This is a genomic window from Kitasatospora sp. P5_F3 (assembly GCF_054049135.1).
Genome location: NZ_JBFUMY010000005.1, coordinates 169074 through 225144 on the forward strand (window position 1 = coordinate 169074; position 56071 = coordinate 225144).

Consider the following 56071-nt stretch of genomic DNA (forward strand, 5'->3'; position numbering starts at 1 on the left):
GACCACCAGACCGTCGAACCCCCACTCGCCCTTGAGCGGTTCGGTGAGCAGTGAACTCTCGCTCATCGACTCGCCGTTGACCCGGTTGTAGGCGGACATCACGGCCCACACCCCGGCCTCGACCGCCGCCTCGAACGGGGCCAGGTAGACCTCGCGCAGGGTACGTTCGTCCACCCGCGCGTCCAGGGTGAGGCGTTCGGTCTCGGAGTCGTTGGCGACGTAGTGTTTGGCGGTGGCCGCCACCCCGCCACTCTGGACACCGCGAATGTAGGCGGCACCGATCCGGCCGGTGAGCAGCGGGTCCTCGGAGAAGCACTCGAAGTGCCGTCCGCCCAGCGGGGAGCGGTGCAGGTTGAGGGTGGGGGCGAGCAGCAGGTGGACGCCCTTGCGGGTGGCCTCGGCGGCCAGCAGCGCACCGAGTTCCGTCACCAGCTCCTCGTCCCAACTGGCCGCGAGCGCCGTGGCGGAGGGCAGCAGCAGTGCCGTGTCGGTCTCGTCCCAGCGCTCGCCCCGGACACCCACGGGGCCGTCCGAGGTGACCAGCGGGCCGAGGCCGAGATCGGGCTCGGGGCTGGTACGGAAGGTGCCGCCGCCGGAGATCAGGCGGACCTTCTGCTTGAGGTCGAGGCCGGCGAGCAGACGGTCGATGGTGGTCATCCCTTCACGGCTCCCTGCATGATCCCGTCGATGACGTGACGGCCCATCACCAGGAAGGCCGCGATGACGGGGAGGCCGGCGACCAGGGCGCCGGTGAGGACGAGGGAGTAGTCCCGCAGGTAGCCACTGGCGAGCTCGGAGAGGGTGAGCTGGACGGTCGGGTTCTGCTGGGTCATCACGACCGTCGGCCAGTAGAAGTCGTTCCAGGTGGCCATGAAGGTCAGCATGCCGAGCACGGCCATCGCGGGCCGGGCGGCGGGCAGCACCACGTGCCGGTAGAGGCCGAAGGTGCGGCAGCCGTCGATCCTTGCGGCGTCGAGCAGTTCGTCCGGAACGGCGCCGAGCAGGTACTGCCGCATGAAGAACAGGCCGAAGGCGTTGGCGAGGGCGGGCACGATCAGGGCCTGCAGGTGGTCGGCCCAGTGGAACCAGTTGGCCATCATGATGTAGAGCGGGATGATGCCGAGCTGGGTCGGCACCATCATGGTCGCCACCACGGCGGCCAGCAGCGGACTGCGGCCGGGGAAGCGGAGTTTGGCGAAGGCGAAGCCGGCCAGCGTGGAGGTGAGCACCACGCAGACGGTCACGGTGCCGGAGACCAGCAGGGAGTTGGCCAGGGCCAGGCCCATCTCGGTCTGCTCGAAGGCCCGGCCGATGTTGTGGAACAGGTTGCCACCGGGCAGCAGCGCCGGCGGCACCGAGTTGATCTCGGTGTTGCTCCGGGAGGCGCCGACCACGGTCCAGTACAGCGGGAAGACCGAGAGCAGCACCGCGACGGCCAGGGTGACGTACACCCCTGCCCCGGCGCCGAGTTGACGGTTGCGGGCGGCGCGGATCATTCGGCGTCGACCCCTTTCAGGCGGCGGGCGGCGAGCAGGTTGACGGCGACGATCCCCACGATCAGCAGGAACATCGCCCAGGAGACGGCGGCGCCGTAGCCGTACTTGAACCGGCCCCAGAACTGGCTGTAGGAGTACAGCGCCAGGGTCTGGAACTGGTGCTGGGAACCGCCGCCGGCCGGGTCCTGCTGCTGACTGAACAGCAGGGGTTCGCCGAAGAGTTGGAGAGCCCCGATGGTGGAGACGATCACGGTGAACAGGATGGTGGGCCGCAGCATCGGGACGGTGAGCGAGCGGAACTGCCGCCAGCGGCTCGCCCCGTCCAGCGCCGCCGCCTCGTACAGCTCGTACGGCACCGACTGCATGGCGGCGAGGTAGATCAGCGCGTTGTAGCCCGTCCAGCGCCAGGTCACGATGGTGGCGATCGCCGTCCAGGAGGAGAGGGTGCCGGCCTGCCAGTCGATCCGGTCCACGCCGAACAGGCCGAGCACCCAGTTGACCAGGCCGAAGTCACGGCCGAAGAGTTGGACGAAGATCAGCGTGACGGCGGCCACCGAGGTGACGTTGGGCAGCAGCACACCGAGGCGCAGCAGGGTGCGGCCGCGCAGTCGGTGGTTGAGCAGGTGGGCCAGGCCGAGCGCGAAGAGCAGTTGGGGGACGGTGGCCAGCAAGCCGATGCCCAGGGTGTTGCGGAGCGCGTTGCGGAAGAACGGGTCGTCGAGCAGTCGGCGGTAGTTCTCCAGGCCCACCCACTGGCTCTCGCTGCCCGGTACATCCGCCCGCCAGCCGGTGAGCGAGACGTACCCGGTGTAGAGCAGCGGGAAGAGCCCGAAGACGGCGAAGACCAGGAAGAACGGGGCGATGTAGAGGTAGGGCGAGACTGCCCGGTCGAGGCGGCTGGCCGGTCTTGCCCGGGCGCGCCCSGGCCGGGCGGCGGTGGCCGGTACTGCCATGGATMCGTGCTCCTGACGGTGCTGGGCGGTACCGGCACCGGTGTCAGGGCCGGTGCCGGTACCGCGGTTCGGGGGGAGGTGACGCGAGGTCAGCCGGTGATGTTGGCGATGTCGGCCAGGGCCTTCTTCCAGGCCCCGGCGGCGTCGGTCTTGCCCTGCTCGACGGAGGTCAGCGCGTTGCCGAGGGCGGTGCCGATCTCGGCGCCGTGGGCGCCGAGCGGCTGCGGCTTCAGATCCTTGGCGGACTGCGAGAAGATCCGGCCGGTCGGCGCGTTGTTGAACAGCGGGTCGGTGTGCCCGGCGATCTCGGGCCGGCTCCAGAGCGCCTGGTCGGAGGGGAAGTAGCCCTTCTCGGTGAACAGCCAGGACTCCTGCTCGGGCGCGGCCAGCCACTTGGCCAGCTCGACGGCGGCGGTGGCGTGCTTGCTCTGCTTGGGCACGGTCAGGTACGAGCCACCCCAGTTGCCGCCCCCGCCGGGGATCCGGGCCAGGTCCCACTTCCCGCCGTCGGCGGGCGGGTTGGCCTTGAACTGGTAGCTCATCCAGGCCGGGCAGGCCACCGTGGCGAACTGGCTCTGCTGGAAGCCGGTGTCCCAGGCAGGGGTGAAAGCCTGGATCGCTGCCGACTGGCCGTCCTGGACGGCGGCGGCCACCGAGTCGAAGGCGGCCCTGACGGCCGGGTTGCTCTCCACCACGGGCTTGCCGGACTCGTCGTAGAAGCCGACCGGTGCCTGCGCGATCACGGCGCTGAACAGGTTGCCCGCGCTGTCGAACCAACGGACCTTCTTGTTCGGGCTGTTGGCGAGGAACTGCTTGCCGGCGGCGGTGTAGGCGGGCCAGTCGGCCATCAGGGCGGCGACCTGGTCGCGGTCGGTGGGCAGGCCGGCCGCCTGGAACAGGTCGGTGCGGTAGCAGAGTGCCATACCGCCCATGTCGGTCCCGAGACCGAACAGTGCGGAGCCGTTCTGACTGGAGGCGGGCGCGGTCTTGGACGGCACCCACTGCTCGCGACTCACCCCGTGCGAGAGGAAGTTGACGAACTTGTCGGCCTGCGGCTGGAAGCCGGCCACCTGGCCGATCTCGATGCCCTCGATGTCGGCGGAGCCGGAGCCGGCCAGCAGGTGGGCCCGGAGGTTCTGGTGGTGGGCGCCGAGATCGGCCCGGTTCTCCTTGATGGTGATGTTCGGGTGCAGCTCCTGATAGCGCTTGTACAGGTCGGCGTACCCGAAGTCGGAGAACAGGTTCACGGTGAGGGTGATCTTGGCGTTCGGGTCGTCCGAGGCCGAACCGCCGCTGCTGGAGCACCCGGTGGCGATCAGGGGCAGGGTGAGTGCGAGGGCGGCGGCCAGGCGGCGGGGTCTGGCGGAGCTGCTGGGCATGGGTGGATCTCCTGGGTGACGGCCGGGCGGGGCACGGCGGTGGAGGGATGCGTCGGCCGAGGCACGGGCGGGCGGATCGGAGCAGTGGGAGAGCGCTCTCCCGTGAGGCTGGAGCCTGGACCCGGCCGGGGGAGAAGTCAAGGGGGTCGGTCGAAGTCGGCGTCAGGCACCGAGTGCGCCAAGGTGCTTGACACAACGGAAACACCCGCGCAACCATCTCAACGCCAGGAGAGCGCTCTCCCACAGCGGACGCCCGACCCAGCCCTGCCGTCGCCCGGCCACCCCCTCGGAGCCGGCGGTAGGTGACGGCGCGGGTGCCCCCCTTCCGCACTGCTCACCTTGGAGAGTCCCGTCATGCTCAACTCCACTGTCCAGCAATCCACTTCGCCACCCACTCGATGGCGCTCGGTGGCCGGTCCGGTCGCGCTGGCGCTGGTCGCCGCGCTGCTGATGCTGTTTCCGACCACGGCGGCCCAGGCCGCACCCGCACTGCTCTCCCAGGGCAAGGCCGTGACGGCCTCCTCGGAGGAGAACTACGGCACCTCGGCCGCCAACGCGGTGGACGGCAACGCCGGTACGCGCTGGTCGAGTTCGAACTCCGACCCGCAGTGGCTCCAGGTCGACCTGGGTGCGGTGGCCGCCGTCAGCCAGGTGGTCCTGCAGTGGGAGTCGGCGTACGGCAAGGCGTACCAGATCCAGCTGTCCACGGACGGGGCGAGCTGGACCACGGTGTACTCGACCACGACGGGTGCGGGCGGGACGGAGACGCTGGGCGTCGCGGGTACCGCGCGGTATGTCCGGATGAACGGGACGGTGCGCGGCACCGGGTACGGCTACTCGCTCTGGGAGTTCCAGGTCTTCGGGACGGCCGGCGGTGCGGGCGGCTGCGGGGCCGCGAACGCCGCGCAGGGGAAGGCCGCCACGGCCTCGTCCGAGGAGAACTACGGGACCTCGGCGGCCAATGCGGTGGACGGCAACGCCGGTACGCGCTGGTCGAGTTCGAACTCGGACCCGCAGTGGCTCCAGGTAGATTTGGGTACCGCCCAGCCGGTCTGCCAGGTGGTCCTGCAGTGGGAGCCGGCGTACGGCAAGGCGTACCAGATCCAGCTGTCGACGGACGGTGCGAGCTGGACCACGGCGTACTCGACCACGACGGGTGCGGGCGGCACCGAGACCCTGAGCGTCGCGGGTACCGCGCGGTACGTGCGGATGAACGGCACCGTGCGCGGGACGGGTTACGGCTACTCGCTCTGGGAGCTGCAGGTCCGCACCGGCACCGATCCGACCACTCCGACCACCCCGCCGCCCGGGAACTGGACCACGCTGTGGAACGAGGACTTCTCGGGTGGGGCGGGCACCGGCCCATCGGCGGCGGACTGGATCGTCCAGACCGGCACCAACTACCCTGGCGGACCGGCCAACTGGGGCACCGGTGAGGTGCAGACCGACACCAACGCACCCGGGAACGTCGGGTTGGACGGTGCCGGGAACCTCAACCTGACCGCGCTGCGCAACGGCACGGCCTGGACCTCGGGCCGGATCGAGAGCCGCCGCTCGGACTTCACGGCTCCTGCGGGTGGCCAGCTGCAGATCTCGACCACGGTCAAGCAGCCCAACCCGGCCAACGGGCAGGGCTACTGGCCCTCGTTCAGGCTGATGGGCGCGGACAACCGGACCAGCCTCACGGCCTGGCCGGGCGCGGGCGAGATCGACGTGCTGGAGAACGTGAACGGCCGCAGCCAGCTCTCCGCCACCCTGCACTGCGGCACCGCTCCCGGCGGCAACTGCAACGAGTACAACGGGATGACCAGCGGCCTGGCGAGCTGCACCGGCTGCCAGACCGGCTACCACACGTACTCGGCGATCATCGACCGCAGCGTCACGGACGAGGAGATCCGCTGGTACCTGGACGGCCGGCAGGTCTGGCGGGTCAAGGAGTCCCAGGTCGGCGTGGCCACCTGGCGGAACGCCGTGCAGCACGGCTTCTACCTGGTCTTCAACCTCGGCATCGGCGGCGGCTTCCCGAACGCGGTCTGCGGCTGTACCTCGCCCGGCGCCGACACCTCCTCCGGTGGCGCGCTGAGCATCGACAAGGTGACCGTCTCGCAGACCACCGGCACCGCCCCCGCCCCGCTGACCGACCCGCCGGTGCCCACCGGCGCCTCCACCGTCAAGGTGACGGGAAGTCAGGGCAACTGGCAGCTCACCGTGAACGGCGCGCCGTACCAGGTCAAGGGCATCACCTGGGGCCCCGCCAACAGCGCGGCGGACGCCTACATCCGCGACCTCAGGTCGATGGGGGTCAACACCTTGCGCACCTGGGGCACCGACGCGGGCAGCAAGCCGCTGCTGGACACCGCCGCCGCGCACGGCCTCAGGGTGGTGAACGGCTTCTGGCTCAACCAGGGCGCCGACTACGTCAACGACACCGCCTACAAGACCAGCACGCTGGACCAGATCAAGCAGTGGGTGACCACCTACAAGAGCCACCCGGGCGTGCTGATGTGGGATGTCGGCAACGAGGTGCTGCTGACCACCCAGGACCACACCTACAACGGCACCACGGTCGAGCAGCAGCGGATCGCCTACGCCAGGTACGTGGAGGAGGTCACCAAGGCGATCCACGCGATCGACACCGACCACCCGGTCACCTCGACGGACGCCTGGACCGGTGCGTGGAAGTACTACAAGGACTACACGCCCAGCCTGGACCTGCTCGCGGTGAACTCCTACGGCTCGGTCTGCAACGTCAAGTCCGACTGGATCAGCGGGGGTTACACCAAGCCGTACATCATCACCGAGTCCGGCGAGGCCGGTGAGTGGGAGGTCCCGAACGACGCCAACGGCGTGCCCACCGAGCCCAGCGACATCGCCAAGCGCGATGCGTACCTGGCCAACTGGGCCTGCATCAGCGGCCATACGGGGGTCTCGCTCGGGGCGACGGTGTTCCACTACGGCACCGAGAACGACTTCGGCGGCGTCTGGTACAACACCGTGCCGAGCGGCTGGAAGCGGCTCAGTTACTACTCGGTGGCCAGCGGCTACGGCGGCAACCCGGGGAGCAACCGGCCGCCGGTGATCTCGGACCTGTCGCTGAGCAACACCGCGACCGTGCCGGCGGGTGGCACCTTCACCATCGCGGCCAACGCCACCGACCCGGACGGGGACCTGATCCGGTACCAACTGCTGTACTGCGCCAAGTACCTGGGCGGCGGCACCGGCTTCCAGCAGGTGGGCTTCACCCAGACCGCCGACGGCCGGTTCACCGTCACCGCGCCGAAGACGCTGGGCGTCTGGAAGGTCTACGTCTACGCCTACGACGGCCACGGCAACGTCGGCATCGAGACCAAGTCGTTCAGGGTGGTCGCCCCGCCGGTGAGCGGGACCAACGTCGCGCTCGGCAGGCCGACCACCGCCTCGACCTACCAGGCGGTCGGCAACGGCGCTCCGTACCTGCCCTCGTACGCTACCGACGGGAACTGGGGCAGCCGGTGGGCCAGTGAGTGGGCAGACGGCCAGTGGCTCCAGGTCGACCTGGGCCAGGTGACCAACCTGCGGCACGTGCAGCTGGGTTGGGAGGCCGCCTACGGCAAGGCGTACCAGGTGCAGAGCTCGAACGACGGCGCCAACTGGACCACGCTCTGGTCGACCGGCAACGGGAGCGGCGGCGTGGACGACTTCGACGTCACCGGCTCGGGCCGCTACGTGCGGCTGAACATCACCCAGCGGGGCACCGCGTACGGCAACTCGCTCTACGAGTTCGCCGTCTACTCCTGAGCCCCGAGGGACCACAGAACTCCCGGGGCCGGTCCTCGACTTCGGCCCCGGGTGATCCCCCCACCCGTTCGTTTGACCTGGAGGGTCAGATGAGAACTCGGTACCACCCCCGAGGCAGACCACGCCGGACAGCGTTGCTGGCCTCGTTCGCCATCCTGCTCTCGCTGCTCGGCCTGGGCAGCGCAACCCAGCAGGCGACCGCCGCGGACAGCCTGATCTCGCAGTCCCGGCCCGTGGTCGCCTCCTCGATCGAGACCACCTCGACTCCGGCCGGGGCAGTCGTCGACGGCGACAACTCCACGCGCTGGGCCAGCGAGTGGAGCGACCCGCAGTGGATCCGGATCGACCTGGGCGGCAACGCCTCGATCAGCCGGGTCGAGCTGCTCTGGGAGGTCGCGTACGCCAGCGGCTACCGGCTGGAGGTGTCCCCGGACGCCGTCAACTGGAGCACGGTGTACTCGACCGCCAACGCGACCGGCGGCAGCCAGACCGTGAACCTGGCGGCCACCGGCCGGTACCTCCGGCTGTTCGGCACCGCCCGGGCCACCGGGTACGGGTACTCGCTGTACGAGTTCAAGGTGTTCGGATCGGTCCAACTCGGCACCACGGGTTATGTGTTGGCCAACCCGCAGGTGACCGGTGTGAGTCCCTCCACGAAGGTGCCGCCGAACGCGTACTTCCACGAGTTCCAGGCGAACTGCTCGGTGACCCGGAATCTGCCGGACGACCCGATCGTCTTCCCGGGCCAGGCCGGCGCCTCGCACATGCACACCTTCCTGGGCAGCACTGTGACGGACGCCAACTCCACCCTGGCTTCGCTGCAGGCGGGTTCGACCTCCTGCGTGGCGCCGGGGGACCGGTCGGGCTACTGGATGCCGACCATGTACAACGGCAGCGCGCCGGTCCAGCCGGTCGGCCCGCAGGTGATCTACTACAAGACCGGGGTGATCGACTACACCAGCGTGCGGCCGTTCCCGCCGGGCCTGAGGTTCGTGGTCGGCAGCCCCAGCGCGACCGCGACCGAGTTCGCGACCAACCCGGGCTACGTGGCGGGCTGGGAGTGCGGGGACAGCTACCGCAACATCGACCTGCCGGTCAGCTGCCCGGCCGGCACCCAGATCAACCTGCGGTACCAGGCGCCGAGTTGCTGGAACGGTCTGTACCTGGACACGCCGGACCACAAGAGCCACATGGCGTACCCGATCAACGGTATCTGCCCCACCTCGCACCCGGTGGCGCTGCCGATGATCGAGTTCAAGATGGCCTTCCCGGCCGGCAGCGGTGACCTCAGCCAGCTGCACCTGTCGAGTGGACGGGGCTTCTCCTTCCACTACGACTTCTTCAATGCCTGGGACGTGCCCACGCTGGCCGCCCTGGTGAACCACTGCGTCATCGGTGGTCTCCAGTGCGACGCGCGCGGCTACGACGAGACCCAGCCCGGTCGGGGCGCCGCGCTCAACGCGCAGTACCAACTGCCCTGACCGAACCGTTCCGGCGCCGCGCCGGTGACCGTTCGTGCGGTCGCCGGCGCGGCATCGTCCGTCTGTTGTAGGGGAGTTGAGATGAGGAGTCGGATCTTCGGGGGGCTGGTGCTCGCGCTGGCGGTGAGCGGTTGCGCGGGAGCGCGGGCCGCCCCGGAGGCGCCGGTGTCCCCGGCGGCGGTGGTGAGCAAGGGACCGTCCGACGAGGCGAGGCTGGTCTGCACGGGTCGGACGGCCGAGCACATCTCCGGCGCGCTCGGGGTCGCCGCACGGACGCCGCTTCAGCCGAGCTGGGCCGAGCAGGTCTATGCCTGCGACTACGTCTACCCCGACGGCTCGACCATCCGACTGGCCGTCAAGGACCTGCCGGACGCGGCCGCGACCAGTGCGTTCTTCGAGGCGAAGCGGGCGGTGGCGGGGCCGGTCACGGTGGTGGACGGGATGGGGGAGGGAGCGTTCGCCCGGGCCGACGGTTCGGTGGTGGTGCGCAAGGACAACGCGGTGCTGACGGTGGACGTCGCGGCACTGCCCGCCACCTTCGGGGCCCCGCCGCGCTCGCGGGCCAATGTCGCGCTGACCGTGGCGACGACCGTGCTGATCTGTTGGGTGGAGTACTGACGTGAGTTCGGAGAGCAGTGGGAGAGCGCTCTCTCGCCGTGCTATAAACGACCCCATGAGCAGAGCCCTACCCTCGGCGGCCGATCGGAAGACGGCCACCCTGGAGGACGTCGCCCGGGTCGCGGGCGTCTCCCGTGCCACCGTCTCCCGGGTGGTCAACGGCGTCCGCAACGTCGACCCGGACCTCCAGCAGACCGTCCGGGACGCGGTCGCCGCCACCGGGTACGTGCCCAACGGCGCCGCCCGCTCGCTGGTCACCCGTCGGGCGGGGGCGGTCGCCCTGGTGGTCTCGGGCACGGGCGCCGCGGTGGACGACGAGGAGTCGACCCGGAGTCAGATCTTCACCGACCCGTTCTTCGGCCGGGTGGTCAGCGGGGTGTTCAGCGCACTCCGCCCGCTCGGCGTGCACCCCGTGCTGATGCTCGCCGACGACCCGGCGGCCCGGGAGCAGGTGCTCGGCTACCTGCGCCAGGGCAATGCCGACGGTGCGCTGGTGGTCTCCACCCACGCCGGGGACCCGCTGCCCGCCCTGCTGCTGGCGGCCGGACTGCCCGCCGTGCTGTTCGGCCGCCCGGCCGAGCCGCTGCCGCTCAGCTGCGTGGACGTGGCCAACCGGGACGGCGGCCGGCTGGCCGCCGAACACCTGGCCGGCCGGGGCAGCCGACAGTCCGTCACCATCGCGGGCCCGGCCGAAGTCCCCGCCGGTCGGGACCGACTGGCGGGCTTCCGGGAGGAGATGGCCAGGCGCGGCCACCCGTACGTACCGTCCGCCGAGGGCAACTTCACCCAGCTCGGCGGCGAGCAGGCGATGACCCGGCTGCTGGCCGAACACCCGGACCTGGACGGGGTGTTCGCCGCGAACGACCTGATGGCCAGGGGCGCACTGTCGGTGCTCGCCGACCACGGCCGCCGGGTCCCGGAGGACGTCGCGGTGGTGGGCTTCGACGACAGCAGTGCCGCCACCGTCGGCCGCCCGCTGCTCACGACGATCCGTCAGCCGGTCGAGGAGATGGCCGCCGAGATGACCCGGATCCTGCTCTCCCAACTGGCGGAGCCGACGGCCCGGGCCACCTCGGTGCTGTTCGAACCGGTGCTGGTGCTGCGCGCCTCCGCCTAGCGGCGCCCGTTCGGTCAGCGGGTGCCGGTGACGCGTAGGTTGGCGAGCACGGTGGCGCCGTCCGGAGTGGTGGCGAGGATGCGGCCGGAGCGGTGCCAGTAGGTGACCGCGTCGGCGTGCCGCCGCAGGCCCGGGGTGTGGCGGAGGTCGGCCCCCGGGAACAGGACGGTGGCCGTCGGGGCCGGGCGCGCGCCGCTGCCCGTGTGGAGCAGGAATCCGGTGCCGGCCGGGTCGGGCACCGGGAGCGCCCAGTGGTCGCCGTCGCCGATCGGGCCCGACGGCGCGATGCCCGCGACGTCGTCGGCGGGCGTGGGCGGGAGCCCGGCGACCAGGCTCAGGACGGTCCGGTCCGACGCCCCGTCAACCTCGTCGTCGGCTTGTGGTACGGCGGTGAGCAGCCCCGCACTCGCGAGCGGCACGCAGTGGTCGGGGTGGAACGAGTCCAGCGCCAGCCGGGAGCGCAGCTCCCAACCGGGCAGGTCCCAGCGCCAGAGCTCGACCAGCGGTGGGCCGTCGGGCAGCGGCGAGACCACGACGGCCGAACACTTGTCGGCCGTGCGGGCGACGGTGCCCACCAGCCGCTCGGGGCCGCCGAGTTCGCGCCAGACCACGGTGGGGCCGGGGGCGAGGGTGTCCAGTACCACGATGCCCTCGCCGTCGGCCGTGACCAGGTGGCGGCCGTCGTAGGAGCCGGTGATCTGCCGGGCGCGCAGCGTCGTCCAGGGGCGGATGGTGCGGGTGGCGAGATCCAGTCGGGTGATCTCCCTGGTCTGTCCGTAGCCCGCCACCAGGAGTGCGGAGCCGCCGTGGTCGGCGAGCACCAACTGGTCGGCGGGCACGTCCCATTGGGCCTTGGTGCGGCCGTCGGAGGTGAGCAGGTGGACGCCCGCCTGGCCGCAGGCGACCAGGACGGCGCCGGAGCCCAGCAGCGCCGCGTCCAGCACCGGCAGCGTGCCGGGGCGGTCGGCGGCGCTGTGTACGGCGGCGGCGCGCACGCCGTGCGGGGCCGGGCGGTGCGGCTTGGCGAGGTCGGCCACCACCAGCGGGTCGGCCCGGCCCAGCAGCCGCTGGTGGCTGGAGCGCGTGTCCCGCGCGTTGAGGTCGCCGCCGAAGCCGCCGTCCCGGACCACCGCGCGGGCCGCCGCCGTGGCGAGTTCGCGGTCCACGGCCGGGTCGGCGGCGGGGAGTCGGGCCAGCCCGGCGGCCAGCACCGACCGCCCGGTGACGGTCGGGTCGCCCCCGCTGTCGAGGACGGCCAGGGCGAGCGCGTGGGTCGCATCCCCCGCGCCGAGCGCCAGCAGGTAGGGCAGCGCGCGGCTGCGGGTCGCCCCGCCGAGGGCGACCGCTTCGCGCAGGTCGGCGACCGCCGAGGGGCGCAGGGACTCGTCCGGCCAGAGCACCTCGGCAGCGCCCAGGCGGTCGCCGGAGTCCCGGCAGTGTGCCGCCCAGGCGGCCCGCAACTCGCGTGCGGCGTCCGGGTCTTCGGCCGAGAGGCGTTCGACGGCCGAGGCGAAGACGCTCCGGCGGTGTGCCGTCCGGACGGCCCGCTCGCGCTCGCCCGCCTGCCACCATAGGCGGACCACCAGGTCGGCGGCGAGCTCCCGGCCCTCCGCCAGTTCGGCCGCCGCCGCAGGCCGGCCGTGCCGGGCCAGCAGCGCGACCGCCTCGGCCGGAGCGTCCAGCAGGTCGGCGAGGACGAAGGCGGCCTCGTCGATCCGGCCCGCACGCTCCAGGTCCTCGGCGGCGCGGCGGTAGAGCGCGGCGAGGTGCTGGTGCACGGAGCGGCCGGAGAGCGGGGACGAGGCGCTCGATTCGCCGGCCCGGGGTGTGGGGCGCAGCTCGCCCGTGTGGCGGCGGGGCAGGCCGAGGGTGAGCCAGGACTTCTGGCCCGCCGGCCGCTCGTCCGCCAGCCGGATCGCGTCCCGCAGTGCATCGTCCCATTGGCGCTGCTCGAACGACCTGGTCAGCTCACGCAGGTAGCGCGCGTGTCGGCCGCGGACCAGGTTGCCCGCCGTACGCATCGTCAGGCGGGCCAGCAGTGGGCCGAACAGCGGTCGGCGCGGTTTCGCGCGACCGGACGCAGCCTCGGCAGCGGTACCGGAGCCGGAGCCGGCCGCGGGCGGGGCGGCTGCGGCGACCCGCGCAATTCTGCGGGACCGGGCGACCGCCACGATGACGGCGAGTGCGAGTCCCAGCACCCAACTGCGCGGGTCGTGATCGAGGCCCACCCGGGCGGAGGAAGCGATCAGCAGCAGGCCGGCCAGCAGCGCCGCCACCGTGCTGACGGCGAGCGGCCCGAGCCAGGCCGGCGGGCGCAGTCGCGACGGGAACCACGCCCGACGGCGACGGGAGGCCGCCGGGGTGTCCTCGGTGAGCCGCCGGGTCCGCTCCGTCGGCGGCGCGATGCCGGCCGCCGCTCGCAGGTCGGGGCGCGGTTTCTCGGGCAGGGCCTCGACGACGGGTGCGGCCTCGGGCGCGGCGGCGCCGACCGGCCGTGGGCGGTGCACCGTGAGCCCGGAGAGGTCGAGCCAGTCGGACGGGTCCAACTCGACCAGCCCCGCGACAGACTGAGTGGTTGTCAGGCCGCCCGAGGCGAGGGCGAGTTGACCGGACATCGCCAGGGAGGTGTCGGCTCCGAGCGAGGCCGACCCTCCCGTACCCGTGCGCACCACGGGCAGCCCGGGAGCCCGGTCGGCCCGGATCTCCACAGCGGCTGCCAGGGTGAACAGCCAGCGACCGTCCGGCAGTCGGCGCAGTTCGGCGCCGTCCTGCCAGGACTCGAGCACCCGCTCGGCGGCCTCGGCCGCGCCGATCACGGGTACGTCGAGGACGAACCCGGTGGCGGTGACGGCGGCGCGGAACGCCGCGTCCTGGGTGGTGCTCACTCGGTGCCCCCGATCAGGAACTGGATGCGGCCGGTGGTCAGGTCGCCGATCACGATCCGGCCGGGCTGGGTCTCGGCGGCGATCAGCGGCCTGCTGGGGTGCACGGTGGGCGTGCCCGGGCCGCCGGAGAAGCGGGTCAGCGTCCGCACACCGTCGGCGTTGACGCTGCGCACCAGGTGACCGGCGCGGCTGAGGGTGATCAGCGTTGGCTGCGGTCCGTGGACGAGGCCGATCACCTCGGCCTGCTCGGAGAACGCGAGGCGGAACGCGGAGCCCTGCGCCGTGCGCACCTCCCAGGTCCGACTGTCGTGCGACCAGGCCTGGGAGCCGCAGCTGTGCACGAAGTGGTGGACGCCGCGTGCTTCGTCGTGCAGCCGGCCGTCGAACAGCCTCGGCTCGCGGAACCGGTTGAAGGGCGTGCGGCCACGCGTCCCCCGGCCGACCGCGCCGTCGTCGGCGACCCGGCCGTCCGGCCTGATCCGCCACCAGCGGCCGGCCAGCGGGAGCTCCAGATCCGCACTCCGGCGCAGCAGCGGCAGCACCGGACCGGCGAACAGCTCTGCCAACAGGGCGGGTTCGACCCCGAAGGCCGCGAGGTCGGCGGTGTTCGCGCCGGGCTCGCCGATCCGACGGCCGATGACATGGGTGGTGAGGCGGTCGCCCTCGACGCACAGGACGATCAGGCGGCGGCCGGTTCGCCCGGCGGCGAGCACCGGTCCTGGCAGGTCGTGGCGGTGCATCCGCAGGGTGGTGGCGCCGCCGCGGCTGTCGTGGTTCGGCAGGTTGACGGAGAACAGGGTGGTGGGCTGCTCTCCCCGGGCCAGCAGGGTCCGGGCCTCGGTGGTGAAGACGGGCAGGGTCGGGTGCCCTGCCTCCCCGGCGTTGTCGGCCGGTGCGGCGACGGCGACCGGACCGCCCCGGCGGAACTCCGCCCCGCGTAGCGCCCGGACGGCGATCCGGCTTGCGGGCAGCGGGAGTTCGGCCGTCGTACCGTCGAGCCTGATCGTCACGTGTGTCGCGCCGTCGGCTGACCAGCGGGCGGGCTCGCTGGTCAGGACCCCGGGGCGGGGCGGGATCCGCTCGGCCAGCCGGGGTGAGGTCAGCAGCCAGGCCTGGTCGGCAGCGTCCAGGCCCGCAAGGGCGAGTTCGACGTCCGAGGGCGTCGGGTCGGCGGGCCGGCGGGCGGCCAGCCAGGCCGGCAGCAGCTCGGCGAGGTCACCGGTCAGCGGGCGGACCGACGGGTTGCCGAGCACGCCGACGACCAGCTCGGTACCGCGCGCAGCCGCCCGGCGGTGCAGGACGAGCAGCGCGGCGAGCTGGACCAGCCGCCCGGCACCTGCCTGGGTGGGGCCGGCGTCGACCAGGGCGACCATCCGGCCGCGCACCGTGGGCTTGTTGAACTCCGGTGCCAGGTGCAGTAGTTCACCGTCCACCAGGCGGCGGAGGAACTCCTCGGGGTACTCGTCCGCGAGCAGCCACTCGGACGGCAGCAGCTGGTCAGGCCGCCCCGAGCGGGCGAGCCCGCCGAGGCCGTCGGGGTCACCGTGGACATCGGCCACCGGCTCGCGCTCGCCGACCAGGGCGTCCAGGCGACGCAGCAACGGGCCCAGCGCGACGGCGAGTTCGGGCGAGATCGCCGAGAGGGCAGCGGCCCACGGGGCGAGGGCGGCGGGCAGTCGGGAGGTCGTCACCGGCCGGGTCACGAGGTGCCGTCCGCTCCGCTGTCGGGATCGGTGCCGGTCGGCCGGGTGAACGGATCAAGCGCGTCCCCGGAGACGAGCGGCACCGGCGGGTCGGCGACCAGCGCGCGACCGGGGACGAGCACGCACAGCTGACCCTCCGCCGCGCCGAGAGCTCGGCGCCAGAGGGTGGCGGCGGGCGCGGGGCGGGCGGTGGTGGGCGTCAGCAGGCCCGCGTCCCGGCCCAGGTAGCGAGCGCCGTCCGCCCACGGCAGGTCCTGCTCCGCGCCGAGTACGAGCAGCACCCGGTCGGTGGCGGGCAGGCTCGGACCGTCCTCGGCGAGTACGGCGAGGCGGGCCCCGCCACGGACCCGCTCCCGGGCCGCGACGGCCAGGCCGGGTACTGCGGCGCCGACCGCGAGCACGGCGACGGACGGCAGCGGCGGCTCGCGGCGCTCCCATTGGAGGGGGAAGGACGGGCCGAGCTGGGCGAGGGTCACGAGGGGGTTACCGCCGCGACCAGCTCGGCCCGTATCCCGGTCAGCGCGGCCGGCAGGTCGGCGGGGTCGAAGCCTGCGTCGATCTCGCGCAGGGCGGCCTCCAGCCGCAGCCGCGAGTCCCGTCCCTCGGGCAGGCCCCGGTGCTCGGCGAGCAGCGCGGTGCCGGTGTGGGCCAGCCGCTCGGCGCGGGCGGCCGTGCTGCGGGAGAGCTCCTCGGCGGCGTGCACCAGGCTGCGGTTGGCGGACTTCTCCACCAGATCTGCGAGGGTGTCCCGGGCCAGCGCCTGGGTGTCGGCGGTCGGGGCGACCAGCGGCAGCACCCAGAGGTCGCGCGCGGAGGCGACCGTACGGCCGTCCAGCACGGCAGCGGCGGCGACCAGCTTCTGCGAGCGCACCGCCCGTCGGTCGCTGACCGGCACCCCGGCGCTGCGCAGTCGGCGCAACGCCGTCCCGACCAGCGGGGTGACCTCGTCGAGGTCGCAGGCGCGGGCGGCGGCGGCCAGCCGGTCCACGGCGGCGAGCATGCTTCCCGGGGTGCCGTGGGCGGTCGGCGCGGCGGCGGGGCGGCGGCCGGCCTCCAGCAGCTCCTCCAACCGGGCGTCGGCCACCGGCTCGACGAACACCCGGGCCAGGAAGCGGTCCGCGAAGGCGGCCAGCGCCGGGTCCTCGGGCAGGTGGTTGGCAGCTCCCACGCAGATCCGCAGCGGGCTGGCGAGGACGGTCCGGCCCCGGCGGAAGACCCGTTCGTTGAGCAGTCCGAGCAGGGTGTTCAGCACCGCCGTGGAACCGAGGAAGACCTCGTCCAGGAAGGCGATCTCGGCCTCCGGGAGCATCCCGGCGGTCTCGAACTCGACCCGGCCCTCCCGGAGTCCGCGCAGATCGACCGGGCCGAACAGCTCGTTCGGCTCGGTGAACCGGCCGAGCAGGTACTCGAAGTAGCGGCCGCCGAGCTGACCGGCCATCCGGCGCACGGCCTCGGACTTCGCGGTGCCCGGCGCACCGACGACCAACAGGTGCTCCCCCGCGACCGCACAGAGCATGACCACCTCGGCCACCGTCTCCCGGTCGACCATGCCCCGGCCCGCGGCGGCCACGGCGGCGCCGACCAGTTCGGCATCCGCAGCCAGCGGCGAGCGGTCGGGTGCGGCGGGGATGCTGTTCGGGTCGGTACTGATCTCGGTCACAAGCAGGGGATTCTACGGGCCCGTCATTCCCACCTACCAGCGGGTTTCGACTTGGTCGGGGCAGGAGACCGGGGAGGTTCGGGCTCGCGGACAGTGCCGAGCCCGAACCCCCTGAAGCGGCGTCAGGCCTGGAGGGCGGCCTTGCGGCGGCGGTCCACGACGGCTGCCGCGATCAGCACGACGGCGGCGGCGACCAGCGACAGGTACATCTGCGTGCGCCCGTCGGCGTCGGTGAACATGTACACCATGACGAACCCGATCAGGCCGATCGTCGCCCAGGTCAGGTAGGGGTACAGCCACATCCGGACGGTGAGGCGCTCGGGCGACTCCCGCTCGATGATCTTCCGCATCCGCAGCTGCGAGAAGCAGATCACCAGCCAGACGAAGAGCGCCACCGCGCCCGAGGAGTTGATCAGGAACTTGAAGACGGTGTCCGGTGAGGTGTAGTTGAAGAACACCGCGACGAAGCCGAAGACCACCGAGGACAGAATCGCCGTACGCGGCACCCCGCGCGCGCTCACCCGGGCGAAGGCGCGGGGAGCGTCACCCCGCTGCCCGAGCGAGAACGCCATCCGGGAGGCGGTGTACAGGCCCGAGTTGAGGCAGGAGAGCACGGCCGTCAGCACGATCACGTCCATCACCCGGCCCGCGCCCGGGATGCCCACGTGCTCCAGTACCGCGACGTACGGGCTGCCCTTCACCGAGGCGTCGTTCCACGGCAGCAGGGTGACCACGATCGCGATCGAGCCGAGGTAGAAGACTCCGATCCGCCAGATCACGCTGTTGGTGGCCTTGCTGACGGCCTTCTCCGGGTCGGCGGACTCGCCGGCCGCGAGGGTGACGATCTCGCTGCCCATGAAGGCGAAGACCACGGTCAGCATGCCGGTGAACACCGCTCCCACCCCGTGCGGGAGGAAGCCGCCGTTGCCGGTCAGGTTGGTCATGCCGACCGCGTCGGTGCCGGGCAGCAGCCCGAACACGGCCAGACCGCCGATCACGATGAAGGCGATGATCGCCACCACCTTGATGCCCGCGAACCAGAACTCGAACTCGCCGTACGAGGCGACCGAGAACAGGTTGGTCGCCGTCAGCACGGCCATCACCGCCAGGGCGAACGCCCACTGCGGCACGCCGGGGACCCAGGAGTTGAGGATCTTGGCGCCGGCGGTGGCCTCGACCGCGAGGACCACGACCCAGAAGAACCAGTAGAGCCAGCCGATGCTGAACCCGGCCCAGCGGCCGAGCGCCCGGTCCGCGTAGGCGGAGAACGAACCGCTCTGCGGGTCGGCGGCGGCCATCTCGCCGAGCATCCGCATCACCATGACCACCAGCACACCGGCCAGCGCGTAGGACAGCAGGATGCCGGGGCCGGTGGAGGCGATGCCTGCGCCGGAACCGACGAACAGGCCGGCTCCGATCACGCCGCCGATGGCGATCATGGACAGGTGCCGGTTCTTGAGCCCGGCCTTCAGGTGGCCGCCGTCCGATGCGCCGTGGTCCGGGGTCTCCGGAGGCGACGCGGCCTGGGTGGTGGTGTTCGCACTCATGGGTGAGGGTGCCTGTTGCCTTTCCCACGCGGCTGACCCTTCGACCTGTTGTGCCGAAGAGAGAGGGGGACAGACCCGCGTATTGCGAGGCAATCTAACTGCTATCAACCGATGACCGGACCGACCACCTTGAAATGCTCACTCAATCTCAACAAAACCCGAGGTCAAGGCGGTGGGCCCAGAGATGATGAAAGCTCAAATCTGACACACCGTCGGAATGCCCTTGCTGTTCCTAGAATCGGGGATGACGACCGAGGGGGAGATATGGCTTTCGAGATTTACCTGCCGCTCACGGATGACCCGGAGGGGAACGCCAAGGCTGTTCGGCTTGCCGGGGAACTCGGTGAGATCGGCAACGAGCGGTTCCTGCGGGCTGTTCTACGGGATCCGGCGGTTTTCCGCCATCGGAGCACCGACCGGCTGGTCGGCTGGGAGGCCGCGGCTCCGGGGGCGATCGAGCCGAACTCCAGTCTGTTGCTGCGGGCCCTCCACCTGTCCTTCACCGCGCACCTTCCGCTGAGTCTCTCGCCGGATCTGCTGTGGTACGCGGTCGTGCATGAGGTGGCCGTGCACGTTCGCCTCAACTCCGTTGCGTACGAGGGGCTGTTCACTGGTACGCCGGGATTTCGGCAGACCATCACCGTGTACGACGATTCGGCGCCCTCGGACTGGGAGCGCTCGATCAACCTGGTGCAGGAGCCGCTGCGCGAGCGGATCGGAACCGAGATGGCCGAGCTCTTCCAACCGGCCTTCTCGACCACGACGTCCGCCGATGCCACCGCCGCGTTGGTGGCGCTGATGGACGTCGTCAGCCCGTACTACCGTTTCCGTTGGAGGACCCTGTGCGGCATCCCCCGGATCCGGCTGGAGGGAACGGCCCGGGACTGGGACCTGCTGGCGGTGCGGGTGCGCGGGCTCGCCGACCGGTTCGAGGGGCTGCGGCCCTGGTTCACTGCTCTGCACCCGGTACTGGACGAGATCGCCGCGACGGCGGCAGGGCGAGGTGTTGAGCAGGAGTTCTGGCGCTCGCTCTACAAGTACCGGTCGCGATCCGGTGGCGCCTCGGTGACCGGCTGGATCAACGCCTTCTTCGCCCACCGGTACACCGACGACGGGCCGCGCCCGAAGGACGAGTTCGGCCCGGACAGTGCATCCGCAGGGGACTTCCCCTCCCACGTCTCGAGGGTCCCGTTCCGGTGGCAGACCCCCGCCGGCACCTTCGACATGGCCTTCCTCGGCGGAGTCCTCGGCATCGAACGCGACGAGGAGTGGATCAGGCCCCGGCTCGGCCACGCAGTGGTCGAGCTGCTCCCTGCCGCCGCCCCCCGCGACGACCGCCTGCCCGAGCCCTGGTACCTGGCCGACATCCAGCGCCTCACCGGCAGCCGGGAGGCCAGGCCGCTCGACACCCTCGGCACCGTCACGCACGAGGGCACGCTGCTCCAGGTCGACTACGGGATCGACGTGGAGGAGGGATTCTGCGTCGTCCGGACCGTGGAGGGTGACTGGTACCTCGGCGACCTGGTGTCCGAGGCCGGGGACATCCTGTGCTGGGAGAACTGCGGTCCGGACCTCGGCGTGGCCCTGCGGACACTCTGAACCCGACGGTGGATCAGGCCGGGTGGGCCGCCGTGAAGGCGGCTGCGTCCCAGGTGCCGCCGAGGGGTGGGGCGAGGAAGGACTTGGCGAGGGTGGGGAAGTCGGGGGAGTGCGGGGCGCCGTGCGGGAGTGCGCCGAGCAGCGGGGCCCCGGCGGCGCGGGGGAGGTCGGTGAGGTTGCAGCGGGTGGCGAGGTCCGGGTCTGCGGGCCAGCTGCCGATCACCACGCCGAGGGTGTCCAGGTCGCGGTGGCGCAGCGCCTCGGCGGTCAGGGCGGTGGTGTTGAGAGTGCCGAGCCCGGCGGAGGCGACCAGCAGGACCTGGACCGGGAGGCCGAGGGCGGCGGTGGCGAGCGCCTGGTCGGCGAGGGTATGGCCGTCGGCGTCGTAGCGGACCAGCAGGCCGCCCGCGCCCTCGACCAGCACCAGCCGGTGTACGGAAGCCAGTTCGGCCACGGCGTCGGCCACCTGCTGCGGCCGCAGCGCGGGCAGGCCGGACCGGCGGGCGGCGGTGTCGGGGGCCAACGGCTCGGGGTAGCGGGCCAGCTCGCGGATGGTGACGTGCGGGCCGGCCAGCCGGGCGACCTCCTCGGCGTCGCCGGGCTCGGTCGCGGTGACCCCGGTCTGACCGGGCTTCAGCACGGCCACCGACGGGGCGAGGGCGGCGACGGCTGCGGTGACGGCGGTCTTGCCGACCTCGGTGCCGGTGCCGGTGACGAACAGGACGGTGGCGGTCACCCGGCCACCGCCGCAGCGGCCACGGCCGTGGTGATCCGGGCCAGGTCGGCGTCGGAGGTGATGAACGGCGGCATGGTGTAGAGCAGATCGCGGAACGGCCGGAGCCAGACGCCCTCCCGGGCGGCGGCCTCGGTGGCGGCCCGGACGTCCACCGGGTGGTCGAGCTGGACCACCCCGATCGCGCCGAGCACCCGGACGTCGGCGACGCCGGGGAGCTCGGCCGCCTCGGCCAGCCCCTCGGTCAGTCCGGCCTCGATCCGCTTCACCTCGGTCCGCCAGTCCTGCCGGAGCAGCAGGTCGATCGAGGCATTGGCGACGGCGGCGGCGAGCGGGTTGCCCATGAAGGTCGGCCCGTGTGCCAGCACCGGCAGTTCGCCCTGGCTGATGCCGTCGGCGATCCGCGCGGTGCACAGGGTGGCGGCCATGGTCAGGTAGCCGCCGGTCAGCGCCTTGCCCAGGCAGAGCACGTCGGGGGAGACCCCCGCGTGGTCGGCGGCGAACAGCTCGCCGGTCCGGCCGAAGCCGGTGGCGATCTCGTCGAAGATCAGCAACACGCCGTACCGGTCGCAGAGTTCACGCAGCAGCCGCAGGTAGGCGGGGGAGTGGAAGCGCATCCCGCCCGCGCCCTGCACCACCGGCTCGACGATCACGGCGGCCAGCTCGTCCGCGTGCTCGGCGATCAGGGCGGCCAGCTGTTCGGCGTACGCCTCGTCCGGCTCGGCCGTGAAACCGGCCGGCGGCTCGCCCGCGAACAGCTGACGCGGCAGCACCCCGCCCCAGAGCTGGTGCATCCCGCCCTCGGGGTCGCAGACCGACATCGGGTGGAAGGTGTCGCCGTGGTAGCCGCCGCGCCAGGTGAGCATCCGGCGCTTCTCGGGCCGGCCGGTCGACTGCCAGTACTGCAGGCACATCTTGATCGCGACCTCGACGGCCACCGAACCCGAGTCGGCCAGGAACACGTGCCGGAGCGGCTCGGGGGTGATCTCCACCAGCTTGGCCGCCAGCCGGACGGCGGGCTCGTGGGTGAGCCCGCCGAACATCACGTGGCTCATCCGGCCGAGCTGGTCGCGGACCGCCTCGTCCAGCACCGGGTGCCGGTAGCCGTGGATCGCGGCCCACCAGGAGGACATGCCGTCGATCAGCTCCCGGTGCCCGGCCACCGGCTCGGCGAGCCGGAGCCGGACCCCGGCGGCGGACTCGACCACGTACGGGGTCGAGGTGCCGGGCATCGGCGCGTACGGGTGCCAGACGTGCGCCCGGTCGAGGTCGAGAAGGGTGCTCACGGTGCGTCAGTTCCTAGGCGTTCGGGGCCAGTTCGGTACCCGCGCCACGGCGGCGGACCCGGACCAGGTCGGAGCGCAGCTCGTCGTTCTCGTGCGTGTCGGTGGCCTCCGGGGTGTGGCCGCCGCACGGACCGCAGCCGCCGGTGCCGCAGGCGTGCGCCTCCTCGGCGTCGCCGGAGCCGGAGCTTCCGCAGCCGCCGCCACCGGTGCCGCAGCCGCCACCGAGTCCGGCCTCCGAGCGGTGCCGGGGCAGGGTCGGCTCGCCCGCGCCCTCCACCTCGAAGCCCGCGTCCGCGATCATGTCGAGGTCGGTCTGACCGGCCTGGCCCTCACTGGTGAGGTAGTCGCCGAGGAAGATCGAGTTGGCGATGTGCAGGCCGAGCGGCTGCATCGAGCGCAGGTGCACCTCGCGGCCGCCGGCGATCCGCACCTCGACGTCGGGGCAGACGAACCGGACCATCGCCAGGATGCGCAGGCAGCGCTGCGGGGTGAGGTTCCACTCCTTGGCCAGCGGGGTGCCCTCGAACGGGATCAGGAAGTTGACCGGCACCGAGTCGGAGCCGATCTCGCGGAGCGCGAAGACCACGTCCACCAGGTCCGCGTCGCTCTCGCCCATGCCCGCGATCAGGCCGGAGCAGGCGGAGAGCCCGGCGCCGTGCGCCTTGGTGACGGTGTCCACCCGGTCCGCGTAGGTGTGGGTGGTGGTGATGTCGCCGTAGGTGGCTTCCGAGGTGTTCAGGTTGTGGTTGTAGGCGTCGGCGCCCGCCGCCTTCAGCCGCTCGGCCTGGTTGTCGGAGAGCAGGCCCAGACAGGCGCAGACCTCGACGGCCTCGTTGGCGTCCTTGATGGCGGCGATGGTGTCGGCCACCCGGTCGATGTCACGGTCCGTCGGACCGCGTCCGCTGGCGACCAGGCAGACCCGCTTCGCGCCGCCCGCGAGACCCGCGGCGGCGGCCTCGGCGGCCTGCTCCGGCTTGAGCCAGGTGTACTTGAGGATCTCGGCCTTGGACCCGAGCCGCTGCGAGCAGTAGTTGCAGTCCTCGGGGCAGAGGCCGCTCTTGAGGTTCACCAGGTAGTTGAGCTTGACCCGGCGGCCGAACCACTGACGGCGCACCCGGCCGGCGGCCGCGACCACGTCCAGCAACTCGTCGTCGGTGGTGGCGAGCACGGCCAGGGCCTCCTCCCGGGTGGGAGTTTCCCGGCGCAAGCCCTTGGCGGTGAGGGTGTCAAGCAGATCCATGGACTTGATCCTGCCCGGGGGACGTGGAGTCGCGCCAGAGGGAACCACCCAGAAGATCTCTCGGAACGTGTGCGGGTTGTCACAGTCACCCCGGTGCGGTACAGCGCCGCCCCCGTGGGTCCGCTCGTCGGATCATCCGTTTAGAATCTGCGCCATGACCACGCAGGGGGAACGCCACACCCATCGGGCGCACGGCAGCCGACGCCGGACGATCGCCCTCTGCACCGTCGGCGCGGTGGCGATCACCCTAGGGGTGGTGGTGGCCAAGACCGGCGACTGGCTGGAAGGCGCCGGGCGGACCATCCAGGTGGTCTCCTCCGACTCCGTGCCGCCCGTTCAGCCGCTGTCCGAGAAGGACTTCTTCGTGGCCGAACGGTACTTCCCGGCCGCCAAGCCGATCGAACAGGACGGGTTCAAGGCGCTGCGCACCGCGGGGCGCCAGGGCGAGCCCTGCGTCGAGACCATGGCCGACCGTGCACGTGACGTGCTGCGCGAGACCGGCTGCCTGGGCTATGTGGCGGTCGGGTACCTCCGCGAGGACCGGCAGGTGACCAGCAGCGTGACGGTGCTCCGGTTCGCCGACCAGGCGGGGGCCGAGAAGGCCCGGCAGGTGTTGGCGGCCGACAGCACCGCGATCGCCTTCGTCACGGCCGACCCCGCCGCCACCCCGGCGGCCTCCGGTTCCCCCTCACCGGGCGCGGCCAAGCCGGTGACCAGTACTCAGGTGGAGGCGGTCGGCCACTACCTGACCGTCACCTCCTCGCGCTTCGCCGACCAGCGGGCGGCCGCCACCGACAACACCTTGGACACGGCGACCCGGGCGGTGTCGTTCACCGCCCGGGCGCCGTTCATGTGGCTCTGATCAGGAAGCTCTGATCGTGTGGCCCTGAGGGCCGTTACGGATAGCTGACCAGGTTGGCCACGTTGCTGCCGGAGTTGGAAGGTCCGCCGGTGCTGTTGATCACGTGGTTGATGGTCCCGGTGCCGCCGAGCGAGACGGTCACCATGTCGTGGAATCGCACGCCGCTGCGGTTCGGCACCTCGAAGGCGTGCTCGGCCACCACCGCCGGGTTGACGTTGAAGTAGCAGTAGCTGCCCAGGCCCCAGGCCTCGTGCGTGGTGACCGAGTCGGCCACCTTGTACGCGGCGTACCCCTTGGTGGCGCCGTTCGTCCAGGCGGCCTGGTTCGGCGGGTCGTAGGGCATCTCGTTCTGGTAGAAGTACGTCCGCCCGCCGTTGCCGTTCCAGATCACCTGGTGCTGCTGGTAGTGCTCGACGAACAGGCCGTACATGGTGACGTCGGTGCCGTTCACCACCAGCCCGGTGGCGGCGGTGTTGCTGGTCCAGCCGACGCCGCTGCCGTGGTCGGCGCGCCAGATCCACATGTGGTCGCCGATCACGTCGGAGCTGTTCACCACCAGGCTCTGGGTGGCCTTGCCGACGCCCGCGCCGCCGATCCGGAAGAACACGTCGTGCAGCGAGGTCGGGTCGGCGCTGTGCCGGGCGGCCGTACCGGCCGGTCCGATCTGCATCAGCACCGGGGAGTTGACCGGGCCCGCGTCGATCAGCAGCCCGGCGATCTTCACGCCGTCCACGTCTGCCACCGTCATCGCGGTGATCCCGTTGTCCGGGATCAGGGTGGCCAGGCCGAGGCCGAGCACCACCGTCCCGGCCCTGGCGACGTTCAGGGTCTGGTCCAGGTGGTAGACACCGGGGGTGAAGAGCAGGTGCTTGCCCTGCCCGAGTGCGGCGTTGATCTGGGCCGCGGTGGCGCCCGGCTTCACCACGAAGAACTGGTCGATCGGCAGCGAGGCGCCCGGCTGGCTGCCCGAACTCCAGCTGGTGCCGGTGGAGTTGCTGCGCAGCGCGGGCACGAACACCCGGTACGCCCCGGCGGAGTCCACGTACAGGAAGGGCTTCTCGCGGACCACCGGGGTCTGGGCGACCGTGGTGTAGGGCGGGTTCGGGAAGGTGTTGGCGGGGGCGTTGACGTCGCCGACGAAGACCATGTTCCAGTTGGAGCCGCTCCAGCTGCCCCACTGCGAGTTGCGGGACAGCCACTGCTGCTGGGAGCCGGAGCGGACCTGGCCGTCGATCTTCGAGTCGGCCATCAGGCCACCGCTGGACCAGCCTCCGTCGTCCAGCTGGAGGTTGCCCCGGACGTGCATCCGGCGGTAGGGGGCGGCCTGCGAAACTGCCCAACGGTCGGTCCCGGAGGGCGGGTTGACCGAGAGGTTCTCGGCCGAGCGCCAGAAGTTCTGGGTCGCGTTGCCCTGGAACCAGTCCGCCTCGGCGTGCACCCCGCCGTTGATCGTGACGTCGTCGGGGGAGAGGCCGAGACCGGCGACCTGGGTGTAGAAGCCGACGTTGGCATCGACGTTGTAGCTGCCGGGCTTGAACAGCAGGGCCTGGCGCTGGGTGCCGAACTGGTTGGTCTCCTGCTGCTGGAAGACCGTGTTCAGCTTGGACTGGATCGAGGCGGCGGGCATCGACGGGTCGAAGACGGTGACGTTCGGCCCGAGGTCGGGATTGCCGGGGGTGACCGGGGCGCCGAAGGTGAAGGACTGGGCGGTGGTGCCGTTGCAGGCGTACTGCTGGAGCACCACACTGTCGGCCGTCGAAGCACCGGGCACGTCAAGGCACTTGCCGCTGTTGCGGTTGACGAGGTGGTAGCCGCCGCCGGCCTCCTCGACCGGCAGCCACTGCTGGTTGGCGCCGCCGCCGTACGCCCAGAGCTGGAGCTTGGCGCTGTCGGCGGTCGAGACGCCGGTCACGTCGATCACCTTGGTGGCGTCGTTCAGGTTGGCGATCCGGACGTAGCCGGAGTCGGTCGGCTGGAGCTGCCACTGCTGCGCGCTGGTGCCGTTGCAGGCGTACTGCTGGACGGCGGTGCCGTTGGCGGTGGCCGCAGCCGCGGCGTCCACGCAGCGGCCGCTGTTGCGGTTGACCAGGGTGGTCCAGCCGGTCGGGACGGCGGCCTCGGCGGGTGCGGAGGAGGAGACCAGGGCGGCCGGTGCCAGCAGGGTGGCAGCGGTGAACAGGCGTATGCCGTAGCGTCGTTGTCTTGGATTCACGGGTGTTCGCTCCTGATGTGGGGGATCAGCGGCGGGTGGTCAGGCCGAAGCCGTACCGGAACAGCGGGTCGTAGTCGCGGTCGCCGACATTGATCGGCTCCTGGGCCTCGCTGCGCGGCCAGCTGACCGGGAGCTTCCCGGAGAAGCCGCGCTCGCCGAACAGCACGTCGGCCACGCCGGCGCCCTCGCTGCCGGGCAGCCAGGACATCACGAAGGCGTCCAGCTTGGGCAGTTGGTCGGTGATGATCTGCGGGCGCCCGGCCACGTCCAGCACCACGCAGGTGGCGATGGCGGAGCAGACCCGGTCGATGTTCGCCCGGTCGGCGGCCGAGAGTTCGAGGGTGTGGCCGTTGTTGCCGACGTCGCCGACGCCTTCGGCGTACGGGGTCTCGCCGACCACCACGATGCCGACCTGGTAGCCGGCGGTGGGGGCCGAGGCATCTAGGCTGTACGCGGCGTCCGGGGCGTACTGGCGGATGCCCTCGAGGATCGTGGTGGCGGGGATGGTGGCGCCGGAGGCGCCCTGCCAGCTGACCGTCCAACCGCCGGCCTGGTTGCCGGGGTTGTCGGCATTGGCGCCGGCGACGTAGATCCGCTGGTCGCGCTTGAGCGGCAGCGCGCGGTGGTCGTTCTTCAGCAGCACCTGGGACTTGGCGACCGCCTCCCTGGCCACCGCGCGGTGCTCGGGCGAGCCGATGGTGCCCGCGTACCGGCGGTCGGTGAACGGGTGCTCGAACAGGCCGAGTTCGAACTTGGCGCGGAGAATCCGGCGGACGGCGTCGTCGATCCGGGCGGTGGTCACCCGGCCGTCCTGCACCTCGGTGAGCAGCGCCTGCTCGAACTTGGCGGCGCTGTACGGCACCATGAACATGTCCAGCCCCGCGTTGACCGCCGTCCGGACCTGGGCGGGGTAGTCACCGGGCAGTTGGTTGATCGCGTCCCAGTCGCTGATCAGGAATCCGTCGAAGCCGATCTTCTGCTTGAGCACCTCGGTCAGCAGCTCGTGATGGGCACTCATCTTCACCGGGTTGCCGACGCCGTCCTCGGTCCAGTCCACGCTGGAGTAGGACGGCATGATGCTGCCGACCCGGTGCTCCCGGACCGCCGCGACGTACGGTGCCAGGTCGATCCGGCCGAACCGTTCGTGGGAGGTGATGGTCACGCCCTGGTCCAGCTTGTAGTCGCCGGCCGAGGAGCCGTAGGCGGTGGAGCCGTCGCCCGCGAAGTGCTTCGCGGTGGCCAGTACCCGGTCGGGGCGGTCGAGTTGGCTCGCGTCGCGGCCCTGGAAGCCGTCGATCGCGGTCTCCAGGCTGGTGACCAGGTCGGGGTCCTCACCGAAGCTCTCGTAGGTGCGGCCCCAGCGGTCGTCCCGGGCCACGCACAGGCAGGGGGCGAACACCCACTGCGGCCCGGTCGCCCTGGTCTCGGTCGCGGTGATGTGGGCGGCCTCGCGGACCAACTCCGGGTCACGGGTGGCCCCGAGGGCGATGTTGTGCGGGAAGACCGTGGCGCCCACCAGGTTGCCGTGGCCGTGCACCGAGTCCACGCCGTACAGCAGCGGGATGTGCAGCCGGCCGGCCAGTGCGCGGGCCTGGTAACCGTCGACCATGTCGGCCCAGGCAGCCGGGGTGTTGGGGGTGGGGGTGGAGCCACCGCCGGAGAGCAGCGAGCCGAGGCCGAGCTCGGTGATCTTCGCCTGGTCGCCGTCGACCGCGTTGCGTTCGGCCTGGGTCATCTGGCCGATCTTCTCCGGCAGCGTCATCCGGGCCAGCAGGTCGTTCACCCGGCGCTCCACCGGCTGGCGGGGGTTGAGGTAGGGCGAGGTGCTGCCCGCGGCTGCTGACGGTACGACAGAGAGCGTGCCAGCAGCGATGGTTGCGGTGGTGAGCAGGGCAGCGCCGAGCAGGGTGTGCCGTTTCATGCAGGTGTCTCCAGTCCTGGGTGGGTGCCGGAGGTGCGTGGCAGCAAGCATGAAAGCAGACCTACCGAGTGGTTGGTAAGTAGTTGGCGCTTCTTTGTTCAATACTTGAAGTTACTCGTGAAGTAACCCGTGGTCAGCGGCGCGGCGCCCGTACACTCGGGCGATGAAGAGCGGACAGACCGTCAGACCGGCCCGGGTGAGCCGGCGCGAGGAGATCCTCCGGATCGCGATGGAGACCTTCGCCACTCGGGGCTACCACCACGCCTCGCTGGCCGAGATAGCCGACCGGGTGGGGCTCACCCAGGCCGGACTGCTGCACCACTTCCGGTCCAAGACCGCGCTGTTGAGCGGGGTGCTGGCGCTGCGCGACGAGTCGGACATCGAGCAGCTCGGCACCGAACGGCCGCGCGGTCTTGCCTTCCTGGACCACCTGGTCGACACCGCGCGGCACAACGCCGAACGGGAGGGCATTGTCCGGCTGTACACCGTGCTCTCCGCCGAGAGCGTCACGGACGGGCATCCCGCCCAGGGTTACTTCCGGGAGCGGTACCGGGGCCTGCGGGCGATGGTCGCCGAGGCGCTGGTCGAGGCGGCCGAACTCGGCGAGCTGCGGGCCGAGTTCGACGTCGGGTCGGTGGCCGCCGCGATCGTCGCGGTGATGGACGGACTCCAGGTGCAGTGGCTGCTCGACCCGGGCGCCGTCGACATGGCGGCGAGCACCCGACGGGCCGTCAGGGTGTTGCTGGCCGACCTGAGAAGTCACTGAGGAGTGTGGGTCGGAGGACTATCGGCGTGCGTTGCGCCGGTGCTTGAATGGCCGCCATCAATCCCCGGTCCCCACAGACTTGGACGGCCCTGTGACTACGCGCGTAAACCTGGTGCCACGGTGGATACTTCGCCCGCTGAGATACGCCGCTCTGCTCTCCGTCATCGCGTCCCTCGCGGTCTTCTTCGCCGGCGTCCAGCCCGCCCAGGCGGCCCCCGCCTGCGGCGTCCTCGCCTCCGGCGCCGCCCCGCAGGCCGCCTCTGCCGTCAACGCCGCCTGCGGCCTGATCGGCACCCCCTACTCCTGGGGCGGCGGCCACGGCGCCCAACCCGGTCCCTCGTACGGAAGTTGTGATGCCTCCAACGGCGCACCCAACGACTGCAACGTGCGTGGGCTGGACTGCTCGGGCATGGTCCGCTACGCCTACTACCTCGCGGTCGGCGCCGACGTGATCAACGGAACCACGTACACCCAGTGGCCCACGTCCCGCGCGGTGGCCCGCTACTACCGGGGCGACGGGCTCGCCCCGCTGCTCCCCGGCGACCTGGTGTTCTACGGGGCAACGGCCGCCGGCATCCACCACGTGGCGATCTACCTGGGCCAGGGGTACATCGCCGAGGCGCCGTACTCCGGCGGCTACGTCCAGGTGGCGACGCTGTACTCGCACGGCGACTACTACGGCTCAATCCGACTGTACGGACCGGGTGGTGGCTCCACGACCCCGCCGCCGTCGGGTGGCGGCCAGTACTGGGTGGACACCTTCGCGAACGCTTCGGTCTACGGTTCGCCGACCGGTACGACCGCCACGGGGACGTTGTACCAGGGCACCAACTACGTGTTCTGCAAGGCGTGGGGGCGGGAGGTGTCGAGTGGCGGGAGCTTCAACCACTGGTGGCTGAAGACGGATCCGGACGTCGGTCCTGGGGGTCAGTGGGTCTCGGCGTACTACCTCTCGCGCTGGGGCAACGACGTGGMCAAGGACAACAACGGCACCGTGATCCCCGACTGCGCGGGCGGCGGCGCTCCGCCGACCACGGGGAAGTACTGGGTGGACAATTTCGCCAATGCTTCGGTGTTCGGCTCGCCGACCAGTACGGCCGCAACGGGGACGCTTTACCAGGGCACCAACTACGTGTTCTGCAAGGCCTGGGGGCGGCAGATTTCGAGCGGGAGTAGCTTCAACCACTGGTGGCTGAAGACCGATCCGGACGTCGGAGCGGGTGGTCAGTGGGTGTCGGCGTTCTACCTGTCCCGCTGGGGCAACGACGTGGCCAAGGACAACAACGGCGCAGTCATTCCGGACTGCTGACACTCGTTCGGAATCGCCACCGTCACCCGTGCACCGTGGTCCGGCACTTGTCGGGCCACGGTGCACCGCGTGCACCGCGTGCACGGCCTGCGCGCGGGTCGCCGGGTGCCTGAGCGGTGGGAGGCGAGGACGTCCGCAGCGGCCAACCGGCGGCGACTGTGAAAATCGCTGTCCGATCACCGGAGCACAGTGATAGACATCCGGCGTGGAAAAGAATCTTGAGTTCACTGACCTGCTGCGACTGATCGATGAACGGTCGACCGCCTTCCGCGCCGCGGTCGCCGCCGCGCCCAGTCTCGACGCACCGGTGCCGACCTGCCCCGGGTGGACGCTGTTCGATCTGGTGAAGCACCTGGGTGGGGGAGACCGCTTCTGGTCCGCCATCGTCGGTGCGGGGCCTGCCGACGCTCCCCCGGCCGAGGCCGCCGCTGCGCGCGCCGCTCTGGAACTGCCGCGGGAGCGTGAGGCCCTGCTGGCCTGGCTGGCCGCGTCGACGCAGCTTCTGCTGAGCGCCCTGCGCGAGGTAGGACCGGACGCCGGCTGCTGGGCGTGGTGGAGTGCCCTGCAGACGCCGCGGACCTCCGGCGGAGTCGCCCGGCACCGGGTCCAGGAGAGCGCGGTGCACACCTACGACGTCCAGCTCGCCGCGGGCGCCCCGCAGCCGCTGCCGGCCGAGGTCGCCCTCGACGGTGTCGAGGAGTTCCTGTTCACCGTCTGCGCAGCGCAGAGTGCCTGGCCGCACAAGCCCACGGCCTTCGACTTCCACGCCGCCGAGGGCCGCTCCTGGCGCCTCACGGTCGACGGCGACGGCGCGCGCTCCACCCGCATCCCCGCGCCCACCGCCGCGACCGGCGAGGACTCGGACGCAGCCGGCGCCGCCGTCCATGGCACGGCCAGTGAGTTGGTCCTCTACTTGTACGACCGTATCAAGGCCGACTCCCTGCGCGTTGACGGAGACGCGGGGCTGCTCGACCTGCTCCGCGCCTGGGAGCCGGAGGAGTAGGACGTAGCGACAGGTGGACGTTGTTGTTCTCGTGCGCTGGCGGCTGACGCCTCACAGGGTGTCGTCACCGATCGAGTAGTGCTCTGACCGCAAAGGTTCGCCGGCTTGGTCGGTCTAACCTGGCTCCGTGACAGAGCAATTGAGCACGGTGGTGCTGATGTGCGGTCTTCCCGGAGCAGGCAAGTCCACCTACGCGATGGATCTGGTGCGACGCGGTTTCGCCCGGCTGTCGATCGACGAAGTGGTCTGGCAACGACTCGGGCAGCGCGACGCCGGCGTGGTGCTGGAAGCTGAGGCGTTCGACCGGCTCAAGGAAGTGATCCGCCGCGAGCAACGGCAGGAACTGGTCGAGCTGATGCGGGCCGGGCGCGACGTGGTGGTGGACTACAGCTTCTGGAGTCGCGCCGCCCGCGACGACTACAAGGCGCTGATTGAGAGCCACGGTTGCCGCTGGGAACTGGTCCACCTCAAGGCTGACCGGGCGACGCTGGAGCGCCGCCTCGAAGTACGGAGCGGCGTAGCGGGTGCCAACGCCGTCACCGTGGACGAGGCGCTGTTCAACCGCTACCTGGCCAACTTCGAGGAACCGGAGGGAGAGGGTGAGCAGCTCGTCATGCAGTCCTCGACTTGAGGATCTGCGGCTAGGACGTCAGGGTGGCGGGCACTGGCGTTGCGCCGACGGACGCACGATCTGCTGCAGCCGCTGCTCCTCCTCCTGATCAGTCAGCCTGCGGACCCTGACGGCCCTGCTCAGGGAAGGTTTCACCGTTGGGCGTACGGCCGGGTCATGATCTCCATGTTGTGGCCGTCCGGGTCCGCGAAGTAGGCGCCGCGGCCGCCGAAGAGACGGTTGATCTGCCCGGGGTCGGTGTGGCTGGGGTCGGCGTAGTAGGTGACCGCGATCGCTTCGAGGCGGGCGATCATGGTGTCGAACTGATCGTCGGGCACGAGGAAGGCGTAGTGCTGCGGCTGGATCGGCTGGTCGCGTGTTTCGTAGTAGTCGAGCGTCACGCCGTTGGCCAGGTCGACGGGCAGGAACGGGCCGAGCGGGGCGCTGACCCTCAGCCCCAGGATCTCGGCGAGGAACTCGGCCGACAGCCGGCGGTCCGTGGCGTGGACGACGGTGTGGTTCAACTGGACGGCTGTGACAGGCAGTTGGTGGTCGTGCGGCATCTGTGCTGCTTCTCCGAGTCTTGGATTCCGTTGAGAGGAGGCGCCGCGCAAGGGCGCTGGAAGCGAAGACGCGGAGGGGGCGGGCCTCTGGCCCGCCGGATGCTCACGCCAGAGCCGGGCGTCTCACTCGTGTATGGCTCAAGGCCGACCCGGCAGTCACCCGACGGACTCTAACGCCTGGTCAGGGGTGGAGCAACGCGACCGGTGGACGGCGTCCGGCCGTCAATGAGCTCCTGGCGCTGCACATCGCGGCCTGGGCCCGTGCAGTTTCGGCAGACGCCTCGTTGCGGTACCGGGTCGTGGAACCTGTCGCACTCGGCGTACCGGGCCGCCGGTCGTTCGACCGGGACGCGGAGCGGCGGCATCTTGCGCTCCAGGCGACTGTGCAGCACGGCAACGGGCGAGTGCGCCGTGCCAGGCAGGCCGTCCAACAATGCGCGGGCCAACTCGCTTGTTGTGCCTCCACGTTCCACCCAGCGTGCCACCAACGGTGCCAGCGTCAGCGCCTCGGTCTGGCCCAGCCGCAGCCGGGGTTCTGGCCGGACCACCCTCAGCAGGGTGTCCGCCGCCGCGAGGGTCAACGGGTCCGGCTCGGGCCCGCCCCGCCGGATTCGTTCCCTCGGTTGAGGTACGGAGTCGACCGTTCCCCGCCAACAGAGCGGCCCCGGCGAGTACGGTTGCCGCCTGTAGTGGAGCGATCACGGACTTCGGGGTGTGTCCAGTGATGGAGATCGACAAGATCATCGGTCGGCGCATCGAGAAGGGCCGGAGGCGCAAGGGCCTGCTTCAGCACGAGCTCGGTGCCGAAATGGGCAGGTCCGAATCATGGATTGGACAGGTGGAGCGCGGGGTCGCTGCACTGGACAGCCTGAGCATGGCGGAGAGGGTCGCGGGTGCGTTAGGTCTGACGGTTGATCATGTTCTGGCGCTTGACGTGCGGTACGGCACGGTTCCTGTGGTAACACAGTCACCCAGATCACACCTGCCTTCCTCGCCTTCGCCACACGCGCCTTCGCCCGATGCGGAAAGCTCAGAAACTGTGCTTCGACGTACCTTCACCCTCGGCTCGCTGGCCGGCCTGACCGCCGCCATCGCGGGTCTGTCGCCCGACGCCCGAGCCCAGGTCCGCAGGCCGTCGGGGGGAAGCGTGGACCAGGCCACGGTGGACGAGCTGCGGTCGATCGGCGGCAGCTACCGCCGCTCCTACAAGTCCTTCCCAGCCTCCAGCCTGGTCCCGGTGGCCCATGACCAGCTGCAGCTGGTCATCTCACTGCGGCCGAAGGACCAGCCCCTCCACCTGCGGAACTCCCTGCTAACGCATATGGCGGAGATGGCCGCGCTCGCCGCGGTCCTGCTCTCGCTCGACCTCGGCGACCAGGAACAGGCTGACGCCTACATGGACCTCGGTTACCAGATCGCCAAGGAGATCAGCAGCCCGGAACTGGCCGCGCTGATCCTCGGCGGACGGGCCTTCCGCACCTCCTATGGTGGCGATCCGGATGGCGGTCTGGACTATGCGCTCGCCGCCGTCGACGCGGCCGAGCGCGGAGCGTCGAAGCGGATGCGCGCGTGGACGAACGCGGTCGCCTCCGAGATGTACTCCTCCACCGGTGACGAGCACGGCTTCCGCTCCTCCATGGAGGACGCCCGCACCCTGCTGTCCGGCCCGATGGACGACGAACGCTGGGGCGGCATCGCCTGGTTCGACTTCTCCAAGGCCGACGCTTACGAGGGCAGCGACCTGGTCCGGCTCGGACGGCACGCCGAAGCCCTGCCGTCCCTGGACCAGGCGATCGAACGGCTGTCGCCCGAGATGCTGCGGCACCGCTGCACTGCCTACATCTCCCGCGCCGAGGCACACGCAGGCGCCCACAACGTCGAGGCCGCCTGCGAGGACGGCCACGCCGCCCTCGAACTGGTCGCCCAGGTCCAGCACCGCGAGACCCTCCGCCGCGTCACCGAACTGCACCGCAGTCTGCGGCTCCACAAGACGGCCGCCACACGGAGTCTGGGCGAGCACGTGATCGACACCCGAACCCTCCTCAAGACCACCGGGAGCGCCGCATGAGCCGCCGCACGGGCCTGATCCTCGACTTCGGCGGGGTGCTGACCACCAGCGTCGCCGGATGCGCGCTCGGCTTCGACCGCCGAGCCGGCCTGCCGGAGGGCACCTTCCTGTCCGCTATCGCCATGAACCCCGAAGGCGTCGCGTTGTACGCGGACCTGGAGCGCGGCACGATCACTCAGACAGAGTGGAACGAGCGAACGGCCGCCCTGCTCGGCATCGACGGCACCAACCTGCTCGGCCGGGTCCTGGAAGACCTGCACCCGGAGCCGTCGGTCATCGCCGCAGCCCAGGCTGCCCGCGCCGCCGGGATCAAGGTCGGGATCTTCTCCAACAGCCTTGGCAGCGGGCCATTCGACATCTACGACGGCTACGACGTCGACCGGCTCTACGACACCGTGCTGATCTCCGAGCACTACAAGATGCGCAAGCCCGACCCCGAGATCTACGAGATTATGCTCGACCTTATGGAACTGCCAGGCGACGCCTGCGTGTTCGTCGACGACACCGCCCGCAACCTGGCGCCCGCCGACGAACTCGGCATCGCCACCATCCTCGCCATGGACCCGGCGCACACGATCGCGCAGATGGAACAGGAACTGGACCTCCCACTCCGAACGCCACAATGATCTCCGCAGGATCGGCACGAACGGGAATGGGCCAAGCATGACGATATGGGTTGTCCGGGCCGGGGAGACCGGCGAGCGAGCACAGTTCGCGTTCGCCAACCAAATCACCACGCTCAGCTTCCGGGAAATCGGTGACCTCACCGCCACCACGCGCGAGGCGGCCATCACCGCTCTCATGGAGAAGCCGAGGCTCGACAGCGGAAAGCTCTATACCTACCGCGCCGCCGTCAACGTCGTGTCCCAGCTGAGCAGTTTCATCGACAACGTCGCCGGCCGGGACCAGATCGTCATGCCGATCAACGGCAATCATGCCTTCGCGTTCGGCACGATCACCGGCCCGTTCGTCTACCGGCCTGACTTCGAGGAGAACCGGCGCCAGACCCGTGCCACGGACTGGTTCGGCGAGGAGGTCACCCGCGCCGAGCTCGCCCCGGACCTTCGCACCGCCCTTGGCTCACAGCTGAGCATCTACCAGCCCAAGATGGCTGACGCCCAGTACCGGCTCGCCCAACTTGCCGCTGGTAGCCCCGATCCCGGACCGCGCACCAGACAGGTCTAGACCGAGCCGCAGTGGGACTGCGGGCCCACAGCGGGGCTGCGGATGCGGAACTCGGCGGGGCGGCACTGTGGTCTCCAGGCCGCCCCGGGTGAGACAGGAACCCCTTCCTGATCCGGGGCGGCCGGCCAAGCCGCACGGCACCCCAGCCAGGGTGCCCACCCGGAACGGAGACCCAAGTGACCAGCACCGTCGACACCACGACGATCACGGTCGAACTGCCCGAGGCGTTCGACCAGCGATGGAACCGCCTGCCTGGCATCATCGTGGACGGCAAGCGCATCGCCATCGACCCGGACCAGTACTTCTTCCGCTTCGAGACCGACTCCTGGCTCGTCATCGACTGGGCCACCGTCCAGTCCGACCTGCTGCACGTCAGGGAGAGCGAGGCGTCCGCCGTCGAGCAGATCGCCCTGGACTTCATCAAGGCCCACGGCCGCTCGACCACCGACGCCGGCGAGGTCCTGGCCATCGCCTACCAGGTGTACTCGTACCTGTTCCGCGAGGAACACCTGGCTGCCCTGGGCCTGCCGCAGGTCACCGCCGACCACCTCAGGATGCTTCGCGAGGCGGCGACGTTCATGGCCCTGAACAAGGTCGAGTTGAACGGGCACATCTCCAACGTCGGGCCGTGCTGGTTCTTCCCCTCCGCCACCGGGGTCGTCTTCGACCTCTCCGAGGAGGACGGCCAGATGCTCGACGAGATCTACCACGGCGGTTGGTTCAACGAGCACCGCCGGATCGAGGGCATCCTCGCGCACACCGCGCTCGGCGGCCGGCTTGTGCACGGCTGCCAGTCGGTCCCCGACCAGTCCGGCGGCGTGGTCGCCCCGTACGGCACCTTGATGGCCAACTTCGCCACCGAGCTCGCCGCGTTCAAGGCCGAGTGGATCGAGCAGGTCGAGTCGCACCGCGTGACCCCGGCCTGAGCTTCGAGTTGAGCACTGGTGCCGGGGGGGCGGGGGCGCCGGCCGCCCCGGACCAGCCCAATCCCCGGTTTCCCCAAGAGAGTTCGGAGCCCCCGTGGACACCACACTCGTCACCACCCTCCTCACCGACATCTGCTCCGGCGCCGGCCTGCCCCAGCCCGCCCGCGACCCGATGCGCGTCTGGTCGTTGTCCGGGGTCGAGCGCCTCACCTTCCCCGACGGCACGACTGCGATCTACAAGTTCGCCACCGAGCCGTTCACCGGCGAGGACCAGGTCCTTCGGGCCGCCGGCAAGGCCAACATCCCGGTGCCTGCGGTCATCGGCGCGATCGTGCGCGACGACATCCTCGGCATGGTCATCGAGGACCTGGGCGAGCCCGTACGCGAGGCGCTGGACACCGACGGCGTCGTGGCCGCCGTCGCCCTGCATGCCACCGACCCGCTGCCCATGCTCCCGGTCCTGGACGACGATGCCCTGGCCACCCTCCCCGCTCTGGCGCTCGGCCACCTCAAGCGCCTGCGCGCGAGCGGCCGGTGGACCAGGGGCACCGACGACATCGCCGACATGCTGGACTCGCTCGCCGCCTGTGCCGCCAAGCGTGCCGACGGCGCCACCACTGGACCGTGGGGCCTGGTGCACTCCGAGTTCCACCCCACCAGCCTCCACATCGGCGAGGACGGCTGGCACCTGCTCGACTTCGCCCGCGCGTTCAACGGCCCCGGCCTGCTCGACCTCGCCTCGTGGCACGGCACCATCGACGACGCGGACCCCGCCCGGCTCCGGCCCTTCATCGAGGCGTACGTCGCTACCGGCGGCAACCCGGGCGCCCTGGCCGAGCGCGGCGGCCTCGCCCCCGAGGCGTGGGCGCTCGGATGGCACCGAGTCTGGGCGATCGAGTGGTTCATCGAGCAGGCCCTGCGCTGGATCAACGACCCCTCCAAGGACGAGGTGTACATCAACGTCGTCCGTCGTCACCTGACGACCGCCGTCACGCTCCTGGAACCGTGACGTGGACGCCTGGGACACCCGCGCCGCCTATCGCCTCGCCGAGCGGCCGGCGGGCCGCCTGGATCCACCACCGCGGATGGAGTGGACACAGCGGCCCGGCATCGGCCCCGCCGCCGAGCTCCTGGGCGAGGACCTGACGGGGCACCGGGTCGTCGAGCTCGGCTGCGGTGCCGGCCACAACACCGCCCATCTCGCCGCAGCCGGGGCAGCGGTCGTCGGCGTGGACCGCTCGGCCGGGCAGATCCGCCGCGCGAAAGCCCACTACGGCCACACCAGCGCCGAGTTCGTGCACGCCAGCGCGACCGTTCACCTCAGCCGGGGCGCCGAGCGGCTGGACGCGATCGTCTCCGTCTTCGGGGCGATCGGCACCACCGAGCCGACCCGCGTGCTCGCCGCGTGCTCGCGCCGCTTGGCCCGCCGTGGTGTCCTCGCCTTCTCTCTGCCGCACCCGCAGCGGACCGGCACCGTTCCCGTCAGCCCGCAGACCCGCGACACGGTGACTCTGCCGGACGGCACCAGCGCCGCAGTCGACCGCTGGGACATCGGCCCGGCCGGATGGGTCCGCGCACTCAACCGGGCCGGCCTGCTGGTCACCGGCATGCAGAACCTGTTCGCCCCGGCCGATGCACGTTGGCCGACCACCCTCCTGATCACCGCTCGGAAGCCCTGACCAACCCTCTGGGAGGCACCGATGCACGAGATCCCGTACCTGCTGCTGGACATAGACGGCGTGCTGATCCCGTTCCCCGCGGCCGACAAGTCCACGCCGGCGACCCACACTCGCCACCAAGTCCACCTGACCGGATACCCCGACCCGATCTGGGTCTGGCTCAACCCCCAGCACGGCCAGCTGATCACCAGCGCCGTCCACACCAGCATGGTGCGGCCGGTGTGGTGCACCACCTGGCGCATCGACGCACCCCGCCTGATCGGCCCCCTGCTCGGACTGCCCGCCTTCGAACACATCGAGCTGCCCCGCCTGCCGATCACCACCAGCCACCCCGACGGCTACCTGTGGAAGCGCGACCACGTCGAGACCTGGCTCGCCGGCGCCCCAGCCGCGTGGATCGACGACGACTTCACCGAACTCGACCACCAGTGGGCCACCGACCGCGCCGCCGCCGGATGCCCGACGCTGCTGGTCGAGCCCGACCCGCACACCGGCCTGCAGCCCGACCACGTCATGGCTGCGCTGGAATGGGCGATCGACCTCACGAGCAGCAAGGACGGGGGCCGATGAGCGCCCACCACGCGGCACCGGCCAGCGCGTGACGACGTGGCCAGGGAGAACAACGGCGCGGTAATCCTTGACTGTTGACGAAGAATCTCCGGGGCTGGGGTCGGGCGGCGCACCGCCGTCCGCCCCGGCCGTGCTGCTGAACTGGCGCGATGAGCTGGTGCGGTAAAGCAGTTGTGAGGGCCCCGTGGTCATGTCAGCATCGCCCAGCCGTCGCTCTCGACGGTACGCAGACATCCAGGGGGAAATCAGATGGGACTTTCCATAGCAACAGCAACAGCAACAGCAACAGCCATCGGTCGAGGGGCGACCGGCCTGCTCACCGCCGCACTGCTGGTGGGCGGTACGGCCACCGGGGCAGCGGCGACGCCGAAGCCGCGCCTTGCGCTCACCGCGCTCGCCTTCGCCCAGGCGTCGGTGGACGCCACCTCCGGCAGTGCCCGGGCGACGGTGGAGTGGACGGTGACCGACACCGAGCAGGCCGCCACCAACGTCCTTGGCAACGTGGTGATCCAGCAGGTCGGTCCGGACGGCCGTCCGGTCGGGCGGGGGTACCCGGTGAGCTTCGCGTTCCAGCGGAAGTGGGACACCAGGGCCACCGTGGTCTCGGGGACGGCACAGTCGGCGACCTACCGCTACGCGTTCCCGGTGCCGCGCTACGCGGCCGTGGCCAACGCCACCTGGGCGGTGGTGGGTCTGACCGCCGCCGACGACCGGGGTACCGAGCTCTCGCTCGGCCGGGCCCGGCTGGGTGACTTCCCGAACAGCTTCACCGCGACCGAGCTGACCGACACCACCGGTCCGAGTGTGGAGAACGCGTACCTGACGTACGGACAGCCGGAGTACCGGTACGTGGACGGCCGACCGGTGGCCGTCTCCTACGAGGTGGTCGCTGCCGACTACGAAGCCGGCGTTCTCAAGGGGGAGTTGACGGTCCGTGGGCCGGACGGCACCACCCTGACCGGTGGGTTCGTACTGGAGGCCGACAGCAACCGTCAGTACACCTGCGGAGCCGGCCCCGCGAACGGTGACACCGAGGAGGTCCGGTGCCGGGTCGAGGTGGAGCTCCCGGCGAACGCCGCCACCGGTGACTGGAAGATCACCCGGGTCCGGCTGACGGACAACACCGGCAATGTCGCGGTGCACCGCAATCAGGAGCTCGCTCCGCTGCACCTGACCCGGAACGCCGTGCTGAAGGCGACCGACTTCTCGATCAGCCCGAAGGTGTTCAACAACTGGACCTCCCCGACCGAGGTGACCGTCGGGCTGAAGCCGGTCGGACTGAGCGGGGCCATCGCCTCGGCCACGGTGCTGACCACCGGTGACTGCAGCGACCAGACGGTCGAGGCGCCCGCACTGGAGGCCGACGGTACGCTCGCGGTGCGGCTGTGGATCCCGCCGATCTACCCCCGAAGCTGCACCGTCACGGGGATCGCGTTCCGGGACGTTTCGGGGGCCTCGGCGGCGTACGGAGCGGCCTTCGGAGGCCCGGCTCTCGACCTGACGGCCACCCAACTGCCGGACAGCACCGACCCGGTGGCCACCTCGGCGGTGCTGAGTGCGACCGAGATGCGCGCCAGTGAGATGCCGCAGCAGCTGGGCCTGGCCATCGAGGCGACTTCGCCCGTGGGCATCAACGGCGCCTCGTTCACCGTCTACGACGCCAACGGCGTGTCGCACGGCGGCAGCAGCGGTGGGGCCGGGGAGGGCCCGGACGGGAAGATCCACCTGAGCACCCAGGTCTACCTGGCGCCCGGCCGCTACACCGTCGGCTTCACCGTCACGTCCACCGGCGGCCGGTCGGCCCAGTACGGCTACCCGAACGGCGCAGGCCAGCCCGGACCGTCCGGCCCGCTCGCCTTCACCGTACTCGAGGGCTGACCTCAGCTGTCTTTGGGCGGCCTTCGCGTGATCCGGAACTCGCCTAAGAGTTACGGGACTTGACGCGAAGGCCGCAGTGGCCCACCCCGCCGGTCAGAACGCTGTGCGGGTGTCACTGCGGGGGTCGCCGACCGGGATCCGCTCGTCGTAGAGACCGGCTCGGGCTGAGCGGCGCCACGGGCGGGCGTAACGAACGGCCATCTCGATGTCCCTGTCCTTCGAGTCGAGGTCGATGTCCGCGACTGCCAGGGCGGGACGTCCGTCCGCAGGACAGCGCGCCAGCCATCGGCCGCCGGGCGCGACGATCCCGGACGGCACTGTGGCGCTGAACTGGGCCGGGACCGAGTAGCCGAGCCAGTAGTTGTGGAGCGTTCCGTACGCCTGGGCGACACGGGCCCGGGGCGCGTCGTCGACCATCACGGATAGCAGCACACAGTCGACGTCCAGGCGCTCGTACTCGGCGAACACCTCCGGGAAGTTGGCTTCGATGCACAGCGCGAAGCCGAGCCTGATGCCGTCCACCTCGACGACGAGCGGGTGCCGTCCCGGGGAGTACAGGAAGGAGACCTCAGTGTGCGACAGGAACCGCTTGTCGTACCGTGCGACCAGGTGACCGTGGTCGGAGACGACGTAGAGGCTGTTGTGCGGCCGGCTCGGTGGCGTCAGCGGGTGGATGGATCCGAACACTGTCCACAGGCCGAGCTTCCCGGCCAGCGCAGTGACCAACTCCGCTTCCTCGCGCAGGACTTCCCACGCGGCCCGGCTCCAGTCGGCCGGAACCAGTTCGCCGGTCGGCCCGGCCGCCATCACGTGCTTGCTCGGGTAGGTGATCGCCCCTTCGGGGAACTGCACCAGCCGCGCACCTGCTCCGGCAGCCTCGATCATCAGGGCCCGGATCTCCTGCCCTGCCGCCCGCAGTGCTCCTCGATCCGTGGGGTCCTCCGGCACCGTGCTCTGCGCGACCGCCAACCGCAATGTCCTCGCCACGCCGTGACGGTACGGCACGCCTGCAACCATGGCCAGACGTCGTAGCCGTTCTGACCGGATACGAGCGGTCATGCTCGCCGGCGCGGACGATACCGGTTCGAAGTACGGGATCGGACCCCGATCGACGCAGGCCGACGGGGCTCGTAGCCGGACGTCGTGATCTCCCTCTCCAACCTTCACCACGTATCGGTTGCCAAACCCCCGCAGATCGCCGGCAGTTTCATCGACGAGATCTCCTTGATCCACCTGCCGAAGCTCCCACATACCTGGCCTGCTGACGCCGCCCGCGGTGTCCGGCGATTCGACGGACTCAGCGACCTTGCATGGCTGCGGATCGTCGGGCCGGCCCAGGTCGACGCCATCGGCTCGATCGTGACCGTCTACACCGCGATGAGCGACGACCAGGCCTCGACGATCCAGATTCCCTGAGGTGACGAGCGAATAGGACCAGGTCGGTTGAGACCAGGGCCGGGTCTGTACCGCGACTTCGAGCCGACGCCGGGAGCCGCAGGATCGTGTGTACGACCGACGCCATCGAGGCGAGCAGACCAACCCCGCAGACAAGGGTCGCAAGGTGAAGAAGTAGATGTGGGAACTCGAGATCTTCTCGAAGCAGACTGAGGTGCTGATCGAGGCGCTGCCGTTGCGGACGCTCCGCGGTGCGGACGTGCGGATCCTGCTCGGCCTGCCCACCGGTGAGGATGTCTACGCGGGCGGCTACCCGGTCGGCGGGGATGTCCTCGACGAGCTCTCCCGGCTGGCAGATCACTCGGTCCTACAGGACGCGGACAGGCCCTGCTGGCGGGCCTTACGGCTTGACGTGGCGTGAGGCAGCTTTCCTGTTCAACCGGTTCAGGCGTCTCCGGCGTCTCCGGCGTCTCCGGCGTCCAGACGAATCGAGCAGGTACTCGGGCAGTTTGGAGCTGGCCGCCAAAACCTCGACGCCGATGAGACGCCCTTGCTCGTCGAAGTCAAGGTTGATCATGCCGCCGACCGCCACCGGGTCGCAGGGATACATGCGCGAGACTTTGGTGCGAACCTGCGGATCGGTGAGGTAGACGTACGCTGCGTTCGCAGTCTTGTCGTAGGTGACTCTGACGTCAGCCATCGCTCGGACACTCCTTTGGTGTGGTTTCGGCACCGTACAGGTCGTCGGAGATTCCAATTTCGGATCCAACGGTCAGGTCGCGGTGGGGATGTAGTGCGCTGCTGCGAGTTTGGCCATCGTCCGAAGTTGCGTGAAGTAGGAGGCGCAGTACTCCGAGTTGATCAGAGGCACGATCTTGTCGAGGCCCGCGATGCACGCCCAGAGGATGGCAACGCCGTTGTCGTCGAGCCCGACGTTCAGCTCCCTCTGGACGAGGCCGGAGACGTCGGCGTCCAGGAGGATCAGCTCCACGCCCTCGATGTCCACGCCGCGGAAGCTGTCGGGGTACGGGGCGCGACGGTGTTCCTCCCACAGCCGGGCGAGTCGGTCTTCGGGCCTTGCTCGGCTCCTGTCGACAGCTGCTGCTTCTGCCTCAGATGGTGAGTGAAGGAGTAGGGAGACGGCATCGAAGACGGCACGAACCATGTCGATGGCCCTGGCCGGGTGGAGGGCGGCACTTGTCACGGTGCCCTGGTTGAGGTTGTCGCGCAGTAGCCGACTGCGGTCGAGTTCAGCGGCGAGTTCGGCCTCGATGAGCCCTGCAGCAGTAGCCCGCTCGATGAGGTCCTGGAGTGGTTCGTTGATCGCCAGACGCTCGGCAAGGACATGCTCCAGAGCGAACAGGGAATGGGTGACGGCGACGGTGGCGAACTCGTACCGGTAGTAGGAGTGTCGGATCAGCTCGCGGGAGGTTTCCATCGCGCTCATGACGTACATCGACGCGTCGCCGGGCAGCACCAGGTCGGCAACCAGGGCGTGCATGTCCGCATAGTCGAGAACGAGGTCGCGGGCGCGCAGGTCCTGTACTGGTGCAGGGAGCGGGCCGGGCAACCGCGGCAGGGGGTTCACCAGCGCAGTCTGGTCGTCCGAGGCTTTTGGTGCCATCGGATTTGGTGGGGGGAGGTTCGCGACCCGCTGCCGTATCCCGCCATTGAAGGGCTCAGCGGGGTGACGGGGACAGCGGCGAACGGAGCCCGGCCGTCAGGGAGTTCCTGGCGTCGCACATGGCGGCCCGGGCTCGCGCGGCGCCGTTGCGGGCCACGGTTGCACCGCTGCCGACCGGGACCGTTCGGCCGCCGAGGCCCGTGCAGGTGCGGCAGACGCCCCGTGGCGGGACCGGGTCGTGGCACCTGTCGCACTCGGCGTATCGGGCCGGCGGCCGCTGCGCGGGGGCGTGGAGCGGCGGCATCTTGCGTTCCAGGCGACTGCGCAGCATCGCGACGGGTGAGTGCACTGTGCCGGGCAGCCCATCCAGCAGCGCTCGGGTCAAACCGCCTGCTGTGCCGCCACGTTCAACCCAGCGTGCCACCAACGGTGCCAACGCCAGGGCCTCGGCTTCGCCCAACCACAGCCGTGGCTCCGGCTGGACCACCCGCAGCAGGGTGTCCGCCGCCGCGCGGGCCGTCTCGTCTGGAATGGCTTCGGCTCCGGCTGGCTGGTCGTCAGTTCGGCGGCGGGGGAGGGAGGGTGCTTTCCCCGGGTCCTGTACAGAAGGAGTGGCTGCCCGGCCGGTACCCGCCTCACCGGCACCCGGAGGGGCGACACCCGGCAGCGAAGGCGATTGCGGGGTGTCGAAGACGTGGGCCTCCGAGCGGACGGTGCCGTTGGGCAGTCGTACGGTGTCGACCCGGTAGTACCCGGCCACTGTCAGCTCTTTCAACGCCCGGCGTACGGTGCCCCGGCCCTGGGTGCTGGAGTCGGCCATCTGCCGGCCGTCCTCCCGCCGTCCGTCGGGGCGGGAGAGCAGGTCGACCAGCAGGCCACGGGCGGTGTAGCTGAGCCGCCGGTCCTGGAGGAGTGCGTTGGGAAGCACGGTGAAGTTGCGCCCGTGGGCGCTACGATGAATTCGCATCGGGAGTTGACGCTCCTGTTGCCGGACCCCGGGGTGTTGTCGCACCGCCGGGGTCACCTGTCATCGGTTAGGGCACGGAACGTAGCACGTCGAGCCGCATAGGCCGGTCGTTCCTCCGAAAGAGACCGGGATGCGGCCCAACTCGACTGGTATCGAACCGAACTGACTACTTGGCGCCACTGACCGGCTGAGATGAGGTCAGTACGTCCACGCCAAGCCGGTGCCCCGGTACTCCTCGACATTGCCCGGGGGAACGTGTTCGGACGGAGTCGGAGCTATCGGGTGTGCTGGGTAAGGCCGAACAGAGCACCGGTGGGATCGCGTAGGACCACGTCTCCGTTGGGGTCCTGGCGAACTTCGGTCGCACCGAGCTGCCGGGCCTGTTTGGCGTCGGCGTCGGGTCTGTTGCTGGCGAAACTGACCCGCCAGAGTGATCGCTGTGCCGTTGGTTTGCCTGGCGGCGGGCTGGTGGCGGCGGTGGAGTTGTCCGGCAACCGGAACTCGGTGTGCTCGGGGTTGGAGCTCCAGTGCAGGGCCGGCCGGTAGAAGGCGGCGGCATGCTCGGGGTGGTCGGTGAGAAGGCTGATGCCGGCGAAGGTGCCCGGCTCGTGGGTCAGCTGCATGCCGGTGTGGGTGCCGGGCTGCCAGAGTGACAGTGGTGCGCCGACGGGGTCGAGGGCGACAGCGGCGTGGCCGAGTGTCCCGACCCGGGTGGGTGCCACGATGATCTGGGCTCCCAGGTTCGTGAAGCGGGTGGCGGTGGCTTGGATGTCCGACACGGTGACGTTGATCGTCCAGTAAGGTGCGCCGGGGTCCTCGGCCGGCCCCAGGGCGGCGACGAGTTGTCCGCGCAGGGTGCAGAGCCTGTAGCCGTTGGGGTCCGGTGGGGCGACGATCCAACCGAACAGCGCGGTGTAGAACGCCGTCGTCGTCTCCATGTCGGGGGTGCCGAGGTCGATCCAGCTCACGGTGTTCTCGGGGTGCCGCGTGATGTTCATCGAGATGCCTTTCCGTTGGGGCCGCCTTGCCCTGGTAGTGGAGCGAGGCGGCGTCCAGAGCCGACTCGGCAGTGACCTGCGGTGTCAGGCGTAGTAGGGCGAGTTCAGGTCGATGCTGGCGTCCTTGACGATGTCGCCGTCGAACAGTCGTGTCGTTGCCGGGGCTCCGGCTCGGCGGGCTTCTTCGGCGAAGGGGCCCTGGGCGAAGGCCAGGGCGTTCTCGGCGCTGTCGAACTCGTAGAAGCCACCGATGGTGTGGGTGCCGATCCCGGACAGCCACGTCTTGCGGATCAGACCCGGCGCGGTCTTCAGTGCCGCGTTGACCTGGTGCCACTCGAACTGCTCGAACGGCACTGCCGCCTGGATCTCGGTGTAGAGAAACGTCTTGCCCATAAGGAACCTCCGGGTTCGGGGCCTGCTGGCCCACGTCGACTAGTACGTGCGTCCTAGTAATGTGAGCATGGAGTAGGATGGCCGTACTAGTCAAGGGGGGTTGCGATGGCCACGGACACGAAGTCCCGCATGATCAGCGCAGCGATCGGGCTGCTGCAACGCCACGGCCTGGCCGCGATGTCCTTCACCGACGTTCTGGCAGAGAGCGGTGCCGCGCGCGGGGCGATCTATCACCATTTCCCCGGCGGCAAACAGCAACTCGCGCTCGAAGCCGCCAGCCGCAACGCGGAGGAAGTCCGGGGTCACCTGCACGCACTGCCGGCGCACACGCCACGCGAAGTCGTGGAGGCGTTCCTCGGCAACGTCCGCCCTGTGGTGCAGGCGTCCGCCGGGGGCGGCGGCTGCGCGATCGCGGCGGTCACCGTCGACGGCGGTGCGGCCATTGCCGGTCAGAGCCGCCTGCGCACGGTCGCCGCCGAAGCGTTCACCGGCTGGGTGGGCGAGCTCACCGGAAAACTCGCCCAGGCCGGAATGAGTTCAGCCCAGGCCGCCGATCTGGCCACCCTCATGATCGTCACGCTCGAAGGCGCCCACATCCTGTGTCGCGCTGCGGGCAGCATCGCGCCTTTCGACAGAGCCGCCGCGGCCCTGCTCTCCGCCCTCCCGGGCTCAGGTTGACCCGGTGTCAGAGCAGAACGGTGTGGCGCACTGTAACGATCATGCTTCGACGCAATACCTAGGCCGCACGGCCTTGTCCCGTCGTACTTTCACCGGCCGCCGGCGCCATCAACTCGGCTCGCTGACCGCAGAGTTGGCCCAGGCATGGATGGCCGACTGCATGAGCGTCGAGGCTGCAGCCGGTTGCGTGCGGCCGGTGCGGGACCGGATCACCAGTCGGTGTTCACCGACCGGGTCATTGCCACGCCAGTCGTCCTGAGGTTCCAGCTCCCGCACGGGGCTCGCCGCGAGTACTTCGACGAGACCTACGCGGCAGTCGCCATCCTGATCTCCGACCGCTCCGCGGAGAGGTGAGCACCAGTCAGACAACCCGCCGGGCCAACACGCCCAGACCCTATTCGTACACAAGGCCGTAATCGACCTCGGCACAGGGAGCTTCAAGAGTGCGTGAGATATGGGGGCGGACCCGGTCGGTGTGGATCGCTGCGCTGGACCAGGACGCTGAGGCGCCCGAGCTGGTGGTCAAGAACGAGGCCGGGGTCCGGCGGCTGTCGCGGGTGTTGGAGGTCGGGCCGCCTGAGTCGGTGCCGTGGATGGGTTGGGGCGAGCTCCGGGTGGGGCTGCTGGGTGGCGGAGGTGAACTGCTGGTAGGGATCACCATGCATCTGGCCGGTGGCCTGAGCTCCGAACTCTGGCCAGAGCAGCGGTCGTTGCTGCACCCGGAGGAGTGGGTGGACTGGCTCCGGGCGCAGCGGATGCTCTTCCCGGACCGCCCGGAGGTACGGACGCTCGGCCGTCAGCGCCTCTGGGGGGCGGCGCCCAACCTTGATCTGGTGGTGGCTGGTACGGACGTCCTCCGGCTGGTCTCCGGTGCGGCAACGCCGGAACGGGCACGCTGGTTCGTCGAGGTACTGACCGAGATGGGTCTGACGTACCGCCAGGCCGTGCCGTAGTCTCTGGCCCCCCGGGGTACGGCGAACACCATCACCGGCCGCTCGTGCGCCACAGCCCCGCCCAGCACGGCGGGCAGGATCTCCTCAGCCACGATGCGCACACCCTCGCGGGGGTCAAGCGCGTCCCCAGACACTCCCCCCAGTGCGACCTACGGCGCCAGGCGAGGATCGTCAATGTCGACGGTGGCGATCCCGGGCGGATACAACTCGGGGCGGGCCGTCAGGATCAGGTGCTGCAACGGACGTACCGGAGTGGGCAGGCTGGTGGTGATGACGTGGGCCAGATCCTGGCCCCCGAACCCGTCGCGGACCATCGTCGCCACCATCACCGCGGTACTCGCATCCAGAGGCTCGAACTCCAGCGAGGGCAGCGCCAGAATCGCGTTCGCCGTGCCCTCGTCCTTCACCTCAGCCTCCACCAGGCACAGCACCGGGACCAGCAGATGCTGGAACGGGCTCTGCAGAGCGGAGTCCACCAGGCGGTGCAGGCGCTCGTGGCCGTCGGCCAGCGCGGCCAGTGCACTGGAATCCAGAATGATCACGCGCTACGCCGGGGGGCGACCTTGGCGCGAGCATCCGCCGCAGCGATGTCGTAGACCCGCTGGAGCAGATCCGGACCCTGGTCCAGCTCACTGTCGGTGAGAGTCATCCCGAAGTGCTCCCGCATCAGCCGACGGCCCTCCGTGACACGCTCGGCGATCTGCTCCGCCGTGGGCTGCTGCTCCACCAGCAGAGCCACCTGGGCGCCGATCGTGGTACCGCGGGCCGCCGCGAGGGCAGCCAGCCGGTCACGCGTATCAGGGGAAACCTTGATCGTCGTATCAGCCATACCGCAATCGTATACCGATGGTACTCCAGCGGTATACCGATTCGTCCTGCTGGAACCAAGGACAGCATGCGCCTGCTGCTCGGCCGCAGTTGTCGGTGTGCCGCGATGCCGTCAGCAGCCCATCAGTCCGAGGAACGGAGCCTCCGTGACCGACTGCCTTTTCGACTCTAGCGGGCAGTACATGGCTTTCAGGCGAGACGCGACCGACCGGTTCGTCTTCCCGGGGCGGCCCTTGAGAAGGACCGTTCGCTCGTCATCCGGTGACCAATATTCGGTACGGGGCTGTCGGAGGTGGTGGCTACGCTGCACGGATGGGGGATTCGATCAACTACGTGCGTGGGGATGCCACCGCGCCGCAGGGCAAGGGCGTCAAGGTGATCGCCCACGTCTGCAACGACTTGGGCGGCTGGGGGAAGGGCTTCGTGCTGGCCCTGTCGAAGCGCTGGCCGGAGCCGGAGGCGGCGTTCCGGCGGTGGCACCGGGAGCGGGCGGGTAACGACTTCGGGCTCGGGGCGGTGCAGTTGGTGCAGGTCGAGCGGTACGTGTGGGTGGCCAACCTGGTCGGTCAACGGGGCATCAGGACCAGCCGGTCCCAGGGTGTTCCCGTCCGGTACGAGGCGATCGACGCCGCGCTCGGGCGGCTCGCGCCGCAGGTGGTGGAGCTCGGGGCGTCCGTCCACATGCCCCGGATCGGGTGCGGCCTGGCTGGCGGGCGGTGGTCGAAGGTCGAGCCGCTGATCGAGGCACGGCTGACCGGGGCCGGGGTGGCGGTCACCGTGTACGACCACGACTGACCGCACGGTCGCTGCCTGGCTGCCCGGCTGCCCGGCTGACCGGATCGGTCCGGTGCGGGGCATGATGGTGTCTGTCGCGGGGCTCGGCCGGGCCGCAGGATGGAGCACATGAACAGCGCACTCATCGTCATCGATGTCCAGGAGTCGTTCCGTCAGCGGGAGAACTGGGCCGCCGTGTCCAACCCCGACATCGTGGAGCAGGTGAACAAGTTGGTCGACGCCACCCGGGCGGCCGGCGACCTGGTGGTGTGGGTCCTGCACGCCGAGCCCGGCAGCGGGACGGTCTTCGATCCGGCCCTCGGCCACGTCCGTCCGATCGAGGGCCTGCGGGCCCCCGCCGAGGGCGAGCCGATCGTCACCAAGACCGCCCACAACGCGTTCACCACCACCAACCTGCAGCAGCAGCTCACCCAGCGCGGGGTGCGGGAGGTGGTGATCAGCGGCATCCGTACCGAGCAGTGCTGCGAGACCACCGCCCGGGTCGCCTCGGACCTCGGCTACGACGTCACCTTCGTCACCGACGCCACCGCGACCCACCCGATCGAGCACTGGGACGCACCGGCGGGCCGCAGCCTGGCCGAGATCCTCGCGGACCCGCTCACCCTGACCACTGATCAGATCGTCACTCGCACCGAGTACGCCCTCGCGGGCCGGTTCGCCCGGGTGACCACCGTGAAAGAGCTGACCGGATCGTGACCCACGTCGTCTTCCTGCTCGTTCCGCAGCTGCATCTGCTGGACCTGGCCGGGCCCGCGCAGGTGTTCTCGACCGCGACGGACCACGGTTGCGACTACCGGGTCAGTTACGTGGCCGAGCAGGAGGACGTCCCGTCCGCGCAGGGCCTGATGCTGCGGGCCGACACCAGCTGGCCGGACCTGACCGCCGAGGACCTGCTCGTGGTGCCCGGCTGGCGCGCCCCCACCCTGCATGCGAACGGCGGGCTGCGCCCCGCCACGCTGGAGCGGCTGACGGCGCATCACGCGGCGGGCGGCACGGTCGCCAGCATCTGCGCGGGCGCGGACGCCCTGGGCCGGGCCGGGCTGCTGGACGGCCGCCGCTGCACCACCCACCACGACGCGCAGGACGAACTCGCCCGCTGCTACCCCCGGGCCACCGTGGTGCGTGACGTGCTCTACGTGGTGGACGACCGGGTGGTCAGCTCGGCGGGCATCGCCAGCGGCATCGACCTCGCGCTGCACCTGGTCGCCGTCCGGTACGGCCCGGCGGTGGCCGCCCGGGTCGCCCGCGACATGGTGGTCTACGCCCGCCGCAACGGCGACGAACAGCAGCACAGCGCCCTGCTCCGGCACCGCACCCATCTGAGCGACGCCATCCACCGGGTCCAGGACCTGATCGACACCCGCTACACGGACCGGCTCGGCCTCGCCGACCTGGCCGCCGCCTCCGGCGTCAGCGAACGCACCCTCACCCGCCGCTTCTCCGAGGCCACCGGCCTGACCCCGCTGCGCTACCAGCAGGAACTGCGCCTGGAACGCGCCGAACACCTGATCGCCCACGGCAGTACCGTCGAATCCGCCGCCCGCACCGTCGGCTTCCAGGACGCCCGGATGCTGCGCCGCCTGCGGGCGAGGGCCTGACACCCGGTCAGCAGCCCGGAAATTCCCGGCCCTCGCCCCGGGCCGCCGGGTAGCATCCGGCCCTTCGAGGGTGCGCCGTCGCGGAGTGCGCGCCAGGCCGAGGCACCGCCTCGGACCCCCTTTCCACCCACCTACAGTCCCGGCACGGCCACAGCGGGGACGCCCAATATGACCGGTCGGCCTGCCGGCCGTCGCCCGGCCCCCGCGCCAGTGGGTGTGCGGTCGGGCTAGGACCCCGGTTCGGCGACGTCGCACGGGTCGGATGTGCTGTCGCAGGGGTCGGCGGCCAGGTCCATGTCCCGGACGTCGCAGGCGATTCGGCTGAGCAGAGCCCGGAACGCTTGGCGCTCATTCTCATCGAGCGTCTCAAGGAGCCGGTCTTCGGCTTCCCGTACCTGCCGCTGCAGGTCCTGGAGGGTGTGTACGCCCTGGGCGGTGGCGACGATCTTGCGCTGGCGCCGGTCGGTGGGGGTGAGCCGACGCTCGACCAATCCCGCCGTGACGAGGTCGTCGATCAGGTAGGTCATGACTGTGCGGTCGATCCCCAAATACGTGGCCAGGGCGAGCTGATTTTCCTGGTCACCTCGGACGACGACGGCGAGAGTCTGGTAGCCGCGGGCACCCTGCGGGATGTCATCGAGGGCCGACGCGACGACGGTCCGGTACGCGCGTATCAGGACGAGGAGGGAGAGACCGAAGTCCCCCGCGGAGTCGACATCGTCGGCCGGTGTGGTCGGTGTCCCGGTGCCCATAAAAGGAATTGTACCCACCCAGTCATTGTTGGACAGATCATCTGCACAGCATGCGATCTATTGGACAACGCACTTCCGCAGACGAAGCGCCGCAGAATGAGAAGGCAAACGTCATGCTCAAGATCGGCATCATCCTCGGCAGCACCCGCCCGAACCGCAACGGTGAACAGGTGGCGAAGTGGGTGCTCGACATCGCCTCGCGCCGCGACGACGCCGAGTTCGAGCTCATCGACCTCCGCGCCCACCCCCTGCCGCTCCTCGACGAGCCGCTTCCGCCCTCGTTCGGCCAGTACCAGCACGAGCACACCAGGCAGTGGGCGGCCAAGATCGCCTCGTTCGACGGGTTCGTCATCGTGACCCCCGAGTACAACCACGGCATCCCGGGTGTGCTGAAGAACGCCCTCGACTTCCTCTACACCGAGTGGAACAACAAGGCGGTCGGCTTTGTGTCCTACGGCGGGGTCGGCGGCGTACGGGCCGTCGAGCACCTCCGCGCGGTCGCCGCCGAGCTCCAGATGGCCGACGTACGCCAGCAGGTCGCACTGTCGATGATCACCGAATTCGAGAACTTCAGCGTCTTCAAGCCCGGTGCCTACAACCTGCCCGCCCTGAATACGATGCTCGGCCAGGTCATCGCCTGGAGCGCTGCGCTCGCACCGCTGCGGATGGCCCAGGCCGTCGCCGCCTGAGCCGCCCGCCGGGCTCAGTTCACCCATCTGCGGTGTACAAGAAGTCCCGCCATGTCCTAAGCCGAGACGTCCAATTGGGCCGAGAAGGCACGCCTGCCTGAAGAGGATCGGTCCCCGGCCGTGCGAATTACCTTGATGACAGGAGGTTCGACATGAGTGAAGTACTCGACCGGAACGCGAAGATCATCGCAGAGTTCCGAGCGAACGAGGGCAGGGTCGGCGGGGTCTTCGAGGGCGCTCCGTTGGTTCTTGTCCATCACCGCGGCCGCAAGAGCGGGCAGGAGTACGTCAGCCCGACGATGTACCTCCCGCACGACGCCGCGCCGGACATCGTCTACGTATTCGCTACCAAGGGCGGAGCACCCACCAACCCGGACTGGTACCGCAACCTGACCGCCGCCGGTGATGGCACCCTCGAACGCGGCGCTGTGACCTACCAGGTGACCGTCCACGAACTGATCGGCGCGGAACGCGACCGCATCTACGCCGAGCAAGCGCGGCGTTACCCCGGCTTTGCCGAGTACGCACGCCGGACTGCCGGAATCCGCGTCATTCCCGTGCTCGAACTCCGGCGGGTGTAGCCCGCACCCCTGTCGGCTTCAGCGAGTCGAAGGAGAAAGATCATGCCCAAGGCGGTCAGGTACGACGAGTTCGGCGGGATCGACGTGTTGCGGGTCGACGAGGTGGAACGCCCGGTGCCCGGGGACGGGCAGGTCCTCGTACGCGTGAAGGCAGCCGGCATCAACCCCAGTGAGGCTGTCATCCGCACGGGGGCGTTGGCGGACATGTTCCCGTCGACGTTCCCGTCCGGGCAGGGCAGCGACCTCGCCGGGGTCATCGAGGAGGCCGGCGCCGGGGTTGCCGGATTCTCGCCCGGCGACGAGGTGATCGGATTCAGCAACAAGCGGGCCTCCCAGGCCGAGCTGGCCCTGGTCGAGGCCGGTGACCTCACGCGCAAGCCGGAGAAGGTCTCATGGGAGGTGGCCGGCAGCCTGTACGTCGTCGGCGTGACCGCATGGGGGGCGGTACACGCCGTCCAGCCAAAGGAGGGCGAGACCGTCGTCATCTCCGGAGCCGCCGGGGGAGTCGGCTCGCTCACCGTCCAGCTCGCGCGCCGTACCGGGGCCACGGTCATCGGCCTGGCGAGCGAGAGCAACCCTGGCCCTCGCCCTCGGCGTCGCGACCGATCGGGTCGACACCATCGCCGATTTCGCGGCCGCCGAGAAGCACGGGGTGAAGACCGACGGAGGGGGCGCGGCCGGGCCGGGCGCCAAGGTGCTCGCCGAGCTTGCCGCCCTGATCGCCGACGGACACCTCGAGGTGCCGATCGCGAACGTCTACCCGCTGGGACAGGTCCGCGAGGCCTACACCGAACTCGAACGCCGCCACACCCACGGCCAGATCGTCCTCAGGCCGTAGTACTCCGCGCCACCAGACCGCTGACCAGCCCAAGAGCGAGGTAGGACTGGAGTACTAGCATGAAAAAACAAGGCTTCATCTCCAGGCCCGGGCCCCAGCGGCAGGGAGCCGGTATGGCGTTCGACACGACTGGTTTCGAGCAGGCGGACAACAGCCGCTACATGCCGATCTCCGAGCACGGCCTGATCGGCGACCTTCGTACGGCCGCGCTGGTCGGCACGGACGGCACCATCGACTGGTACTGCTGTCCGCGCTTCGATGCGCCCAGCGTCTTCGGGTCCATCCTCGACGCCGACCGGGGCGGGTCGTTCGAGTTGGCCGCCGAGGTCCCGACCCGCACTCGGCAGTTCTACTTCCCCGACACGAACGTGCTGATCACGCGGTTCTTCGCCGCGGACGGGGTGGCGGAGATCCAGGACTTCATGCCAGTTGTCGACGAGTCGCGCGAGGCAGCCAGGCACCGGCTGATCCGGCGGGTGGTCTGCGTCCGCGGGACCCTCCCCTTCAGGGTGCGGATCGCCCCGCGCTTCGGCTACGGCGCCGAAGCGCACACCACGCACCTCGAAGGCGACGCGGCGGTGTTCCGCTCCCCGTCACTGACGCTCGCGCTGACCGCCACCGCACCCCTGGAAAGCGACGGCCTGGACGTGTGGTCGCACTTCAAGCTCCTTGAGGGCGAGTCCCACGTGTTCGCCCTCGACCAGATCGGCGACGACGTCCCGCCCCGGTCGTGCCCGCGCGCCGAGGCGCAGGAGCAGGCCGAGGCGACCGTCCGGTTCTGGCGCCACTGGCTGGCCGGTTCGCGCTACCACGGGCGGTGGCGGGAGATGGTGAACCGCTCCGCACTGGTGCTGAAGCTCCTCACCTACGCGCCGACCGGCGCGATCATCGCCGCACCGACCACAAGCCTGCCCGAGCAGATCGGCGGGGAGCGCAACTGGGACTACCGCTACGTCTGGGTCCGCGACGCCGCCTTCTGCATCTACGCCCTCCTGCGCCTCGGGTTCACCTCGGAAGCCGAGGCGTTCATGGGGTTCATCGGCGAGCGCGGCATCCTGCGCGGCACCGGTGCGAGCGGCCCGTTGCAGATCATGTACGGCATCGACGGGCGCAGCGAGCTGCCCGAATACGAGCTGCCGCACCTGGAGGGACACCTCGGCTCCGCACCGGTCCGGGTGGGCAACGCCGCCACCGGCCAGCTCCAGCTGGACATCTACGGTGCGCTGATCGACTCGATCTACCTCTACGACAAGTGGGGGCAGCCGATCAGCAGTGACCGCTGGGACGAGGTCGGTGCCGTGGTGGACTGGCTGTGCGAGCACTGGGACCAGCCCGACGAGGGAATCTGGGAGACCAGGGCAGGCCGGCGGAACTTCGTGTACTCGCGGCTGATGTGCTGGGTCGCGCTGGAACGCGCGATACGCATGGCGAACCGCCGCGGTCTGCCGGCGGACCTGCCGCGCTGGCGGGAGTCGCGGGACGCGATCTACCGGCAAATCATGCGGCGCGGCTGGTCGGCCGAGCGAGGGGCGTTCGTCCAGGGGCTGGACGACCATGTGCTGGACGCCTCGCTGCTGATGATGCCGATGGCCAAGCTCATCTCGCCCACCGACCCCAAGTGGCTCTCCACCCTGGACGCGCTCACCACGGACCTGGTCTCCGACTCGCTGGTCTACCGCTACGACCCGACCGCCAGCCCGGACGGCCTGCACGGCCCTGAGGGCACCTTCTCGATCTGCTCCTTCTGGTACGTGGAGGCGCTGGCCCGGGCTGGCCGGCTGGAGGAGGCCAGGCTCGCCTTCGAGAAGATGCTCACCTACGCCAACCACCTCGGTCTGTTCGCAGAGGAGATCGGCCCGACCGGAGAACAGCTGGGCAACTTCCCCCAGGCCTTCACCCACCTCTCGCTGATCAGCGCCGCTTTCAACCTCGACCGCGCGCTGGGCTGACGCAGCA

General features: G+C 70.4%; 53 protein-coding genes and 2 pseudogenes (1 of these 55 running past the window's edge). 31 read left to right on the forward strand and 24 right to left on the reverse strand.

Features of this window, described 5'->3' with window-relative positions:
• The 4 genes from ACXJMZ_RS04085 to ACXJMZ_RS04100 all read right to left on the reverse strand — a co-directional run.
• On the reverse strand, positions 1-657 hold the start of the coding sequence (locus tag ACXJMZ_RS04085; RefSeq protein ID WP_457028589.1) for a glycoside hydrolase family 3 C-terminal domain-containing protein. It extends 1764 nt beyond the left edge of the window; 657 of the gene's 2421 nt are visible here — the first part of the coding sequence; the start codon lies at positions 655-657; its stop codon lies beyond the left edge, outside the window.
• Complete coding sequence (locus ACXJMZ_RS04090) at positions 654-1496, reverse strand: carbohydrate ABC transporter permease (protein ID WP_457028590.1); 843 nt, start codon at positions 1494-1496, stop codon at positions 654-656. The genes ACXJMZ_RS04085 and ACXJMZ_RS04090 overlap by 4 nt, the downstream gene beginning before the upstream one ends.
• Positions 1493-2449 (reverse strand): carbohydrate ABC transporter permease, encoded by a 957-nt coding sequence (locus ACXJMZ_RS04095; RefSeq protein WP_457028591.1) that lies wholly within the window; start codon positions 2447-2449, stop codon positions 1493-1495. Before ACXJMZ_RS04095 ends, ACXJMZ_RS04090 begins: the two co-directional genes overlap by 4 nt.
• Before the next feature lie 89 nt (positions 2450-2538).
• Complete coding sequence (locus ACXJMZ_RS04100; RefSeq protein WP_457028592.1) at positions 2539-3828, reverse strand: ABC transporter substrate-binding protein; 1290 nt, start codon at positions 3826-3828, stop codon at positions 2539-2541.
• A gap of 450 nt (positions 3829-4278) precedes the next feature.
• Here ACXJMZ_RS04100 and ACXJMZ_RS04105 point away from each other — a divergent pair, with 450 nt between their 5' ends.
• The 4 genes from ACXJMZ_RS04105 (at position 4279) to ACXJMZ_RS04120 (ending at position 10821) form a co-directional block, all read left to right on the forward strand.
• A complete protein-coding gene (locus ACXJMZ_RS04105) occupies positions 4279-7605 on the forward strand; it encodes a discoidin domain-containing protein (RefSeq protein WP_457028658.1) in 3327 nt (1108 codons plus the stop codon).
• An 89-nt stretch (positions 7606-7694) separates the two neighbouring features.
• Positions 7695-9086 carry a DUF1996 domain-containing protein gene (locus ACXJMZ_RS04110; protein ID WP_457028593.1) on the forward strand — a complete coding sequence of 464 codons (1392 nt, stop codon included), beginning with the start codon at positions 7695-7697 and terminating at the stop codon, positions 9084-9086.
• A gap of 81 nt (positions 9087-9167) precedes the next feature.
• Positions 9168-9704 carry a hypothetical protein gene (locus ACXJMZ_RS04115; RefSeq protein ID WP_457028594.1) on the forward strand — a complete coding sequence of 179 codons (537 nt, stop codon included), beginning with the start codon at positions 9168-9170 and terminating at the stop codon, positions 9702-9704.
• 55 nt (positions 9705-9759) lie between these two features.
• Positions 9760-10821, forward strand: a complete 1062-nt coding sequence (locus tag ACXJMZ_RS04120; protein WP_457028595.1) for a LacI family DNA-binding transcriptional regulator — start codon at positions 9760-9762, stop codon at positions 10819-10821.
• 14 nt (positions 10822-10835) lie between these two features.
• On the opposite strand, the gene ACXJMZ_RS04125 is transcribed toward ACXJMZ_RS04120, so the two are convergent.
• The 5 genes from ACXJMZ_RS04125 to ACXJMZ_RS04145 all read right to left on the reverse strand — a co-directional run bounded on the left by ACXJMZ_RS04125 (position 10836) and on the right by ACXJMZ_RS04145 (position 18616).
• Positions 10836-13706, reverse strand: coding sequence for a bpX6 domain-containing protein (locus ACXJMZ_RS04125; protein ID WP_457028596.1), 2871 nt, complete (start codon positions 13704-13706; stop codon positions 10836-10838).
• Positions 13703-15397 carry a hypothetical protein gene (locus tag ACXJMZ_RS04130; protein ID WP_457028597.1) on the reverse strand — a complete coding sequence of 565 codons (1695 nt, stop codon included), beginning with the start codon at positions 15395-15397 and terminating at the stop codon, positions 13703-13705. Before ACXJMZ_RS04130 ends, ACXJMZ_RS04125 begins: the two co-directional genes overlap by 4 nt.
• Positions 15398-15405: 8 nt before the next feature.
• Entirely contained in the window at positions 15406-15885 is a 480-nt protein-coding gene (locus tag ACXJMZ_RS04135) for a bpX5 domain-containing protein (protein ID WP_457028598.1), read from the reverse strand.
• Positions 15882-17069 carry an AAA family ATPase gene (locus ACXJMZ_RS04140; RefSeq protein WP_457028599.1) on the reverse strand — a complete coding sequence of 396 codons (1188 nt, stop codon included), beginning with the start codon at positions 17067-17069 and terminating at the stop codon, positions 15882-15884. Before ACXJMZ_RS04140 ends, ACXJMZ_RS04135 begins: the two co-directional genes overlap by 4 nt.
• A gap of 122 nt (positions 17070-17191) precedes the next feature.
• Positions 17192-18616 carry an amino acid permease gene (locus ACXJMZ_RS04145; protein WP_457028600.1) on the reverse strand — a complete coding sequence of 475 codons (1425 nt, stop codon included), beginning with the start codon at positions 18614-18616 and terminating at the stop codon, positions 17192-17194.
• Positions 18617-18880: 264 nt separating this feature from the next.
• Here ACXJMZ_RS04145 and ACXJMZ_RS04150 point away from each other — a divergent pair, with 264 nt between their 5' ends.
• On the forward strand, positions 18881-20215 hold the full coding sequence (locus ACXJMZ_RS04150; protein ID WP_457028601.1) for a DUF4419 domain-containing protein: 1335 nt from the start codon (positions 18881-18883) through the stop codon (positions 20213-20215).
• A 13-nt stretch (positions 20216-20228) separates the two neighbouring features.
• On the opposite strand, the gene bioD is transcribed toward ACXJMZ_RS04150, so the two are convergent.
• The 3 genes from bioD to bioB all read right to left on the reverse strand — a co-directional run bounded on the left by bioD (position 20229) and on the right by bioB (position 23474).
• A complete protein-coding gene (bioD, locus tag ACXJMZ_RS04155) occupies positions 20229-20951 on the reverse strand; it encodes a dethiobiotin synthase (protein WP_457028602.1) in 723 nt (240 codons plus the stop codon).
• Positions 20948-22180, reverse strand: a complete 1233-nt coding sequence (locus ACXJMZ_RS04160) for an adenosylmethionine--8-amino-7-oxononanoate transaminase (protein ID WP_457028659.1) — start codon at positions 22178-22180, stop codon at positions 20948-20950. Before ACXJMZ_RS04160 ends, bioD begins: the two co-directional genes overlap by 4 nt.
• 67 nt (positions 22181-22247) lie before the next feature.
• Complete coding sequence (gene bioB, locus ACXJMZ_RS04165) at positions 22248-23474, reverse strand: biotin synthase BioB (protein ID WP_457028603.1); 1227 nt, start codon at positions 23472-23474, stop codon at positions 22248-22250.
• 154 nt (positions 23475-23628) lie between these two features.
• On the opposite strand from bioB, the gene ACXJMZ_RS04170 reads away from it, so the two are divergent.
• Positions 23629-24336 (forward strand): hypothetical protein, encoded by a 708-nt coding sequence (locus tag ACXJMZ_RS04170; RefSeq protein WP_457028604.1) that lies wholly within the window; start codon positions 23629-23631, stop codon positions 24334-24336.
• A gap of 34 nt (positions 24337-24370) precedes the next feature.
• Here the strand turns inward: ACXJMZ_RS04170 and ACXJMZ_RS04175 are convergent, their stop codons facing one another.
• The gene (locus ACXJMZ_RS04175) at positions 24371-26548 is read right to left on the reverse strand and encodes an RICIN domain-containing protein (RefSeq protein WP_457028605.1); all 2178 of its coding nucleotides are present in this window, start codon (positions 26546-26548) and stop codon (positions 24371-24373) included.
• Positions 26549-26573: 25 nt separating this feature from the next.
• Positions 26574-28469, reverse strand: coding sequence for a glycoside hydrolase family 3 protein (locus tag ACXJMZ_RS04180; RefSeq protein WP_457028606.1), 1896 nt, complete (start codon positions 28467-28469; stop codon positions 26574-26576).
• Positions 28470-28632: 163 nt separating this feature from the next.
• On the opposite strand from ACXJMZ_RS04180, the gene ACXJMZ_RS04185 reads away from it, so the two are divergent.
• From ACXJMZ_RS04185 to ACXJMZ_RS04200, 4 genes are all read left to right on the forward strand, one after another.
• Positions 28633-29235, forward strand: coding sequence for a TetR family transcriptional regulator (locus ACXJMZ_RS04185; protein ID WP_457028607.1), 603 nt, complete (start codon positions 28633-28635; stop codon positions 29233-29235).
• A 91-nt stretch (positions 29236-29326) separates the two neighbouring features.
• Complete coding sequence (locus tag ACXJMZ_RS04190; RefSeq protein WP_457028608.1) at positions 29327-30544, forward strand: C40 family peptidase; 1218 nt, start codon at positions 29327-29329, stop codon at positions 30542-30544.
• A 205-nt stretch (positions 30545-30749) separates the two neighbouring features.
• Entirely contained in the window at positions 30750-31547 is a 798-nt protein-coding gene (locus tag ACXJMZ_RS04195) for a maleylpyruvate isomerase family mycothiol-dependent enzyme (RefSeq protein ID WP_457028609.1), read from the forward strand.
• Positions 31548-31674: 127 nt separating this feature from the next.
• Positions 31675-32178, forward strand: a complete 504-nt coding sequence (locus tag ACXJMZ_RS04200) for an AAA family ATPase (RefSeq protein WP_457028610.1) — start codon at positions 31675-31677, stop codon at positions 32176-32178.
• Between the two features lie 131 nt (positions 32179-32309).
• On the opposite strand, the gene ACXJMZ_RS04205 is transcribed toward ACXJMZ_RS04200, so the two are convergent.
• Entirely contained in the window at positions 32310-32720 is a 411-nt protein-coding gene (locus ACXJMZ_RS04205; protein WP_457028611.1) for a VOC family protein, read from the reverse strand.
• Positions 32721-33444: 724 nt separating this feature from the next.
• Between ACXJMZ_RS04205 and ACXJMZ_RS04210 the strand changes: the two are divergent.
• The 9 genes and pseudogenes from ACXJMZ_RS04210 to ACXJMZ_RS04250 form a co-directional block, all read left to right on the forward strand.
• Positions 33445-33633, forward strand: a pseudogene (locus ACXJMZ_RS04210) (helix-turn-helix domain-containing protein); the annotation flags it as partial.
• 126 nt (positions 33634-33759) lie between these two features.
• Positions 33760-34788, forward strand: coding sequence for a hypothetical protein (locus tag ACXJMZ_RS04215; protein WP_457028663.1), 1029 nt, complete (start codon positions 33760-33762; stop codon positions 34786-34788).
• The gene (locus ACXJMZ_RS04220) at positions 34785-35414 is read left to right on the forward strand and encodes an HAD-IA family hydrolase (RefSeq protein ID WP_457028612.1); all 630 of its coding nucleotides are present in this window, start codon (positions 34785-34787) and stop codon (positions 35412-35414) included. Before ACXJMZ_RS04215 ends, ACXJMZ_RS04220 begins: the two co-directional genes overlap by 4 nt.
• 37 nt (positions 35415-35451) lie before the next feature.
• Entirely contained in the window at positions 35452-35973 is a 522-nt protein-coding gene (locus ACXJMZ_RS04225; protein ID WP_457028613.1) for a hypothetical protein, read from the forward strand.
• Positions 35974-36149: 176 nt separating this feature from the next.
• The gene (locus ACXJMZ_RS04230) at positions 36150-36899 is read left to right on the forward strand and encodes a hypothetical protein (protein ID WP_457028614.1); all 750 of its coding nucleotides are present in this window, start codon (positions 36150-36152) and stop codon (positions 36897-36899) included.
• Positions 36900-37071: 172 nt separating this feature from the next.
• Entirely contained in the window at positions 37072-37908 is an 837-nt protein-coding gene (locus tag ACXJMZ_RS04235; protein WP_457028660.1) for a phosphotransferase family protein, read from the forward strand.
• Between the two features lies 1 nt (position 37909).
• Positions 37910-38578: a class I SAM-dependent methyltransferase gene (locus tag ACXJMZ_RS04240; protein ID WP_457028615.1), complete on the forward strand. Its 669-nt coding sequence runs from the start codon at positions 37910-37912 to the stop codon at positions 38576-38578.
• A 21-nt stretch (positions 38579-38599) separates the two neighbouring features.
• Positions 38600-39148: an HAD domain-containing protein gene (locus ACXJMZ_RS04245; protein ID WP_457028616.1), complete on the forward strand. Its 549-nt coding sequence runs from the start codon at positions 38600-38602 to the stop codon at positions 39146-39148.
• A 249-nt stretch (positions 39149-39397) separates the two neighbouring features.
• Complete coding sequence (locus ACXJMZ_RS04250) at positions 39398-41026, forward strand: hypothetical protein (RefSeq protein WP_457028617.1); 1629 nt, start codon at positions 39398-39400, stop codon at positions 41024-41026.
• Between the two features lie 93 nt (positions 41027-41119).
• On the opposite strand, the gene ACXJMZ_RS04255 is transcribed toward ACXJMZ_RS04250, so the two are convergent.
• Positions 41120-42013, reverse strand: coding sequence for a carbon-nitrogen hydrolase family protein (locus tag ACXJMZ_RS04255; RefSeq protein ID WP_457028618.1), 894 nt, complete (start codon positions 42011-42013; stop codon positions 41120-41122).
• 156 nt (positions 42014-42169) lie between these two features.
• On the opposite strand from ACXJMZ_RS04255, the gene ACXJMZ_RS04260 reads away from it, so the two are divergent.
• Complete coding sequence (locus ACXJMZ_RS04260) at positions 42170-42442, forward strand: hypothetical protein (protein WP_457028619.1); 273 nt, start codon at positions 42170-42172, stop codon at positions 42440-42442.
• A gap of 157 nt (positions 42443-42599) precedes the next feature.
• A complete protein-coding gene (locus tag ACXJMZ_RS04265; protein WP_457028620.1) occupies positions 42600-42842 on the forward strand; it encodes a DUF7683 domain-containing protein in 243 nt (80 codons plus the stop codon).
• Here the strand turns inward: ACXJMZ_RS04265 and ACXJMZ_RS04270 are convergent.
• The 5 genes from ACXJMZ_RS04270 to ACXJMZ_RS04290 form a co-directional block, all read right to left on the reverse strand.
• The gene (locus tag ACXJMZ_RS04270; protein WP_457028621.1) at positions 42822-43121 is read right to left on the reverse strand and encodes a DUF2283 domain-containing protein; all 300 of its coding nucleotides are present in this window, start codon (positions 43119-43121) and stop codon (positions 42822-42824) included. The genes ACXJMZ_RS04265 and ACXJMZ_RS04270 overlap by 21 nt on opposite strands.
• A 72-nt stretch (positions 43122-43193) precedes the next feature.
• On the reverse strand, positions 43194-44009 hold the full coding sequence (locus ACXJMZ_RS04275) for a hypothetical protein (protein WP_457028622.1): 816 nt from the start codon (positions 44007-44009) through the stop codon (positions 43194-43196).
• Between the two features lie 91 nt (positions 44010-44100).
• Positions 44101-45012: a hypothetical protein gene (locus ACXJMZ_RS04280; protein WP_457028623.1), complete on the reverse strand. Its 912-nt coding sequence runs from the start codon at positions 45010-45012 to the stop codon at positions 44101-44103.
• Between the two features lie 275 nt (positions 45013-45287).
• Complete coding sequence (locus tag ACXJMZ_RS04285) at positions 45288-46010, reverse strand: VOC family protein (RefSeq protein WP_457028624.1); 723 nt, start codon at positions 46008-46010, stop codon at positions 45288-45290.
• An 84-nt stretch (positions 46011-46094) separates the two neighbouring features.
• A complete protein-coding gene (locus tag ACXJMZ_RS04290; RefSeq protein ID WP_457028625.1) occupies positions 46095-46403 on the reverse strand; it encodes a hypothetical protein in 309 nt (102 codons plus the stop codon).
• Positions 46404-46508: 105 nt separating this feature from the next.
• Between ACXJMZ_RS04290 and ACXJMZ_RS04295 the strand changes: the two genes are divergently transcribed.
• Both ACXJMZ_RS04295 and ACXJMZ_RS04300 read left to right on the forward strand, forming a co-directional pair.
• Positions 46509-47081, forward strand: coding sequence for a TetR/AcrR family transcriptional regulator (locus ACXJMZ_RS04295; RefSeq protein ID WP_457028626.1), 573 nt, complete (start codon positions 46509-46511; stop codon positions 47079-47081).
• Between the two features lie 443 nt (positions 47082-47524).
• Positions 47525-48034 (forward strand): hypothetical protein, encoded by a 510-nt coding sequence (locus ACXJMZ_RS04300; protein ID WP_457028627.1) that lies wholly within the window; start codon positions 47525-47527, stop codon positions 48032-48034.
• Positions 48035-48183: 149 nt separating this feature from the next.
• On the opposite strand, the gene ACXJMZ_RS04305 is transcribed toward ACXJMZ_RS04300, so the two are convergent.
• Both ACXJMZ_RS04305 and ACXJMZ_RS04310 read right to left on the reverse strand, forming a co-directional pair.
• On the reverse strand, positions 48184-48576 hold the full coding sequence (locus ACXJMZ_RS04305; RefSeq protein ID WP_457028628.1) for a hypothetical protein: 393 nt from the start codon (positions 48574-48576) through the stop codon (positions 48184-48186).
• Positions 48573-48863 carry a hypothetical protein gene (locus ACXJMZ_RS04310; protein WP_457028629.1) on the reverse strand — a complete coding sequence of 97 codons (291 nt, stop codon included), beginning with the start codon at positions 48861-48863 and terminating at the stop codon, positions 48573-48575. Before ACXJMZ_RS04310 ends, ACXJMZ_RS04305 begins: the two co-directional genes overlap by 4 nt.
• Before the next feature lie 311 nt (positions 48864-49174).
• Here ACXJMZ_RS04310 and ACXJMZ_RS04315 point away from each other — a divergent pair, with 311 nt between their 5' ends.
• The 3 genes from ACXJMZ_RS04315 (at position 49175) to ACXJMZ_RS04325 (ending at position 51255) form a co-directional block, all read left to right on the forward strand.
• Positions 49175-49657 carry a macro domain-containing protein gene (locus ACXJMZ_RS04315; protein WP_457028630.1) on the forward strand — a complete coding sequence of 161 codons (483 nt, stop codon included), beginning with the start codon at positions 49175-49177 and terminating at the stop codon, positions 49655-49657.
• 108 nt (positions 49658-49765) lie between these two features.
• Complete coding sequence (locus ACXJMZ_RS04320; protein WP_457028631.1) at positions 49766-50353, forward strand: cysteine hydrolase family protein; 588 nt, start codon at positions 49766-49768, stop codon at positions 50351-50353.
• The gene (locus ACXJMZ_RS04325) at positions 50350-51255 is read left to right on the forward strand and encodes a GlxA family transcriptional regulator (protein ID WP_457028632.1); all 906 of its coding nucleotides are present in this window, start codon (positions 50350-50352) and stop codon (positions 51253-51255) included. The genes ACXJMZ_RS04320 and ACXJMZ_RS04325 overlap by 4 nt, the downstream gene beginning before the upstream one ends.
• A 227-nt stretch (positions 51256-51482) precedes the next feature.
• On the opposite strand, the gene ACXJMZ_RS04330 is transcribed toward ACXJMZ_RS04325, so the two are convergent.
• Positions 51483-52007, reverse strand: coding sequence for a MarR family winged helix-turn-helix transcriptional regulator (locus ACXJMZ_RS04330; RefSeq protein ID WP_457028633.1), 525 nt, complete (start codon positions 52005-52007; stop codon positions 51483-51485).
• A 113-nt stretch (positions 52008-52120) separates the two neighbouring features.
• Here ACXJMZ_RS04330 and ACXJMZ_RS04335 point away from each other — a divergent pair, with 113 nt between their 5' ends.
• From ACXJMZ_RS04335 to ACXJMZ_RS04355, 5 genes and pseudogenes are all read left to right on the forward strand, one after another.
• Positions 52121-52696, forward strand: a complete 576-nt coding sequence (locus ACXJMZ_RS04335; RefSeq protein ID WP_457028634.1) for an NADPH-dependent FMN reductase — start codon at positions 52121-52123, stop codon at positions 52694-52696.
• A 152-nt stretch (positions 52697-52848) separates the two neighbouring features.
• Positions 52849-53277, forward strand: a complete 429-nt coding sequence (locus tag ACXJMZ_RS04340) for a nitroreductase family deazaflavin-dependent oxidoreductase (protein ID WP_457028635.1) — start codon at positions 52849-52851, stop codon at positions 53275-53277.
• 42 nt (positions 53278-53319) lie between these two features.
• Positions 53320-53526, forward strand: a pseudogene (locus ACXJMZ_RS04345) (NADP-dependent oxidoreductase); the annotation flags it as partial.
• Between the two features lie 403 nt (positions 53527-53929).
• Entirely contained in the window at positions 53930-54115 is a 186-nt protein-coding gene (locus tag ACXJMZ_RS04350) for a zinc-binding dehydrogenase (RefSeq protein WP_457028636.1), read from the forward strand.
• Between the two features lie 113 nt (positions 54116-54228).
• The gene (locus ACXJMZ_RS04355; RefSeq protein ID WP_457028637.1) at positions 54229-56064 is read left to right on the forward strand and encodes a glycoside hydrolase family 15 protein; all 1836 of its coding nucleotides are present in this window, start codon (positions 54229-54231) and stop codon (positions 56062-56064) included.
• The last annotated feature ends 7 nt before the right edge of the window (positions 56065-56071 follow it).

What these genes read in the sequence shown, in the direction of transcription:
- ACXJMZ_RS04090 (WP_457028590.1), bottom strand. Translation starts at nt 1,496, where the DNA reads ATGATCCGCGCCGCCCGCAACCGTCAACTCGGCGCCGGGGCAGGGGTG.
- ACXJMZ_RS04100 (WP_457028592.1), bottom strand. Translation starts at nt 3,828, where the DNA reads ATGCCCAGCAGCTCCGCCAGACCCCGCCGCCTGGCCGCCGCCCTCGCA.
- ACXJMZ_RS04105 (WP_457028658.1), top strand. Translation starts at nt 4,279, where the DNA reads ATGCTGTTTCCGACCACGGCGGCCCAGGCCGCACCCGCACTGCTCTCC.
- ACXJMZ_RS04110 (WP_457028593.1), top strand. Translation starts at nt 7,695, where the DNA reads ATGAGAACTCGGTACCACCCCCGAGGCAGACCACGCCGGACAGCGTTG.
- ACXJMZ_RS04115 (WP_457028594.1), top strand. Translation starts at nt 9,168, where the DNA reads ATGAGGAGTCGGATCTTCGGGGGGCTGGTGCTCGCGCTGGCGGTGAGC.
- ACXJMZ_RS04120 (WP_457028595.1), top strand. Translation starts at nt 9,760, where the DNA reads ATGAGCAGAGCCCTACCCTCGGCGGCCGATCGGAAGACGGCCACCCTG.
- ACXJMZ_RS04145 (WP_457028600.1), bottom strand. Translation starts at nt 18,616, where the DNA reads ATGAGTGCGAACACCACCACCCAGGCCGCGTCGCCTCCGGAGACCCCG.
- ACXJMZ_RS04150 (WP_457028601.1), top strand. Translation starts at nt 18,881, where the DNA reads ATGGCTTTCGAGATTTACCTGCCGCTCACGGATGACCCGGAGGGGAAC.
- ACXJMZ_RS04160 (WP_457028659.1), bottom strand. Translation starts at nt 22,180, where the DNA reads ATGCCCGGCACCTCGACCCCGTACGTGGTCGAGTCCGCCGCCGGGGTC.
- bioB (WP_457028603.1), bottom strand. Translation starts at nt 23,474, where the DNA reads ATGGATCTGCTTGACACCCTCACCGCCAAGGGCTTGCGCCGGGAAACT.
- ACXJMZ_RS04170 (WP_457028604.1), top strand. Translation starts at nt 23,629, where the DNA reads ATGACCACGCAGGGGGAACGCCACACCCATCGGGCGCACGGCAGCCGA.
- ACXJMZ_RS04180 (WP_457028606.1), bottom strand. Translation starts at nt 28,469, where the DNA reads ATGAAACGGCACACCCTGCTCGGCGCTGCCCTGCTCACCACCGCAACC.
- ACXJMZ_RS04185 (WP_457028607.1), top strand. Translation starts at nt 28,633, where the DNA reads ATGAAGAGCGGACAGACCGTCAGACCGGCCCGGGTGAGCCGGCGCGAG.
- ACXJMZ_RS04205 (WP_457028611.1), bottom strand. Translation starts at nt 32,720, where the DNA reads ATGCCGCACGACCACCAACTGCCTGTCACAGCCGTCCAGTTGAACCAC.
- ACXJMZ_RS04220 (WP_457028612.1), top strand. Translation starts at nt 34,785, where the DNA reads ATGAGCCGCCGCACGGGCCTGATCCTCGACTTCGGCGGGGTGCTGACC.
- ACXJMZ_RS04225 (WP_457028613.1), top strand. Translation starts at nt 35,452, where the DNA reads ATGACGATATGGGTTGTCCGGGCCGGGGAGACCGGCGAGCGAGCACAG.
- ACXJMZ_RS04235 (WP_457028660.1), top strand. Translation starts at nt 37,072, where the DNA reads ATGCGCGTCTGGTCGTTGTCCGGGGTCGAGCGCCTCACCTTCCCCGAC.
- ACXJMZ_RS04245 (WP_457028616.1), top strand. Translation starts at nt 38,600, where the DNA reads ATGCACGAGATCCCGTACCTGCTGCTGGACATAGACGGCGTGCTGATC.
- ACXJMZ_RS04250 (WP_457028617.1), top strand. Translation starts at nt 39,398, where the DNA reads ATGGGACTTTCCATAGCAACAGCAACAGCAACAGCAACAGCCATCGGT.
- ACXJMZ_RS04265 (WP_457028620.1), top strand. Translation starts at nt 42,600, where the DNA reads ATGTGGGAACTCGAGATCTTCTCGAAGCAGACTGAGGTGCTGATCGAG.
- ACXJMZ_RS04270 (WP_457028621.1), bottom strand. Translation starts at nt 43,121, where the DNA reads ATGGCTGACGTCAGAGTCACCTACGACAAGACTGCGAACGCAGCGTAC.
- ACXJMZ_RS04280 (WP_457028623.1), bottom strand. Translation starts at nt 45,012, where the DNA reads ATGCGAATTCATCGTAGCGCCCACGGGCGCAACTTCACCGTGCTTCCC.
- ACXJMZ_RS04285 (WP_457028624.1), bottom strand. Translation starts at nt 46,010, where the DNA reads ATGAACATCACGCGGCACCCCGAGAACACCGTGAGCTGGATCGACCTC.
- ACXJMZ_RS04290 (WP_457028625.1), bottom strand. Translation starts at nt 46,403, where the DNA reads ATGGGCAAGACGTTTCTCTACACCGAGATCCAGGCGGCAGTGCCGTTC.
- ACXJMZ_RS04295 (WP_457028626.1), top strand. Translation starts at nt 46,509, where the DNA reads ATGGCCACGGACACGAAGTCCCGCATGATCAGCGCAGCGATCGGGCTG.
- ACXJMZ_RS04310 (WP_457028629.1), bottom strand. Translation starts at nt 48,863, where the DNA reads ATGGCTGATACGACGATCAAGGTTTCCCCTGATACGCGTGACCGGCTG.
- ACXJMZ_RS04315 (WP_457028630.1), top strand. Translation starts at nt 49,175, where the DNA reads ATGGGGGATTCGATCAACTACGTGCGTGGGGATGCCACCGCGCCGCAG.
- ACXJMZ_RS04320 (WP_457028631.1), top strand. Translation starts at nt 49,766, where the DNA reads ATGAACAGCGCACTCATCGTCATCGATGTCCAGGAGTCGTTCCGTCAG.
- ACXJMZ_RS04330 (WP_457028633.1), bottom strand. Translation starts at nt 52,007, where the DNA reads ATGGGCACCGGGACACCGACCACACCGGCCGACGATGTCGACTCCGCG.
- ACXJMZ_RS04335 (WP_457028634.1), top strand. Translation starts at nt 52,121, where the DNA reads ATGCTCAAGATCGGCATCATCCTCGGCAGCACCCGCCCGAACCGCAAC.
- ACXJMZ_RS04340 (WP_457028635.1), top strand. Translation starts at nt 52,849, where the DNA reads ATGAGTGAAGTACTCGACCGGAACGCGAAGATCATCGCAGAGTTCCGA.
- ACXJMZ_RS04355 (WP_457028637.1), top strand. Translation starts at nt 54,229, where the DNA reads ATGGCGTTCGACACGACTGGTTTCGAGCAGGCGGACAACAGCCGCTAC.